General features: G+C 68.7%; 41 protein-coding genes, 1 tRNA gene and 7 pseudogenes. 22 read left to right on the top strand and 27 right to left on the bottom strand.

All coding sequences use genetic code 11. The annotated features are described in order from the left end of the window. Nucleotides 1-174: 174 nt before the first annotated feature. Nucleotides 175-627 (bottom strand): hypothetical protein, encoded by a 453-nt coding sequence (locus ACFYX3_RS39675; RefSeq protein ID WP_389024687.1) that lies wholly within the window; start codon nucleotides 625-627, stop codon nucleotides 175-177. Nucleotides 628-949: 322 nt separating this feature from the next. On the opposite strand from ACFYX3_RS39675, the gene ACFYX3_RS39680 reads away from it, so the two are divergent. Both ACFYX3_RS39680 and ACFYX3_RS39685 read left to right on the top strand, forming a co-directional pair. After that, nucleotides 950-1,255, top strand: a complete 306-nt coding sequence (locus ACFYX3_RS39680) for a hypothetical protein (RefSeq protein WP_389024689.1) — start codon at nucleotides 950-952, stop codon at nucleotides 1,253-1,255. Nucleotides 1,256-1,327: 72 nt separating this feature from the next. Then, nucleotides 1,328-3,451: an HAD-IIB family hydrolase gene (locus tag ACFYX3_RS39685; RefSeq protein ID WP_389024691.1), complete on the top strand. Its 2,124-nt coding sequence runs from the start codon at nucleotides 1,328-1,330 to the stop codon at nucleotides 3,449-3,451. 1,049 nt (nucleotides 3,452-4,500) lie between these two features. On the opposite strand, the gene ACFYX3_RS39690 is transcribed toward ACFYX3_RS39685, so the two are convergent. After that, entirely contained in the window at nucleotides 4,501-5,319 is an 819-nt protein-coding gene (locus ACFYX3_RS39690) for an MBL fold metallo-hydrolase (RefSeq protein ID WP_389024693.1), read from the bottom strand. A gap of 114 nt (nucleotides 5,320-5,433) precedes the next feature. On the opposite strand from ACFYX3_RS39690, the gene ACFYX3_RS39695 reads away from it, so the two are divergent. Then, nucleotides 5,434-6,042, top strand: coding sequence for a helix-turn-helix domain-containing protein (locus ACFYX3_RS39695; protein WP_389024695.1), 609 nt, complete (start codon nucleotides 5,434-5,436; stop codon nucleotides 6,040-6,042). 574 nt (nucleotides 6,043-6,616) lie between these two features. Here the strand turns inward: ACFYX3_RS39695 and ACFYX3_RS39700 are convergent. The 3 genes from ACFYX3_RS39700 to ACFYX3_RS39710 form a co-directional block, all read right to left on the bottom strand. Beyond that, nucleotides 6,617-7,162 carry an MOSC domain-containing protein gene (locus ACFYX3_RS39700; RefSeq protein WP_389024763.1) on the bottom strand — a complete coding sequence of 182 codons (546 nt, stop codon included), beginning with the start codon at nucleotides 7,160-7,162 and terminating at the stop codon, nucleotides 6,617-6,619. A gap of 53 nt (nucleotides 7,163-7,215) precedes the next feature. Further along, nucleotides 7,216-8,033 (bottom strand): IS5 family transposase gene (locus tag ACFYX3_RS39705; RefSeq protein WP_389024697.1). Its coding sequence is split into 2 segments (ribosomal slippage): nucleotides 7,216-7,685 and nucleotides 7,685-8,033, totalling 819 coding nucleotides; the frame shifts between segments, so codons are not numbered across the junction. A 19-nt stretch (nucleotides 8,034-8,052) separates the two neighbouring features. Continuing rightward, nucleotides 8,053-8,613, bottom strand: a complete 561-nt coding sequence (locus tag ACFYX3_RS39710; protein WP_389024699.1) for a hypothetical protein — start codon at nucleotides 8,611-8,613, stop codon at nucleotides 8,053-8,055. A gap of 957 nt (nucleotides 8,614-9,570) precedes the next feature. Here ACFYX3_RS39710 and ACFYX3_RS39715 point away from each other — a divergent pair. From ACFYX3_RS39715 to ACFYX3_RS39730, 4 genes and pseudogenes are all read left to right on the top strand, one after another. After that, nucleotides 9,571-9,936, top strand: a complete 366-nt coding sequence (locus tag ACFYX3_RS39715) for a CU044_2847 family protein (protein WP_389024701.1) — start codon at nucleotides 9,571-9,573, stop codon at nucleotides 9,934-9,936. A 42-nt stretch (nucleotides 9,937-9,978) separates the two neighbouring features. Beyond that, complete coding sequence (locus tag ACFYX3_RS39720; protein ID WP_389024703.1) at nucleotides 9,979-14,325, top strand: trypsin-like peptidase domain-containing protein; 4,347 nt, start codon at nucleotides 9,979-9,981, stop codon at nucleotides 14,323-14,325. A 254-nt stretch (nucleotides 14,326-14,579) separates the two neighbouring features. Next, nucleotides 14,580-14,792 (top strand): annotated as a pseudogene (locus ACFYX3_RS39725) (methyltransferase, FxLD system); the annotation flags it as partial. 104 nt (nucleotides 14,793-14,896) lie between these two features. Beyond that, complete coding sequence (locus ACFYX3_RS39730) at nucleotides 14,897-15,511, top strand: hypothetical protein (protein ID WP_389024705.1); 615 nt, start codon at nucleotides 14,897-14,899, stop codon at nucleotides 15,509-15,511. Nucleotides 15,512-15,695: 184 nt separating this feature from the next. Here ACFYX3_RS39730 and ACFYX3_RS39735 read toward each other — a convergent pair whose 3' ends face one another. Continuing rightward, nucleotides 15,696-16,091, bottom strand: a complete 396-nt coding sequence (locus ACFYX3_RS39735; protein ID WP_389024707.1) for a hypothetical protein — start codon at nucleotides 16,089-16,091, stop codon at nucleotides 15,696-15,698. 393 nt (nucleotides 16,092-16,484) lie between these two features. On the opposite strand from ACFYX3_RS39735, the pseudogene ACFYX3_RS39740 reads away from it, so the two are divergent. Then, nucleotides 16,485-16,962: pseudogene (locus tag ACFYX3_RS39740) on the top strand (hypothetical protein); the annotation flags it as partial. 226 nt (nucleotides 16,963-17,188) lie between these two features. Continuing rightward, a complete protein-coding gene (locus ACFYX3_RS39745) occupies nucleotides 17,189-17,833 on the top strand; it encodes a GAP family protein (protein ID WP_389024765.1) in 645 nt (214 codons plus the stop codon). A 187-nt stretch (nucleotides 17,834-18,020) separates the two neighbouring features. Here the strand turns inward: ACFYX3_RS39745 and ACFYX3_RS39750 are convergent, their stop codons facing one another. After that, nucleotides 18,021-19,940: a hypothetical protein gene (locus ACFYX3_RS39750; RefSeq protein WP_389024709.1), complete on the bottom strand. Its 1,920-nt coding sequence runs from the start codon at nucleotides 19,938-19,940 to the stop codon at nucleotides 18,021-18,023. 89 nt (nucleotides 19,941-20,029) lie between these two features. Between ACFYX3_RS39750 and ACFYX3_RS39755 the strand changes: the two genes are divergently transcribed. After that, on the top strand, nucleotides 20,030-20,284 hold the full coding sequence (locus tag ACFYX3_RS39755) for a hypothetical protein (protein WP_389024711.1): 255 nt from the start codon (nucleotides 20,030-20,032) through the stop codon (nucleotides 20,282-20,284). Nucleotides 20,285-20,670: 386 nt separating this feature from the next. Beyond that, entirely contained in the window at nucleotides 20,671-23,058 is a 2,388-nt protein-coding gene (locus ACFYX3_RS39760; protein WP_389024713.1) for a SpoIIE family protein phosphatase, read from the top strand. A gap of 295 nt (nucleotides 23,059-23,353) precedes the next feature. On the opposite strand, the pseudogene ACFYX3_RS39765 reads toward ACFYX3_RS39760, so the two are convergent. From ACFYX3_RS39765 to ACFYX3_RS39785, 5 genes and pseudogenes are all read right to left on the bottom strand, one after another. Then, a pseudogene (locus tag ACFYX3_RS39765) lies at nucleotides 23,354-23,716 on the bottom strand (NAD(P)-binding protein); the annotation flags it as partial. 58 nt (nucleotides 23,717-23,774) lie between these two features. Further along, on the bottom strand, nucleotides 23,775-24,158 hold the full coding sequence (locus tag ACFYX3_RS39770) for a DUF6479 family protein (RefSeq protein WP_389024715.1): 384 nt from the start codon (nucleotides 24,156-24,158) through the stop codon (nucleotides 23,775-23,777). A 237-nt stretch (nucleotides 24,159-24,395) separates the two neighbouring features. Continuing rightward, nucleotides 24,396-27,527, bottom strand: a complete 3,132-nt coding sequence (locus ACFYX3_RS39775) for a phosphocholine-specific phospholipase C (protein ID WP_389024717.1) — start codon at nucleotides 27,525-27,527, stop codon at nucleotides 24,396-24,398. A 484-nt stretch (nucleotides 27,528-28,011) separates the two neighbouring features. Continuing rightward, nucleotides 28,012-28,503 (bottom strand): DNA polymerase III, encoded by a 492-nt coding sequence (locus ACFYX3_RS39780; RefSeq protein WP_389024767.1) that lies wholly within the window; start codon nucleotides 28,501-28,503, stop codon nucleotides 28,012-28,014. A 561-nt stretch (nucleotides 28,504-29,064) separates the two neighbouring features. After that, entirely contained in the window at nucleotides 29,065-29,379 is a 315-nt protein-coding gene (locus tag ACFYX3_RS39785; protein WP_389024719.1) for a hypothetical protein, read from the bottom strand. A 1,251-nt stretch (nucleotides 29,380-30,630) separates the two neighbouring features. Between ACFYX3_RS39785 and ACFYX3_RS39790 the strand changes: the two genes are divergently transcribed. Beyond that, nucleotides 30,631-31,293 carry a hypothetical protein gene (locus ACFYX3_RS39790; RefSeq protein ID WP_389024721.1) on the top strand — a complete coding sequence of 221 codons (663 nt, stop codon included), beginning with the start codon at nucleotides 30,631-30,633 and terminating at the stop codon, nucleotides 31,291-31,293. 244 nt (nucleotides 31,294-31,537) lie between these two features. On the opposite strand, the gene ACFYX3_RS39795 is transcribed toward ACFYX3_RS39790, so the two are convergent. The 4 genes and pseudogenes from ACFYX3_RS39795 to ACFYX3_RS39810 form a co-directional block, all read right to left on the bottom strand. Then, a complete protein-coding gene (locus ACFYX3_RS39795; RefSeq protein ID WP_389024723.1) occupies nucleotides 31,538-31,999 on the bottom strand; it encodes a DoxX family protein in 462 nt (153 codons plus the stop codon). 82 nt (nucleotides 32,000-32,081) lie between these two features. Beyond that, on the bottom strand, nucleotides 32,082-32,516 hold the full coding sequence (locus tag ACFYX3_RS39800; RefSeq protein ID WP_389024725.1) for a YdeI/OmpD-associated family protein: 435 nt from the start codon (nucleotides 32,514-32,516) through the stop codon (nucleotides 32,082-32,084). A gap of 44 nt (nucleotides 32,517-32,560) precedes the next feature. Next, complete coding sequence (locus ACFYX3_RS39805) at nucleotides 32,561-33,226, bottom strand: glyoxalase (protein ID WP_389024727.1); 666 nt, start codon at nucleotides 33,224-33,226, stop codon at nucleotides 32,561-32,563. Continuing rightward, a pseudogene (locus ACFYX3_RS39810) lies at nucleotides 33,226-33,601 on the bottom strand (helix-turn-helix domain-containing protein); the annotation flags it as partial. The pseudogene ACFYX3_RS39810 and the gene ACFYX3_RS39805, both read right to left, overlap by 1 nt. A gap of 266 nt (nucleotides 33,602-33,867) precedes the next feature. Between ACFYX3_RS39810 and ACFYX3_RS39815 the strand changes: the two are divergent. Continuing rightward, nucleotides 33,868-34,341, top strand: a complete 474-nt coding sequence (locus ACFYX3_RS39815; protein WP_389024729.1) for a diadenosine tetraphosphate hydrolase — start codon at nucleotides 33,868-33,870, stop codon at nucleotides 34,339-34,341. A gap of 155 nt (nucleotides 34,342-34,496) precedes the next feature. Here ACFYX3_RS39815 and ACFYX3_RS39820 read toward each other — a convergent pair. The 3 genes from ACFYX3_RS39820 to ACFYX3_RS39830 all read right to left on the bottom strand — a co-directional run bounded on the left by ACFYX3_RS39820 (nucleotide 34,497) and on the right by ACFYX3_RS39830 (nucleotide 37,436). Further along, a tRNA-Gly gene (locus ACFYX3_RS39820) sits at nucleotides 34,497-34,615 on the bottom strand. Nucleotides 34,616-34,872: 257 nt separating this feature from the next. Then, nucleotides 34,873-35,676: a phosphatidate cytidylyltransferase gene (locus tag ACFYX3_RS39825; protein ID WP_389024731.1), complete on the bottom strand. Its 804-nt coding sequence runs from the start codon at nucleotides 35,674-35,676 to the stop codon at nucleotides 34,873-34,875. Continuing rightward, on the bottom strand, nucleotides 35,673-37,436 hold the full coding sequence (locus ACFYX3_RS39830; RefSeq protein ID WP_389024733.1) for an aminotransferase class I/II-fold pyridoxal phosphate-dependent enzyme: 1,764 nt from the start codon (nucleotides 37,434-37,436) through the stop codon (nucleotides 35,673-35,675). The genes ACFYX3_RS39825 and ACFYX3_RS39830 overlap by 4 nt, the downstream gene beginning before the upstream one ends. Nucleotides 37,437-37,962: 526 nt before the next feature. Between ACFYX3_RS39830 and pyrF the strand changes: the two genes are divergently transcribed. Then, nucleotides 37,963-38,658, top strand: coding sequence for an orotidine-5'-phosphate decarboxylase (gene pyrF, locus ACFYX3_RS39835; protein WP_389024735.1), 696 nt, complete (start codon nucleotides 37,963-37,965; stop codon nucleotides 38,656-38,658). A 46-nt stretch (nucleotides 38,659-38,704) separates the two neighbouring features. Here the strand turns inward: pyrF and ACFYX3_RS39840 are convergent. The 6 genes and pseudogenes from ACFYX3_RS39840 to ACFYX3_RS39865 form a co-directional block, all read right to left on the bottom strand. Then, a pseudogene (locus ACFYX3_RS39840) lies at nucleotides 38,705-38,836 on the bottom strand (IS630 family transposase); the annotation flags it as partial. 118 nt (nucleotides 38,837-38,954) lie between these two features. Next, nucleotides 38,955-39,326 (bottom strand): fic family toxin-antitoxin system, toxin component, encoded by a 372-nt coding sequence (locus tag ACFYX3_RS39845; RefSeq protein ID WP_389024737.1) that lies wholly within the window; start codon nucleotides 39,324-39,326, stop codon nucleotides 38,955-38,957. A 13-nt stretch (nucleotides 39,327-39,339) separates the two neighbouring features. Next, nucleotides 39,340-39,567 (bottom strand): hypothetical protein, encoded by a 228-nt coding sequence (locus ACFYX3_RS39850; protein WP_389024739.1) that lies wholly within the window; start codon nucleotides 39,565-39,567, stop codon nucleotides 39,340-39,342. A 300-nt stretch (nucleotides 39,568-39,867) separates the two neighbouring features. Continuing rightward, entirely contained in the window at nucleotides 39,868-40,761 is an 894-nt protein-coding gene (locus tag ACFYX3_RS39855) for a hypothetical protein (RefSeq protein ID WP_389024741.1), read from the bottom strand. Between the two features lie 207 nt (nucleotides 40,762-40,968). Next, nucleotides 40,969-41,430 carry a hypothetical protein gene (locus ACFYX3_RS39860; protein ID WP_389024743.1) on the bottom strand — a complete coding sequence of 154 codons (462 nt, stop codon included), beginning with the start codon at nucleotides 41,428-41,430 and terminating at the stop codon, nucleotides 40,969-40,971. A gap of 107 nt (nucleotides 41,431-41,537) precedes the next feature. Beyond that, on the bottom strand, nucleotides 41,538-41,816 hold the full coding sequence (locus ACFYX3_RS39865; protein WP_389024745.1) for a hypothetical protein: 279 nt from the start codon (nucleotides 41,814-41,816) through the stop codon (nucleotides 41,538-41,540). 663 nt (nucleotides 41,817-42,479) lie between these two features. Here ACFYX3_RS39865 and ACFYX3_RS39870 point away from each other — a divergent pair. The 3 genes and pseudogenes from ACFYX3_RS39870 to ACFYX3_RS39880 form a co-directional block, all read left to right on the top strand. After that, the gene (locus ACFYX3_RS39870) at nucleotides 42,480-42,611 is read left to right on the top strand and encodes a hypothetical protein (protein ID WP_389024747.1); all 132 of its coding nucleotides are present in this window, start codon (nucleotides 42,480-42,482) and stop codon (nucleotides 42,609-42,611) included. Nucleotides 42,612-42,802: 191 nt separating this feature from the next. Next, nucleotides 42,803-43,255 carry a hypothetical protein gene (locus ACFYX3_RS39875; RefSeq protein WP_389024749.1) on the top strand — a complete coding sequence of 151 codons (453 nt, stop codon included), beginning with the start codon at nucleotides 42,803-42,805 and terminating at the stop codon, nucleotides 43,253-43,255. A 439-nt stretch (nucleotides 43,256-43,694) separates the two neighbouring features. After that, a pseudogene (locus tag ACFYX3_RS39880) lies at nucleotides 43,695-43,892 on the top strand (transposase family protein); the annotation flags it as partial. A 69-nt stretch (nucleotides 43,893-43,961) separates the two neighbouring features. Here the strand turns inward: ACFYX3_RS39880 and ACFYX3_RS39885 are convergent. Then, nucleotides 43,962-44,153: a hypothetical protein gene (locus ACFYX3_RS39885; RefSeq protein WP_389024751.1), complete on the bottom strand. Its 192-nt coding sequence runs from the start codon at nucleotides 44,151-44,153 to the stop codon at nucleotides 43,962-43,964. Nucleotides 44,154-44,595: 442 nt separating this feature from the next. Then, on the bottom strand, nucleotides 44,596-45,099 hold the full coding sequence (locus tag ACFYX3_RS39890; RefSeq protein ID WP_389024753.1) for a hypothetical protein: 504 nt from the start codon (nucleotides 45,097-45,099) through the stop codon (nucleotides 44,596-44,598). A 636-nt stretch (nucleotides 45,100-45,735) separates the two neighbouring features. On the opposite strand from ACFYX3_RS39890, the gene ACFYX3_RS39895 reads away from it, so the two are divergent. The 5 genes and pseudogenes from ACFYX3_RS39895 to ACFYX3_RS39915 form a co-directional block, all read left to right on the top strand. Next, on the top strand, nucleotides 45,736-46,092 hold the full coding sequence (locus ACFYX3_RS39895; RefSeq protein WP_389024755.1) for a hypothetical protein: 357 nt from the start codon (nucleotides 45,736-45,738) through the stop codon (nucleotides 46,090-46,092). Between the two features lie 368 nt (nucleotides 46,093-46,460). Next, nucleotides 46,461-46,922 (top strand): GNAT family N-acetyltransferase, encoded by a 462-nt coding sequence (locus ACFYX3_RS39900; RefSeq protein ID WP_389024757.1) that lies wholly within the window; start codon nucleotides 46,461-46,463, stop codon nucleotides 46,920-46,922. A gap of 249 nt (nucleotides 46,923-47,171) precedes the next feature. Next, nucleotides 47,172-47,468, top strand: coding sequence for a hypothetical protein (locus ACFYX3_RS39905; RefSeq protein ID WP_389024759.1), 297 nt, complete (start codon nucleotides 47,172-47,174; stop codon nucleotides 47,466-47,468). A 507-nt stretch (nucleotides 47,469-47,975) separates the two neighbouring features. Then, nucleotides 47,976-48,068 (top strand): annotated as a pseudogene (locus ACFYX3_RS39910) (IS5/IS1182 family transposase); the annotation flags it as partial. Between the two features lie 246 nt (nucleotides 48,069-48,314). Beyond that, nucleotides 48,315-48,528, top strand: a 214-nt coding sequence (locus ACFYX3_RS39915; RefSeq protein ID WP_389024761.1) for a transposase, incomplete at its 3' end; no start/stop codon positions are given.

A 48,528-nucleotide genomic window follows, 5' to 3' on the forward strand; every position in this document is an offset into this window, starting at 1 on the left:
ACCTCCCTCAACGGCGCGGGAGCCCTGTGCGTTGCGGTCCTCATCCTGACTCGGCCTGGGTCACTCGATCAGTGGCCACTCTGAAAGAGCTCAGTGAGCAGGAACTACGCCGGCGTCCGGGGTCGCCGCGTGATCGTCGGTTGTCCACACAACACCTCATGATCAACGGCGGCCTCACTTGGTTGGACGCCACCGGATCCAGTAGTCCAGACCCTCGACCCGGTAGCGGGCCCCAGCGTCAAAGCGCACCTCGCCCACCAGGCGCCTCGCGTCGTCCGGCGCCTGCCGGTAGTGCGCCAGCAGCAGGGCCAGCTCGGCGTAACGGGCGTCGATCCCGCCCTGGCCCGGGTGGGTCTCCAGCTCCACCGTCCCGGCCTCACGGCATTCGTTCCACCTGGCGAAGATCGCCCACTGCTCGCGCTCCAGCTCCACCACCGCGTCGCTCGCGGGCCAGACGCGGTACTCGTCGGCCTCATCGGCGTCATCCCAGTCGTCGCCCTGGAAGTAGTGCGGCTTGCCGTCGACATCGCCGAGGCCGGCGCGCGGCCCGCTGTACCACTCCAACTCGACGTACACGCGCTCGAAGCCGTCCGCGATCAGCTGCACTTCGTCCCAGGTCTCAGCCACACGCGCAGGCTACCGACGAGCGGCCTCGGTATCCACGATCACGATCTACGGCTGGAGTACTAGCGGAGTTCGGAATGCACCTGTCATCAGCGCGATCTATCACTCCAATGGTCGCCAGAATCACGCGCTCCACGGCGGTGAGCGCGATCATGACCGGTGTAAGTGCAGTTCAGGAGCAGTCCTGGAGCCGCGGGTCCGATGGTCTCGTGTCCATTCCGGCGAGGCTTGCACGCAATGGCGCCCTCCGAGGCCGTCATCCAGGCAACACAGCCTGGTCTAGTTCATCGCGCAGACAGCAGGGCTAGCCGCAGGACGGCAGCACATGAACCTGGTGCACCCGTGCTCTGTCCGCGTTACTCAGCGGGCATTGCGCCCGCCGGATCGCCGCTCCTCTTCCGTAGAACTGGAGGTCCAGATGGCACCGCATGAGCCTGCCACCGATCGTCTCGTGGAAGCTGCACGCAATGCTCCCGACGGCTTGATCGCTCGGCTCGTGGAAAGCGACGATTTTCGCGAGTCACTGCTCGGACAGGCGATCCGAGACTTCCAGCGGGCCTCGACCTCATCGCAGGAAGCAGCTGACGAGGTCCTGCCCATCAACCCTGTCACCCACGATCCCGCTTGGTGAAGCGCCTCAGACCGAAGCCGCATCACGGCCCCCTCCCGGTGGGTCGGCAGAGAACGGTGAAGGGAGACCCCTATGGAACGGCAAGCAGTTTCAGCTGCCAGGGTGCTGGTGACCGACCTGGATGGCACCCTCCTGGGCGGCGAACCGCAGGAACGGCGCCGCCTGCGCGACGCCCTGGCCCGGCATCCGCGCATCACGCTCGTATTCGCCACGGGGCGCGGTCTTCCTTCTGTGCAGGCGCTTCTGCGTGATGATCCCCTCATACCGGTGCCGCGCTGGATCATCGCGGACGTCGGTGCGAGCGTCATCGACGCCCCGCGGATGCTGCATGTCCACGGCCTGGAGGAACAGTTGCGGGAGGGCTGGCCCGGTGCGGAACTCGTACGGGCTCGGCTGAAGGCCTTCCCGCAGCTTGTGTATCAGCACGGTGTGGCGCAGGAAGGCCGGTGCTCGTTCCATCTGGACCCGGCGGATCTCACCGGTGCGCTGAGGTTCGCGGTCAAGGCCTTGGGGTGCTCCTGGTCCTACTCGTCCGGTCAGTTCTTCGACGTGCTACCGGCCGGTGCGAGCAAGGGCAACGCGCTGGAGCTTCTCCGGCGCGGCATGGGCTGGCCGCGGCAGGCGGTGCTGGCGGTGGGGGACTCGCTCAACGACCTCTCGATGCTCTCGCAGGGCACACACGCCGTCGTCGTGGCGAACGCCGAGACGGCCCTGGCTGCTGCTGCTCCCGTGAGAGAGGAAGTGCATCACTCCGTGTGGGAGGGCGCTGCTGCCGTTCTGGAGGGGATGGAGCGTCTGGGCTGGCTGGCGAGCCGGTCGGTGACGGTCGGCTATCACCGTCCCCCCGTACGCTGGATCGACGGCGGCTGGCGTTCGCCGTGCAGTCCGAACGGGATCCTGCCGACCTTGCAGAGCGCGCTCGCCGATCAGCGTCTGAACGCCGTGTGGGCAGCAGCCCACACCGGTGAGAGGGCACCGACCGCCACCGCTGCGACGGCTGCCGGGGTTCCGCTCTCCCTCCTGCCGCTGAGCCCCGAGCGATGGGCCGGCTATTTTCATCGCGTATGCAAGGAGACACTCTGGCCGGCCCTGATGTCCCAGCCCGACCTCATCCGTGATCTGCCCCATCACTGGCCTGACTACGAGCGCGTCAACCTCGCCTTCGCACATCACATCGCCTCCCTCGCGGCGCAGGGGGGAACGGTCTGGCTGCACGACTACAACCTGTGGCTCGTTGCGGCGGCTCTCAAGGCTCAGCGACCCGACCTGGCCATCGGGCTGTTCCACCACACGCCGTTCCCCAGGCCCGAAGTGTTCCGTCGGATTCCAGCGGCCGAGCAACTGATCGAGTCACTCGCACACCTGGACTGGGCGGGCTTCCACACCGCGGACAGCGCCGACAACTTCCGCCGGCTGTTCGCCTCTGCCTCCAGGTTTGTCCCCCGCCTGGGCGTGCATCCCCTCGGCATCGACCGACGAGCCGTCGCCGACATGGCCAGGGCCCGCCTCAGACATCGGCGTCAGGACAGCGGTGGCGACGACAGTCAGCTCGTTCTGTCCGTGGAGCGGCTCGACTACGCCAAAGCGCCCGTCCACAAGATCCACGCACTCGATGCGCTCCTGACGCAAACACCCGCGCTCCGGGGGAAGGTGTCCTACCGTCTGATCTGCCCGCCTCCGGAACCCGGCATCGAGGCCTACGACACCACCCGCGAGGAACTCGAAAGAGCGATCAGCCGCATCAACCGCCGATGGGCCACACCCGCCTGGGAGCCCGTCGACTACATCCCCCACAACCTCGAGTTCCCCGAGGTCGTCGACCACTACCTGGCAGCCGACGTGTTCTGGGTGACCTCACTCGCCGACGGCATGAACCTCACCGCCCAGGAGTACATCACCACACACCACGCCACCGACCGCCCCGGAACGCTCGTGCTGTCCCAGTACGCGGGAGTGGCCCAGCACATAGGATCCGCGGCCCTGCTCACCGACCCCCTCAGCACGCAAGACCTCGTCGCCACCCTGCGCGCCGCACTGACCATGCCTGTGCACGAACGCACCACGCACATCAACCAGCTGCAAGACCTGCTCGATATCCCAGCCCCCGATCTGTGGGCCCGTGCGTGCATCACCGCGATCGACCATGCCAGGGCCCCTTTGCAGACCGGCCGCTTCCTCGCCCATGCAACGACCTGAGCGCACCGGGTCGTTCAGCTCTTCGCAAGCCGCCCGCGGGCAAGTGCGCCGGTCACGGCGGATTCGACGGGAAGTGCTCCCGAGATACCTCGCCGCTCTTCGCCGAATCGCTGGAGAACGCCTGGTTGGCTTTATCAAGTAGTCGTGGGCTCTGGCACAGATCTTGGGGAGCGGTCGCGGAGGGTGACGGTGACGTTCGATTGGAGGGGAGGTACACCAGCTCCAGGCCCGTCAGCGTTCACGCATTCTGGTCCACCACCAGCCGAACGTCGCCAACTCGATGGAGTTGGGTTCAGGCAAAGTACGGCGCTCGAGTTCCCCATCGATGCGTGTGATCAGTCGGCCCAAGTCCCGTTTGGCCCCTAGAGGGGGGTGCCGCATCGCCCACTCCAGGTCATCACGGGCCTCATTTATCCCGGGTGAGCAGAACACGGAGGCATCCAAGTACCGGCCAGGACGCTCGAAAGCCCACTCGATACGACAGAGTGCGTCAGCGACCGCGTTCGGCCACATCTCCTGGTCTTCAACCCTGCGGATCGCTGCACGAGTCCGCGCGGAGACGCCATGGACCTTCAGGACCGGACACCGCCATCGTGGCCGCCACCGCTCTGCGCGGACGGCCTTGGGACTCCTACGCGGCATCGCCCTTTCGGATCAACATGAGGCCATCCTGCCACGTCCGGGCACCTGCCTGGGCCTGGATACGCACGCAGGCGGCAGGGACTGCCCCGCCGCTCGCACCGGACCCCGCAGACCCGGCAGGGGCCCCGTCAGGACCTCACAGGCGTCAGCCAGACAATCAGCAGCGCGGGCGCAGCAGCAAGGACCGGCGCCGGCGGACGGGCGCCCACGCACGTCACGCAACTCGCCGCCGGACGGGGGTGTGTACCCAGCCCCGCGCGGGCGGGGAGCAGATCCGGCACAATGTCGTCCGGCGCGCGGTGAGCGTCGCTGTCGCGGTGGCGCTGCCGCCGCGGGAGCCGCCCCCGGCGCAGGTGAAGGAGTCCGTGCCGGAGGACGCGAGCGCGGCCCGGAGTCGACAGGCTCGATCAGCCGATCGGTGGTGCGAGGTATTCCAGCGCGTAACCGTCGCCGGAGGGGGTTACGCGGGCGACGCCGGGTGAGTCGAGGTGGGCGCCGGCTACGAAGTGGTGCGGTTGGGTCAGTTGTTCGAGGAGTGCCGCTCGTGCGGCGCGTGCCTGGGACTGGTCTCCGTCGAGCTCCCAGGACACGTTCGGCTGATCGAATTGGAGCGTGGGAACGTGAACGGTGTCACCCCAGGCGAGAAGACGGCCGGCGCTGCTCCTGATCTCGTAGACGGTGTGACCGGGTGTGTGGCCCGGTGTCGGGATCGCGGTGGTCCAGTCGTTGATCGCGACCTTCTCCGACACGGGTACGACTCGGTCACGGATCGGCTCGAGCCGCCCCGTGAACACCGAGGTGTCACACGCGCCGATCCACACGCGCTCGAGTTTGCTGAACGCCTGTGAACCGTCCGGCGCGATCAGGCCGCTCACGTGGTCTTCATGCCGGTGGGTGATGGCTACATCGGTCACATGCGCGCAGTCGATTCCCGCTTCGTCGAGCGCGTCGTATATCAGTCCCATGGTGGGGTCGTGCCAGACGTCGGACGCGCCGGTGTCGATGAGAACGGACCGCGTGCCGTCGGTGACGAAGAAGGCATTGACCGACAGCCGCAAGTTGTCGTCGGCCAGCGGGACGGCGGCCGGCAGCTCATCGAGCGTGCGTCCGTCCTCGTCGCGGAGCCGTGTCGGCGGCATGTCGATGTACCCGTCTCGCAACGAGATCACCTGCAGATCGCCGAATTCGAACGTGGCATGGTGCCGGCCACTCGAGATCAAACGCATGGAACCCCTCCGTCGTGTCGGGCGCACATCACGTTTCCCCGATAGAAGACCAGGTCTCCTATCGGAGAAACCCTATACTGCGGGCATCGATGTACCCATCGATCGAGGAGCACGGTGGCCAAGCAAGACGCAAACGCGGCCGGACCACAGCACGGTGACGACCTGGCCGGCGCATTCGGCGGTAACGTCCGGCGACGCCGCGAGGAGGCGGGCCTGACACTGGAGCAGCTGTCCACACAGTCGTCGGTCAGCCGGGCGATGCTGTCCAAAGTCGAACGCGGCGAGAAGAGCCCGACGATCGGCATCGCGTCCAAGATCGCCCACGCGCTCGATGTGTCGCTCTCGGACCTGATCGGCGCGCCGGCCGCTGCCGCGTCCGGTGTGGCCGTTGTCATGCGCAAGAACGATCGCCCCGTCTTCCGTGACCCCGAAACCGGCTTCGAGCGGCACATCGCGTCAGCGGCCCCGGGAGCGGGACGAGCCGAGCTGGTCGTCCACTACCTCCCCCCGCAGGTCTCCACCGGGCTACTGCCCGCATATCCGCCGGGCACGGAGAAACAGCTCGTGGTACTCGAAGGCGCCCTCACCGTTGCGGTCGGCGGGATCAGCGAGACCCTGAACGCAGGCGACTCCCTGTTCTTCCAGGCCGATGCGGCCCACGGCTTCGCCAACCGGACGAACGCCCCCTGCGAATACATCATGGTCATCTCACGCAGAACCTGATCGGCCGCACCCCTCTCCAGACTTCGTATCCGATGCGAGGTGCTCGAACCGCATGCGACCCACGGAGCATGACGGATCGGCAAGCAAGGACGGAACGCCCCGGGGCCGTACGACCGCACCTGGCCAATGGAATGCCACTCCCGTATCCGAAGGATGCAGGCCCTTGCGAGGCCATGCCGGATAGCCGGCGTGACCTGGGGAGGGAAGCACCCCCGCCGACACGGGAAGCAGCCGCGGTAAGCACACCGCAGACATGGTCAGCACACCGATCGATATCCACTGCACCCCACGGAATACAGCGACCAAAGCCACCCAAGCGACCGGAACACCAACCCACCCCATGCAAAGCGGAGAACAGCGACCTTCCCAAGGCCACGGACACATCGGCCGGGGACCATCCCCGCGCGAGCGGGGAGCAGGAGCCGCTCCCATGGGCAAGTCCGTGCGCTGGGGGACTATCCCCGCGCAGAGTGGCAGCCCCGGCTCCCGCTCCCCGCCCGGAGGCTCCGTCCGTGGCGGGAGGGAACGGGGGTCGGGTCGGAGCAGACAGGCGGCCCTTACCCCGAAGCCCTGGCTAGACGCGTTCCAATCTCCGGTGGGGAGGCGGCGGGAGTTCGACCACGACGGTGTCACCAGGCGTCACAGGGCCACCCTGGCGGACGACCGCCATCACACCTGCCTTGAACGCGAACTCCCCCGAGCCGGGCTCGAGGACGAACATCTCGCCGAGCAGTCCCGACCGAAAGTCGTTGATCTTCGCGCATGGGTTCCGCAGCCCTGTCACCTCGACCACCGCTTCACCACCCAGAAGCAGCAGCGTTCCGGTAGGCAGCCCGAGCAGGTCGACGCCGCGCGTGGTGATGTTCCCCCCGAGCTGACCGGCACAGACATCGAAGCCCTTGAGCGCGAGCTCGTCGAAGAGCTCCGCATGCATCAGGTGGACCTGGCGCAGGTTGGGCAGATCCGGCTCGTAGGTCATGCGGAACTGATGACGGATCGTCTCCCCCGCATGAACATCCCCCTCGACGCCCAGCCCTGCGAGAAGGTTGATCGCCCTTCGGTTCGGCTTGCTGAACACATAGGTCGCACTGCGACTCACCGCCGTGACCATGCCGCCCATCACACCACCCATCTGCCGCCCAATCCCCACCTGGCCGATCCTAAGACCGTGTCCTATGTGGTGAGGCGGACGAGCCGTTTGTAGCAGCAGATGGCCGCGGCAAGTCCGAGGAAGGCCGGGTAGTTGCGGGGATGACGTTCGTAGCGGTGGTTGAGTCTGCGGTAGCCGGTCAGCCAGGACATGGTCCGTTCGATGACCCACCTGTGGCGACCGAGTCGTTCTGAGGACTCGACTCCCTTGCGGGCGATGCGGACGCCGATGCGTTTGTCGCGGAGCCATTTCCGCAGTTCAGGGATGTCGTAGGCCTTGTCGGCGTGGAGGCGTTGGGGTTTGAAGTCGCGTCCTCGATAGGGGTCGTGTTTCGTTTGGAGGCCCGTGATCATGGGCTTCAGGGCCTGGCTGTCGTGGGTGTTGGCGGCCGAGAGGCCGACGAGGAGAGGGAGCCCGTTCGCGTCCGACAGGACGTGCATCTTGGAGCCCGCCTTGCCGCGGTCCACGGGGCTCGGACCGGTGAGTTCGCCCCTTTTTTGGCCCGGACGTGGGCGGAGCCGAGGACGGCGCGTGAGAGGTCGAGCAGGCCGGCGTCGTCGAGGCGGTGCAGGATCTCCTCGTGCAGCCGGCCCCACACTCCGGCCCTGGACCAGATCAGGAACCGGCGGTGCGCGGTCGACTTCGGTATGCCGAAGCAGGGTGGCAGGGCCCGCCAGGCGCAGCCGGACACCAGCCCGTAGATGATCGCGGCGAACAGCGTCTCATCAGGCGTGTTCTGAGTCCCGCCCCCCTGCGGCCGCACCTTCGACGGCGGGATCAGCGGCTTCGCGATCTCCCACAACCCATCCGGAACAATCCAACTCCACGTACCCCGCCCCATGACGGCCTCAACGACTACATCACCACATAGGACACGGTCTTAGTGGCTCCTCCTCGCGGGCCGGTGCGTCGTCCTCGGTCAGCCAGACGTCCGGATCGGTGCCGGCAGCGTCGAGCTGCCAGGGGATGGACCAGTGCCAGCAGCCCTGATTCTCGATGGCGACGACCAGGCGCTCACCGCGGATGTCGGTCGAGAGCCTGGCGAGCGGTTGGATGAAGTTCTGGCCCCCGAGGATGGCCGGACGGTTCTCGGCGAGACGGTAGAAGCCGGCCAAGGCATAAGGAACGGAGCCGGGTATCGCGATGTCGGTGGGCCGGGTTTCCGCTTGGGCGGGATACCAGCCGGTGACGAAGGACTCCAAGGCCAGGCCGGGGTCCGTGCGGACACGGTCGAGCCAGTCCAGGCCGGGCGAAAGGGGCGTAGCTGTTGACGGCCGAACCATGTCGAGCAGTTCTCGACTCAACGGCGGGTCGAGGCGCAGGTGGCAACTGTCGAGTTCGCCGTTGGTCCAGGTGCTCCGCGAGTGGCGGACTGGACCAATGCAGACGGCTAGACCGTCGACCCGGACGAACAAGTGCACCGCCTGATCAGATCCGGTTCCGATCCTGCGAACGGCTCTCGGCCAATGAGCCTGGATGCGGCTGCTGCAGGCGTAAGACCTCGTAGACGGAACTCCTGGTCGTTCCACACGCCGCCTGCGGCCGGATCGTCCGCTGCATCCCCGATGATCACAACCGCCGCAGCCCCGACCGCGACCGTAGACCTGCCTACGTCGAACACCTCGGGCTCTGCACCCGCGAGATCGAGTGCCACGCTCACGTCTACGACGGCCGAACGCGTCAGCGACATTCGGCGAGTCTATCGGGGAACGATCACTGCGGCGCCGGGCACCTCCCCGCTTACGCCGCCCCTTTCACCTTCGCTCCCGGCCGTGCTCTAGACCTGCCCGCACCAGCGATACCGACGAACCCTTAGGGCTGCATGCCGGCGCGCTGCCTCGGGTTCATCGGCAGCGATCCAGACTGGAAGCAGTGAGCCTTTTTCATCCTGAGTAGCTGCAGGTGGTGCACCAGGTTTCCGGGCGGACCAGTCGGCAGGCCCCGGTGTGTAGCCGTCGATCGCTTCCGGTCGCCTGCCGCGTCGGGGGCCCGCGAGCGGCTCGGACGTCAGGGTGGGGCGCCGGCGGCGCTATGGGGCCGTCGCCCGGCATGGGCTTTCTGTGCGGGCTGCTGATGTGTCACGACGGTCCCGGCCTCGTGCCTGGTAGGGCCACATGTTGAGGTGTTCCGTATTCGCGGCGGTTGCCCATGCGCCAAGACGCCTGGCCCAGTACTCGAGTCTGGTATCGCGATCTTGCGTAGGAACCCGACTGGGAACGGGCACGGCCACCTCACGATCTCCAGACCACGCCAACCCCCGATGATCACGCGATGACCCTCGGTTCATCAACTTGTGGCGGGGTGGTGTCCTCAACACCGCCGGACACGAGAGTCATCGACTTCGTTACGATCTCTCCTCCCGAGTGCTGGAGGTTGCGATGAGTGAACACCTTGTCCACACGGTCGAGGTGCCGTTGGCGGACGGCAGTGACGAAGCGATCCGTGTTCAAATCCGCGAGGTGGACGAAACCCTCGTCCGAGTGGGCCGCGGAGGCCGTTCCGTAGCCCGGGCGGAGCGGTCGTTCGGACAGATGCTGGACACCGTGCGGCCAGTGGCGGAGAGCTTCGTGGGCAGGTTCCGGGGGATGGCCAACGCACCGGACGAGATCACGCTGGAGTTTGGGGTGTCACTGTCGGCCGAGGCAGACGTGGTCATCGCCAGCACCGCGACGTCGGCCAATTTCTCCGTGAGCCTGACGTGGCACGGAAATGACTCACGAGACCCAAGCGGGCCTGTCTCGTAGGTAAGTTGACCTGATCAGCTTACGGGGGACGCGGAGGCCACGGTGTCGGGAGACGAGTCACGGAGTGCCGACGAGGCGCTGAACGCAGCGGTCGTCCGCATCAGGGGAGAGAACGGCACGATCGCCGGGGCAGGCGTCCTCGTCACCCCGGACCGCGTGCTGACCTGTGCCCATGTCGTGTCGGACGCACTGGAGAGGAAACGGCACCTCGAAGTCGCCGTCGGCGCCACGGTTCTGGTGGACTTCCCGTTGGCCGACGGGACCGGGAGGCAGAACTTCACCGCCGAGGTAGAGCGGTGGATACCAGAGGAACCTCAGCACTGCGGGGACGTTGCGGTCTTGCGGTTGCGGGACGTGGTTCCCGGCACATGTCCGCTGCCGATGGCCGACTCTGACAAGCTGCTTTCGGATCGTCCGGTGCGCACTGTGGGATTTCCGGATGGTGAGCCGGGTGTGATCTGGCACCGAGGGGAGCTCAGCGGGAAGTCGGAGGGAGACTGGATCCAACTCTCCCGGGCCAACACACAAACCTCACGCGTCACAAAGGGTTTCAGCGGCAGCCCCGTCTGGGACGAGCAGTGGGGTGCGGCGGTCGGCATCGTCGTCGCGGTCGAGGGTAAACAGGACGACACTCAGCAGGCATTCGCGATCAGCGTGAAAGCGGTGTTGCGGGAGCTGCCCGACCTTGCTCGCGCCCTGGCTCCGGACCCCTTTCGCGGCTTGGCCACCTTCCAGGAGAGCCACGAGGAGATCTTCTTCGGACGCGGCGACGACATCGAGGAAGTGGTCACGAACCTGAAAGGAGACCACCCTGCGGTCCTCCTCTACGGGCCATCGGGCTGCGGGAAGTCCTCGCTGGTGCTGGCCGGCGTGGTGCCCGAGATGCGGCGGGACGGCTACGACGCCGTGGTGGTGAACGCGGGGGCCGACGGGACCCTGCTGTCCGGGTTGGCCACCGACCTCTACGAAGCCGTTCGCACCGGACGGTATGGGGATCCACGCGCGGAGAGCGTCGACCAGGTGGAGGGATGGCTCGCGAACAGGGGCCTCGTGGACACTCTGAACCGCCTGCGGGGTGAGGCGGGAGGCAAGTACATCGTCGTACTCGACCAGGCCGAGGCCCTCCTGGATCGAACCGAGGCAGAGATCGAGGAAGCCGTCAGGGTACTTGTTCCCGGAGGCGGTCCGGGAACTGGATCACGCCTGCTGGTCACTCTCCGCTCCGACTTCATGGACGCGGCGCTCAAGCACCCTCGGCTCGCCCCCCTGCTGCGGAACAGCAGGACACTCCCGTTGACGCCGATGTCCCGGGACCAGCTCAGAGAGGTGATCACCAAACCGCTGGAGAAGGCCCCGGCCGTGACCTACGACCCAGGGCTGGCTCGGCGCATCCTGGACGATGCGTGCGGCGAGCCCGAAAACCTGCCGCTCCTCGGCTTCGTACTGAAGAAACTGTGGGACGACCAGTTCGCCGGCCGACTGCGCGCGACAACGTACGAGGCGATGCACGGCGTGTTAGGCGCGTTGGAGAAACACTGCGAACAGGCATGGAAGGAGTGCGTCGGGACGAACGCGAAGGCCGATGCGGCGCGGCTGCTCAGGGGCCTGGTCCGACTGCTGCCCGGGAGTGAGATCCCTCTGCGGCGCAGGCTGACCCGAGAGGAGGCGGGCACGGCCGTATGGGAGCTCGCCAAGTCGTTCGCCGCACGACGGCTGCTCGTGCTGCGCGGAGGCAAGGGGCAACCAGAGACCGCCGAGCTGGCCCATGAGACATTGATCAATGTCTGGCCCGCACTGAAGAAACAGGTGAGGGACGACGGCGAGTTCCTGGCGGGCCGCGCGGAACTGAACCATGACCGCGACCGCTGGATGAAGGAAGACAGGTCGCCGGCTCTGCTGCCCGGCGCGATTCAGCTAGCCTCCATGCAGGCCTGGTTGAGGGAAAAAGAAGCAGAACTTTCTGAGGAGGAACGGGACTTCCTGGCGCGAGCACGGCAACGCCAGCGGGTACGGCGAGCCCGCATCCGCGCCTCCTGGACCGCGGCCGCCATGGTGCTCGCGTTGATCGCCAGTCTCGGCACCTTCCTTGTCTATCAGCAACGCGTCAGCACCCAGCGCGAGGCGGAATCACGTTCGCGCCTGCTGGCCAACTTCTCCGCCGAAGTCGCGAAGCAGGATCCGGGACAAGCCGCCCTGATCGCCATGGGGGCGTATGAGATCGCGCCGACGGACGAGGCTCGCAACGCGATGCTGCGCAGGTACGACCAGTTCAAGGACGCAGCGTGGGTGCTGAGCGGGACCGAGGGGCAAATTCTGGACGCGGAGACGAGCGTAGACGGCATGGTGACGCTGGTGACGTCCAGCAACCAACGCGCCACGCTGCTCGTACGCCAAGCCGGGGGGAGGATTCTGCGCCACCCGCTCGGCCTTGCCGAGATGGCCTTCCACCCGCTGGTCAGCCGGGACGGACGGCGGATCGCCTATCTTTCAGCGGCGGGCAACCTGGTCTGGCACGACGTCACTCCCGAGGCTGACAAGGCGGAGAACCTGCTTGGGACAGCGCATACGGTTCGCGACCAAGAGTTCAAGGACAAGGTCGACGTGGAGGCGGAGAGCCAAAAAGACAGCGTCATGGCCTTCTCACCCGACGCCGGGCACATGGCCACGGTAGCGGACGGACGGCTGCGGCTGTGGGATCTGGCGACGGGACGCTACAGGGGAGTGCCTGGGCAGTTGCCCACGGCCGAAGTTGCCGTGTGGTTCGGGCCGGACGAGGACACGCTCGTAGTCCGCCGGCCCAGCTCGGGCGAAGGGGACTCCTCGTTGGCGGCTGTGGATGTCGGCACAGGGAAGGTGCGTGAGCTGCTGGACGGAGTCGACTCGAGCACGATGTTCGGTCCGGCTGCCGCTCTGTCGGGGGACGGAGGTGTACTGGTCGTCTGCAGCGCAGAGGACCACGGCAGCAAGACCGACGCCGTCTACCGGGCTGTGCGTGTGACGGACGGACGGGTACTGAACAGCTACACAGCCAAAGACGCGGGCTGCGAAAGCGTCGCTGCCGACGCGAAGGGGGAGCGCTTCGCGGTCGCATCCCTTGCCGATCGGACACTCGTCCGCACCAGGCCTGGCAGCCAGGTGCAACAGGTCCCGGGGCCTTCCCTGAAGAACCACACCGGCCGTCTCCTCGGAGATGCGCGTGTCCCGGTCCTACTCGCTCAAGCTGAAGACAGTAACGCGCTGACCGCCTTGCCTCTGAACGGGGTCGACGTCGATGGTGGCGACATCGTCGTCAACGATCCGAAGTTGATCGATGGCGGGAAGACGATGGTGGCCCGGGTCCGGCACTGGGGCGAACCTGACAGCGAGGAGATTTTGGCGCTCGTCGACGTGACTTCCAGACGGATCACGTCCCAGGTGAAGCAACCTGAGATGTCTGGGCCGGTTGAGCCGGCCCGGGTGAACTCGCTGACGGTCAACGACGCCGGAACGCTCGTGGCGGACGTGGTCGACCACAACGAAATCGTTGTCCGGGAGATCCCGTCCCTGCGCAAGGTTGCAGAGATCACCACACTCATGCCCCCCGTCGATGAAGTCGGGAACGGGGACCCACTGGAGCTCAACTTCATCCAGGGCGACGAGCTGATAACGCGCTCCGGCAGCCGGATTGAGCACTGGAACGCCCGAAACGGCCGCCGCCTCTCCAAGGTCATCGATGCCCGGGCTCTCGGATTCGCCAAGCCGGGCGAGGGGGCGCCCGATTCGGGCTTCGCGGTGAACGGCCGTCCCGAGTCGGGTTACTTGCAGATCATGGTCTGGGGCGACCACACGCTGCACGCCGTCAATCTGCGAACAGGCGCGGAGAACAAGGCACTGCGCATCCGCCTCGGCCCGGACGTCGAACGGGCCTTCCTCAACAGCACAGGACAGTACGCAGCGGCGAAAACTCCGGGCGGCATGCTGGAACTGTGGTCGGTTGGGTCCGGGCAACAACCGAAAAGAATGGTCGGCCCACTCGGGCCGCTGGGATCGAACCGCCTGTTCACGGGCGACGGGTTCACCTTCGACTTCACAGGGAACGAAGGTGAGTTCTACGTGGCCAACGGGAGTTCCGTGCGCTTTCAGCAAGCATCGGATCCCAGCCACTTCGAGTCCTACAACTTCGCGGCGAATCAGTACTTCGTGGCGGCCACCAAGGACGGGAAGACCTTGCTACGGGCCCTGTCCGCAGGTGGCTTCGGAGGAAACGATGACGGAGGGCGCCTGGACCTGGTCCACTTGGACCCCGAACTCTGGAAACGCCACCTGTGCGACGTCGTCGGCCGTGACCTCACCCAGGACGAGCGCCGTGGCATGCCTGTTGGACTTCCGGACCGGATTTGCCCGGCCTGACCGCCGCTGCGTACGTGACCGTAGGCGGTCCCCTACAACAGCGTGTGGGACTCGCCGCGACAGACCGCGTCAGAAGCGCAACAATTTCTTACACCGAAACGTACGGTAACACCGTGACCCGACATCTGGAGTGCGAGGACTCGTAACTGCCGCGCAGAGCCCTTTCAGAACAGGCCGTCGGGACTGGAACCGTGGTTGGCGCTGCGATTGATCATGGTCGTCGAGGAGCGGCAGCCGAACCACGCCTGTCGGCCACCTACAACGGCGGCGACCGGGCGGTCATCACCCGGCGAGACGAGGCCGGAGCGGCGATCAGCTCGGTGTCAGCGGCCTGAGCCCAGGCCGACATGATCGAGCACCTGCGCCTGAAGCCGGGCGCCGTCGTGTTCGAGGCGGGATCCGGCGGCTACAACGCCGAGCTCATCGCGCATGCCGCCGGACCCGACGGGCGCGTGGTCACAGTCGACAACCAGACCCGACACCCGAACTCGTGCCTCTACGAGACGTACCTGAGGACCGAGGACGGCGGGTCCTGCTGGCAGAGTCGAAGCAGCTCACCTACAGCCAGGTGATGCCGCTGGCGCCTGCCATGGCCGTGTTCAACGGCGCTGTCCACCTGCTCCACATCAGCGAGGGCGGGCACCTCCGCCACGGGGTCCGCGACGCCGAAGGAAAGTGGTCCGCGCCGGTGTGGCCCGACGGCGAGGAAATCGCCGGCCCAGGTGGTCGGGCCCCCAGAGCGTCCTTCGCCCATGGCATCTCTCTCGCCCTGAAGAGCAGTGTCAAGCTCGGCTATCCCGGCAACCCGGCACTCGCCGCCCACGACGGCGCGTTGCACCTCCTCTACCGCGCCAATCCGGTCAACGGGGGCCTGCGGTACGCCATCTTCGACGGCGCCGGCCGGAAGGGACCGGGCACCCCCGGCGACGGCAGTGCCCACACCGAGATGAATTCCCGCAGCGGTGTCGCGCTGGCGTCCTACGGCGGCAAGCTGCACGCCGTCTACCCACACCCCAAGACCGACAAGCTGTGCCACGCCACATTGGACGGGGACGAGTGGACCGAGCCGACCGAGCTGGACGGCCACAGCTTCAAGAACACCCCGGCCCTGCTGGCCCACAAGGAAGGACCGGCCGGCGCCGAGCGCGAGACCCTGCTCATGATGTACCGCAGCATCGACAACTGAACGTGAGGTCTGTCTCGCCTTCGCGGACGTGAGGAACCACGGTGAGCCCCTCACTGGCGAAGCGTAACCAACTACGTTGTCGCAGGCACACCGTCCCTCGGCGCAGGCAGGCTCCAGCCATACCTGTTCGAACGGCGTGCCTCCCGAAGTGGTGAACATGTGCTGCCCGTTCCCGTGAACAGAGTCAGTCGAGGGATCGGCGGTCTTCCCACTGGGCGCGGGCCAGCTCCGAGTTCGTCCGGACCAGGTCCTCGTCGTCCTCGATCATGAACAGCGAGTACCGGCCCGTTGCGTCCAGGGCTTCGAAGACCCGATGGGCCCAGGCGTCCGAGTCGGCCTGGTTGGCGGTGACCCGGGCCGGGTGGGAGCGGTGCGGCTCATCCAGGTCCGGCGGAACCGCGACCCAGACGCTCAGCCAGCGCGCGTTGTCCCCCCAGGTGAAGGAGGGGGATCGCCCGTCGGTGTCACAGAAGAACCGGATGCCGAAGGCCGCTTCGAGGTCGGCCCGCAGGGTCTCCGCGAGGGTGGCCCCAGGGGCCTGCGGCTCCCGGAAGCCGGCGTAGATGCCGTATTCACTCAAAATGATCAGCCTCAGCCCACGTCGAAGGTCTTGTCGCAGCAGTATCCGATCAGTCGCACCTGGGTGAAGTTGCGCATCGCCCCCAAGGTGCGCAAGAACGTGTCGAGCCCCTTTTGGGCCTCGGCCCACGACCCACCCACATCCCCACCGACTCGGAGATCATTTACGGGACAGCCCTTAGGCCGCAGGGGCGGCGGTTGTGGGCGGCGGCTCATGTCGAGGCCACAGGCGGACGGCCGGTGCGACGGCTGAGCCGCTGCAGGAGCCCGGGGCCGCTCCTCGTACGATCCGTCCGCCGGACAGGGCCTCAGGGGGACGTAGATCTAGCACAGTACTCCCCGATCTGCCGCTGGGGAGGCGCCAGGGGCGTCACGGGGCCGACTGCAGCGCCTGATGCGGTACATCCCCTTGATCGCACCCCGTCCTTCTGTGGTCTGTGCCGTGCGGGGCCCTCCTGCACGCGGGTCAGAACTGGCCACTGCCCGTCGCGGTGACCGGCACCGCGCCGTTCGCGCTCGGCCTGATCACCATGCCCCTCGCGATGATGCGCGGCCGCGGGCGGCGTCAGCAGGACTGGGCTGCCATCGTGGGCGACACCGTGCTGAGCGGCGTCTGGGTCCTCTTCACCTGGTCGGTGCCGTTCGGCGTCCTGTTGCGGCTCGCCCTGACCCTGATCGGTGTCGGTGACGGGCAGGACCGTGCGCGCATCGTCAACCACGAGCACTACAGCGAGGCCCAGAACTGGGTCGATCTGATGGACGAGCCGGGCTGGGAGCTGCTGCGCAACCGCCATCTGCTGCCGGAGCGTGGAGGTGACACCCTCGTGCTCGCGGGCGTCGACGGCGTCACCGCCGAGTCCTCTTCGTCGGCGTACGCACGACCGGTACCCCGTACGGTGCAGGTGACCGACGGCAGATGGACAGGCCCTCCCTGGTACGGAGGTATCCCGTGCGCCACGTGTGTGACCTGCTTGACCGGCCGTGCGGTCCCCTGCAAAGTCGGGTGCGGCGCTTCCGTAACAGCGTCCCTTACGCATACCGGCAGGTCCTTCGTCCAGAGAGCGGCGTACAGCCCGAGTCCCAGGAGTGACTGAACCGATGGTCCTCGACCTGGTAGTGATCGGTGTGGCCATCACGTTGGGACCGCTGCACAACAGCGCCTTCATCCTGCTGCTCTCCTCGCTGCACGGTGCCCGTCAGGGCCTGGCGTTCCTGTTGTCGTGGCTGGCCAATCTGGTCGTGGTGATCACCCTCGTGATGCTGCTGACGAACGGTCAGCCCCCGGCGCGTCACAGCACCCCCTCGACCGCGGCGATCGCCGCGAAACTCGCCATCGGTGTGGCACTGGTGTTGTACGGCGCCCACCGGCACCGCCGACCGCCCCGCCCACACGGGACGCCCCGCTGGACCGCCCGGATCGACAACGCCTCCCCCATCACCGCAGCCGGCCTCGCGTGGGTGCTTCAGCCCTGGGGGCTGGTCGCCGCCGGCGCTGCCACCGCCCTCGACGCGGACCTCTCCACCGCCACCGACTGGTTCGCACTGACCTGCTACTGCCTACTGGCCACTCTCAGCCTCATCGTCATGGAGACGTACGTGGTCTGGGCCCCCACCAGCGCAAACGCCCGCCTCAACGCACTGCGGGGCTGGCTCAGTCGGCATCAGGAACCGTTGATCGTCACGCTTTCCCTGCTGGTCGGCCTGTGGCTCACGGCTCACAGCATCTACGACCTCGCCTCCTGAACCCAGCCTACGCCCGGCTTCCACCCATTTCCTCCCCGCCGGCCGTCGCCGCGCATCACCGTCGTCCGAACCGGCGGCCGACCGGCATCCGGCACGGACCCCACACACCTCACCGGCGCAGAACAGGTCCTGGGCGCACTCCAGGTCCCGCACCATGCGCGAGCGGCACTGCGAGGTGGAGCGGATCTCAACGGCGGGCTGTCACGGCTCCCGCTGCAGCGTCCAGAAGGCGGTGCAGGGCGGGGACCGGGATCGCCGGATTGGCGACGGCCACGCGTGCCGCGTCGGGGTCGTGCAGCAGCCCGGCAAGGACTCGGGACGGCAGCCTCGGGTTTCGCATCGCGGTCTCGCGGACGTGGGCCACGGGGTCGTTCAGCAGCCGCACCGCGTCGACCGGTGACAGTCCGGGGTCCTCGGCTGCGCGGCGGCGCACTTCGGCTTCCGGGTCGCGGGTGAGTCGTGCGACGTCGGCAGGCGTGGACTCCGGATCGTCCAGGGCCAGGCGGCGCATCCGCCCATCGGGGTCCCCGATGTGGCGGAGCAGGTTTGTGCGGGGAAAGTTGGGGTGGCTACGGGGGCGGTCGGGGTGGGAGAAGCTGCCGTCCCACCAGTGCCAGACCTCCAACAGCATCTCGGCCGGCGCGTCGTCGCACGATTCGGCGAGGAACAGGCGGACCGTCCGGTCCTCGTCCCGTGCCAGACGTTCCACGACGTCCGGTGGAAGATGCCGGGCACGGGCCACGGTTCGGCGGATGAACGGATGGGACGATACGGCGAGGCGGCGCATCGCGTCGACGTCCCCGTGCAGGCTCTCGACCCAGGGCAGAGTGTGTGACATCGACTCGGGGTCGAATGCGTAGCGCACCGCGGCACGCTGCTCCTCGCTGAGGTCGGGCCGCAGCGCCACCGTCGCGCGGATGGCGGCGTCAGGGTCCTGCGCCAGGACGGTGACGCTGCGTGCGCCGAGACGCGGGTTGGCGGCCAGCGCATGGCGTACGTCCGCGTCCCCGTCGTGGACCAGTTCCGCCTCCAGCTCGGGCGAGAGAAGGCACTCTTCGAGTGCGCGCCGGGGCGCGGGCAGCGCGGCAAAGGCTTCGCGGGGCATGGGGATGCCGGTGTGGTGGGCGAGCAGCGCCTCCGTACGCACCGCGCCGTCGGTGTCGGCCAGCAGCCGCTCCCTCAGTGGCGCGGCGAGGTCCTCCCACCGGGCACAGGCAGCCGCGCGCACCCGGGGATCGGCGTCGGCCGCGAGACCCGGCAGATGGTGGGCGGGGAGCCGGGGCAACTCGGCGGCCGAGGTGCGGGACGGTCCGGTGAGGAGGTCGTCGTAGAGGTCGTCGGGGAGTTCTGCGCCCCGGATGCCGGCACGCTCGGCCCACAGGACACGCCGCCTCGGCGACGGCTCGGCACGGATCAGACGGACCCATTGATCGGGCGTGAGCTTGGGCCTGAAGGTGTCGGCGGGCGTCGCCCGCACGCGTGGATCGGGGTGCGAGACGGCGGCGTCGAGCACGGCGGGCCTGTCGCAGCCGTGCAGGAAACCCTCCGCCACGTCCAGCAGCCGGATCAGCAGCTCGTCCGGTGCGGCCGGGTTGGAACCGATCCCTTCCGCCCAGTGCAGAGGCCGGGCCTGTCGGCCGGGCACCGCCGCCCACACCTCATCGCGCTCGGCCTCCGTCTCACGTCCGGCGGCCGCGGCCGCCTCCTCGAGCCGCTCCGGCAGACGGTCGAGGGCCGTCACGCGAGGCCCGCCCTCGCCGGGTACCTCTGCGACAAGCACCTGCCCGTCGAGGGAGAGCGCCACGAAACCGGGGTCGCCGGTCAGCCCCGGCACACCGCCATCGGCGCAGCGGACCCGGGTCCACCAGGAGTCGTTGCCGCCGATCCGCCCTCCGAGGACCGCCACCAGGAACTCACCGCCGGCATCCGCGAGGAGACGCCACCACGCGGCGTCGAACACTTCCCGAACCGCGCCGTCCGGCGCCGCCGTCCCCCGGGCGATTCGCCAGCCGGCCTCTGGCGGCAACCCACTGCCCGGCGGCACGTCCTCGACGACCGTGAGTCCGGCGCTTGTCAGCAGTTCGTGGAGTTCCTTGCGATGTTGCACCCGGTCATGATCGCCGTCGGATCACGGCCGGACAAGGCCCGCAGTCCAGCCGCAACCGCCTCCACCCGCAGATAGTCAGCCCGCCGCTGGTGCGTGCCGAGCCGGCACGGCACGACTGGAGCGCGCTGAACTGCGCCTGCGGTGATTCGGCAGAGCATGTGCCGCTGTTGTTCGAGACGCTGTTGACTGCCGAAAGTCCCGAGGCCGCGTTCGGCTATGGCCTCTCCGGACATGTGGTGCTGCAGGCGGCGGGGCCCCGCGAGCGGGTGCGGACAGAAGACCTGCCCTTCGTACGCCACTGCCTGATGGGGCACCGGTGGGGCCCGGCGGTGGCGGGGCCCTGATGTGATCGTCGCCAAGGTGGGGCTGGGCCAGGTACGACACCGCCCTCAGGTCCAGCGTGAGCGGGCCCACGGCAGCGACGGACGGAACGCGCTCGAGGCGCGTACGGCGTGCGGGGCCCATGGGCGCCCCACAGGAGCGGGAGCCCATGCAGCGCCCCGGGTCAGGGGCGTGGCACGCGGTTCGGATCGGTGGCACCGTACCGACGGCGAACGCCGGTGCTCGCTCGTCATGCGGCGCGAGCGTCTTCGCGTGCCGGTCCTCGGACCCGCACGTGGCGGCGGCCATTCGGCAGAGTACGGCGTGCCGCGAGGCGGGCGCGCGGGCAGAGTGGTGGGGAGCGGTGGTCGCAGCCGCTCACCATGCACGGAATGGACGGTGCCCTCCGATGACCTCGGGTAGCGACGACCTCCTCGACGTGGGGCACGCGGCCGGTCTCGTGGTGGACGCCCGTGGGACCGTCCTGGGGTGCACACCCGCGGCGGAGAACCTGCTGGGGCGGTCGGCACGGGACCTGCACGGGCGACGCGTCCGGGATCTCCTGGCGGATCCGGGGACCTGGCGGGCGGTCATGGCGCAGCGCGACGGACCGGTGTGGGAGGGGCGCGCGGAGCTCGCCCCGGACGGGGCCGGCGAAGTGGAGTTCCGCGTCCTGCCGCTCACCGACGGGCCGGGTGGTTCCCCGCCCCGGTTCCTGGTGCTGGGTGCACCCCGCGCCCTGGTCGCGCAGTGGCGTCAGGGCAATGCCTTCATGCGGGAACTGTTCCTCCAGGACCGGATCGGTCTCGCGGTCTTCGACAACGGCTTGCGTCTGGTGAGGACGAACACCCACCTCCTCCCCTACACAGGTGTCCCGGACGATCTGTACGGGGCTCGGCTGGCCGACTTCGTCCGGGAGTCGGACGCCCGTGTGATCGAGGCGCGGCTGCGTGAGGTCCTGACGACCGGGGTCCCGCTGGTCGCGGTCGATGTCGAGGTGCGCACGCGGATCGACCCGGGTGCGGGGCGGATCATGGCGCTTTCCGCGTTCCGCCTCCAGGAGGCGAACGAGCTCGTGATGGGCGTGACGGCCCTCTTCGTGGACGTCACGGAGCAACGGCTCTCGCGTCGTCGCCTCGACCTGTTGCACCGGGCCACCACCGTGCTCAGCACCAATCTCTCCGCCGACGAGACCACCCGCGACCTCGCCGGCGTACTCGTTCCGACATGGGCCGACGTGGCCGTCGTCGAGGTCGCCGAGGCAGTGTTCACCCACGAGGAGCCGGCCCCCGAGCACCGTCATCGACACGTGCTCCGCCGAACGGCGGTGGCCGGGCTCTCCCCCGAGCTGCTCGGCTCCGACACGTACGAGGTGGACACCGGTGGTGCGCTCTCGGGGCGGGTACGGCCGCACGCCATGGACACGAGCGTCGATCTTCCCGACGCGAGTACCGATCCTCCTGACGCGGCCGGTGCCCTCGCGCACGGTATGAGCGTGTGGCTGCGGGCACGGGGGGCGCTCCTCGGCCGCATCCGGGTCGGGCGCGACGAGGGCCGTCCGCCCTTCACCGACGACGACCTCGCCCTCTTGGAGGAGATCGCCTCACGTACGGCTCTGGTCGTGGACAACGCACGCCGCTACGCACGCGAGCGGAACGCCGCTGTCGGCCTGCAGCGGAGTCTGCTGCCCTCCTCCACGACCGCCACGTCCACCGTGCACACCGCGAGTGTCTACCTCCCCACCGACACGGCGACGGGTGTCAGCGGTGACTGGTTCGACGTCATCCCGTTGTCGTCCGGACGGGTCGCCCTCGTGGTCGGGGACGTGGTCGGGCACGGCCTCCAGGCCACCGCGACGATGGCACGGATGCGCACCGCCGTGAGGACGCTGGCGGACCTCGACCTGGAACCCGACGAACTGCTGACCCATCTGGACGACCTCGTGTCGCAGTTCGTCATCGACGCCGACGGTTCGGAAGCCGCGCGGCCCCCCGGCACCGAGATTCCCTTCGGGTCGTTCGGTGCCACATGCCTCTACATGACGTACGACCCCGTGATCCGACGGTGTGTCGTGGCCAGCGCGGGGCATCCGCCGCCCGCGCTGGTGGACCCGGACGGCAGCGTCTCCTACCTCGATCTCAGCCCCGGTCCGCCGCTCGGGGTCGGCGGACTGCCGTTCGAACCCTTCGAGAAGGAGGTGGGGGACGGCAGCGTCGTCGCGCTCTACACCGACGGGCTCATCGAGCGGGGGCACTCCGACCTGGACGAGGGGATGACAGCCCTCCGCCAGGCACTGGCATCGCTCGGGGCCGGCCGGCCCCTGGAGGACGTCGGCACCGAAGTCGTCCGGCGACTCGTGCCCGCTCCGCTGTCGGACGACGTGACGCTGCTGCTCGCGGCGGTCCGCGGGGTCCCCGCGGAGTCCACCGCCACCTGGACCTTCCCGGCGGATCCGTCGGTGGTGGCCGAGGCACGAGCACACGTACTGGCCCAGCTGTCCCGGTGGGACCTGGACGAGCTCGCCTTCACCACCGAGCTGGTGGCCAGCGAGCTCGTCACCAACGCCATCCGTTACGCGGGTGGGCCGATCTCGCTCCGGCTGATCCGCACGGAGACGCTGATCTGCGAGGTGTCCGACGGCAGCAGCACCCAGCCCCGTATGCGCCGTGCCCACGCGACGGAGGAAGGGGGCCGTGGACTCTTCCTGATCGCGCAGCTCGCCGACCGGTGGGGAAGCCGGTACACGCGCACGGGCAAGACCATCTGGACGGAGCAGTCCCTGCCGTCCCGGCGCTGAGGCCGCGGTCTTCCCCTGCGCCCCTACGGTCCACCGACCCTGCAGACGGCGAAGGCGGCAGCATCCCAGCTGGGCGCGGCGGCCAGGGACTCGGAGGTGAGCATGCCCGTACGTTGCGACGGCTGCGGACCGGGGTACGCCGACGCCCGAGGGCTACGAGGTCTCCTGGCGGCGGCAGCCTCCGCCGCCCAGCCCCTCTGCGCGCACTCCGTCCCCGGTCCGTTTGCGTCGCCTGCATGAGATACCGCCGCAGGGGCAAGGCCGCTGAGGAGGCCGACAAGCAGTGGTGCGGGCCCCTCGGAGTCCGCTTCCGCGCCAGGATCCCGCGTGGGGTCGCGACGAGTACGGCGGGGCTGAAACGTCGAAGCCGCAGCCGCCTCAGGTCGAGCCGCTTCCTGACCTGTGGGGAGGACGTGTTGAACACCTGGAATCCGCAGTCGACCGTGAAACCCGAGACACGGTCGGTACGCATGCGCCCACCGGGCGATTCGGCGGTCTCCAAAAGGAGGACCGCAAGCCCTCCTGCGGCAAGATCTGCCGCACACGCGAGGCCGGCGGCACCGGCTCCGACTCCGACTCCGACCACGATGACGTCGACTCGTTCTCTGACCGACGCGACCACGGATGTTCTCCTTTGTGCGCCTCGTCGGCCGTGCACTGTCGGACCTGCTGTGCTCTACCGCGCCGCCGTCACCACCGGCTGCCGCTGTCGTCGATCAGTCGCCGTGACCGGTGCCTCCGCTGCCGAAGCCACCGCTGGAGATACCGCGCCACTTGCGCTTCTCCTCGCTCGGCGGGTCGGTGTCGGGCTCGCCGGAGCTCTTCAGGTTGTACGGCATGAGACGGTGCTCGCCATCGGTGTACGGCATCTCGGCGGGCTTGCGGTATTCCGAGACCTCTCCCGGAGTCTCGCCCGTGTCGGGCCGGTGCGGCTGCGACTCGGGGTCCGGAGGCGGAAGCTCCTTGTTCTTGACCCGGATGCCGAGAACGAAGGCACCGATGAGAACGGCGACCACGATCAGACCGCCGAGCACCTGGGCGAGTCCGGACTGCCAGACACCGGCCGCCAGCGCCGAGGTACCGAGGACGTGAGTGTGCATGGGGTATCCCATCCGTCTAGCCCCCCTCGGAGAACCTGAACGATCCGAGACGGCACCGCGGACGGCGCCGGCATCCCTTCATTCCGCACCGGTACCGCGGACGGATGCAAACAAGCAGGGGCGGATTCCTCTGTGCACCCCTGTCCGCACCGTCTCCGGCCGGCGCTGATGCTCACCGCTCGGCAACCCGAGGCCTCGGGCGGTGACCGAACGCTTCGGTCACCGCCCACGCGCCCGTCAGCTCAGGCGGATGTGGTCCACCGCCCAGTACCAGTTGTTTCCGGCGTCGTACATCCGGAAGCGGAGGGTCACCGTGCGCGCCCCCGCCGGGACAGTGAGGTCCTTGCCGACCCCCGTGTTCTCGGCGTCCGGCGAGCCGGGGCCGTACCGCAGCACGGTCTGCTCCTCCCCCGTGTCGAAGACCGCGCGGACCTCGGCCTTCTGGTCGCCCTCCTGCCGGTAGTGGGAGTCGAAGTCCACCCGGAGGGTCGTACGGCCGGCCGGGATCGGGACCGCGGGCGAGACCAGGGTCGAGTCGAAGCGGCCCTTGCTCGCGGGCGCGCCCGTGTCGTCCCAGTCGTCCGGGTCGGCGACCGCGACGATGCCGAGGCCTCTGGTGAAGTTCGGCCTGTTCTGGGCTCCGGCCGACCAGGCGCGCCGGGTGTGGAAGGTCCAGCCCTGGAACATCGGCGTGCCCTGTGGCATCGCGGCAGCGTTGACGACCGACCAGCCCTCCGGTGCCGTTGCCGTCCAGCCGAGCACCTGACCGCGCTTGACCAGCTTCCCGGCGAGCGACTGGAAGTCCTCCGCGAGCAGATGACCGGTCATGGAGGGGGCGATCCGGGCCTGGATCTCGCCGTCCGCGAGGCGCAGGCCGTCCGCCGCGCGGCCGCGGGCAACCGCTAGCAGCCGGGCGGAGCCGTACGCGGGGGCGTCGGCCGGCGCGGTGACGTCCCAGTCGGAGGTGTACGAGGAACCGGAGGCCAGGGTCCTCGGCGGGGCGTCCGCGGCCTGCTTCGCCGTCCATCCGGACGGCAGCGTGAGGGCGACGGTCACGTCGTCGAGCTCGACGGGTCCGCGGTTGGTCACGGTGACGGTGAACCGGGCCGTGGTCCCGCCCGCGACGACCGGCTCGTCACCGGCGGCCGTGGTCACCTCGGTGGTGAGGGCGTCGGCGAGACCCATCGCCGGGTCGGTGACGCCACGCGTGCGGCCCCCGTCGTGGCCCCGGCCGGCGCCCTGGTGCCGGTCCTGCTGCCGGTCGGCGAAGCGGCCGGCGAAGCGGCGCAGGAACCGCGGGTCGTCGGCGGCGCTCACGGCGATGTCGTACCAGCGCTCGGCCGGTACCTGCAGCTTCACGGTGCGCTCGTCGCGCGCGCCGACCCGTACCTCGCGGACCCCGCCGCCGTACGCCAGATCGCCGACGAGCACGGTGCGGGAGCGCCGACCGCGGTTCTCGATCTCGATCTCCACGTACGCGCGGTCGTCGTCGGACTCCTCCTTGAGGCGGGCCTCAAGGGCGTCGTCCGCGCCGCCGCGCAGCGCCCACAGGGAGCCGTTGGGGCCGTGGATCCGCAGGTCGTAGGTGTCGCCCTGGAGGGCGCGAGCGCCGGGGAGCCGCTCGCCCGCACCGACGGTGTAGAAGTCGGGGGTGCTGCCGGGTTCCGCGTACACCTGGAAGACGGCGGCCTGGCGGCCCTTGTTGCGGAGGTCGAGTTCGACCTTGCCGTCGCGGACCCTGGAGCGCAGCGACAGGGCGTACGGGACGGGGCGGGCGGGCCGGGTGCCGCGCTGCTGGCGCGGGAAGAACTGCGGCGAGGGAACGGCGATCGACGGCTTCCCGGCGGCCGCGTCGGCCTTCGCCACGTTGCCGCTGGTGTCGGGTAGTTCGGGCCAGACGATGTCCTCGCCGGAGAAGTCGAAGACGGACGTCAGGTCGCCGGACACGGAGCGGCGCCAGGCGCTGATGTTGGGCTCGCGCACCCCGAAGCGGCGCTCCAGGAAGCGGATGACGGAGGTGTGGTCGAGGACGGTGGAGTCGACGACGCCGCCGCGGGTCCACGGGGACACCACGAGCATCGGCACCCGCAGGCCGAGGCCCATGGCGTGCGGCCCGGAGACCCGGGTCTCCCCGGCGGGCAGGGTGTCGGACCAGGTGAGGCTGCCGTCGGCGGCGCGGACCCGGTAGCGGCCGTCCTGGGAGACGACCCGCATCGCGATGGCGCCGTCCGCCTGCTTGACCCGGACGACGACCTCGCCGTCGACGGACATGGTGGCCTTGCCCCGGTCGGCGGAGAGCGGTGGCACGGGCGGCATGCAGTGGTCGAAGAAGCCGCCGTGCTCGTCGTAGTTGAGGATGAAGACGGTCTTGGCCCACACCTCGGGATGGTCCGCGAGCGCCTCGATCAGTCGCGCGGTGAGGTGCTCGCCGTACGGCGGGGGCCAGCTGGCGTGCTCGGAGAGGGCTTCCGGAGCGACGATCCAGGACACTTGCGGAAGGCGGTCGGCGGCCACGTCGGCGCGGAACGCCTCGACGAGCGCGTCGCCCATTTTGTGGCCGTTGCCCTGGTCGGCGGCAGCACCGACCATCGCCATGCCTCGGTCGTGGAGGGGCTCGCCGGGCTTGGCCTGCTGGAACGGCCTGAACCAGGCGAGGGCGTTGTCGTCGTAGTTGTCCCGGGCCTGGTACGTCTTCCAGCTGATTCCGGCGCTCTGGAGCCGCTCGGCGTAGGTGGTCCAGGTGTAACCACCCGGTATGTAGCTGTTGTTGTAGACGACGGTGTCGTTGACCGTGCCACCGCTCGTGCCGGTCATGAAGTGGTCGCGGTTGGTGTTCGTGTTGCACTGGACCGACGCGTGGTATTGGTCGCAGACCGTGAACGTGCTGGCGAGCGCGTTGTAGAACGGCATGTCGGCGGGCTCGTAGAAGCCGTGCCCGAGCCAGCCGCTGGTGCGGCCGGTCACGTAGCCGTCGGCCCGACCGTCGTTCCACAGCGGGAAGGAGTCGACGAAGCCGAAGGCGGGGGCGCCGTTCCGGTAGGCGTTGGTGTGGGCCGCGTTCATCGCGAAGGGGACGAGGTGGCCCTCGGGGCGCGAGGGGTCGGGCTGGTGGAAGACCGTCCTGCCGTTGACGCCGCGGACGGCGGTGCGGTCTCCGATGCCCCGTACGCCGGGCAGGGTCCCGAAGTAGTGGTCGAAGGAACGATTCTCCTGCATCAGGACGACGACATGCTCGATGTCTTCCAGCCGGCCCGGGCGGGCGGGCGCCGCAAGGGCCTCGCGCACGCTGAACGGCAGCGAGGCGAGCACGGCGGCGCCGGCGGCACCGCCGAGCAGCGCGCGACGGGAGACGTCGGGGGAGGGAGGCATGACGGGGGGACTCCTTGGATCTTTCACATCAGGACCTCTTTGGTCCAGACGCGTTATGTTTACGAGATCTTTGAGGCGCGCGCCCTGGTCGCCGATGAACGAAAGACGAACACCATCGTCGAATCGGTGCACTTCGACTGGATCCAGGCACAACGTGACCGAACCGGCGCCGCCTTCACCGCCCAGGTGATGCGGTCGGAACCTGATGACGGGGCGGGGCCGGGCCGCAGGTCAGGTGCGGGGATGTTTCGCCATGGCCGGCGGCGAACGCGTGCCGCCACCCGTACGGTCGGAGTCTTTTCGCCGCGGGCCGGCGCGGGCACCCGTTGCAGGCGGGACAGGAAGGCAGAGGGTGCAGAGGTGTCGACCGACCCGACGTCGAGTCGCCACTGGTCGCCACAGCAGCTTATGGCGCCGGGGAGGCGGACGGCCCGCTGCCGACGACGGCCTCACTCACCACGGGGTCGACAGCAAATTACTTCCCCTAGGCTGTCCAGAGTCCACGCTCCACCGGGTCCAGGACGAGGGCGGCGATGTTCCACGCGTCGTCCTCGCCCCGGTGGTGGCGGCCCTCCAGCGGCAGCCCCGCGAGCTGCAGGGCGCCTGCCATGCCAGGCCGCTTACGCAGGCCGTACGCCTCGGTGAACACGGCTTTGGCGTTGGTGTGCCCCTGCTCTGCCGGCCGGCCGGCCGGATAGGGCGCTCCGGCCGCCCGGCACTGTCGTTCGAACTGCTTGCGGTCGTAGTCTCCCCAGCTCGCCCAGGGGCGGCTGCGCGCGTCATGGGCGTCGGCAAGGATGCGGCACGCCTCGGCGAAGCCGACGCCACCGGCGACCTCGGCCGGGGTGAGCCCGATCTCGATGATCTCGCTCACCGCGCCGGGCGGCGGCTGCCCCTCCCAGTAGGTGGCCTCGATGTCGACGACGTTCAGGCCGCCCGCCTTGTGCCGCCGACCGTGCACAGCGGGCCGCGGCACGGCGGTCGTTCGCGGCAGCAGGCCGGGGACCCCGGTACGTACGCCTTCGCACTCGATCAGCGTGACGTGCCCGACCTCGCCACCGGGGACGTTCGTGATCGCCTTCCACGGTCCCGGGGTGCCGTCGAGCGGGATGCCGAGGGCTGGCACCCTGGGACGGCCGGCGGGAGTGTGGCGGGCGGGCCTTGGAGGACAAAACGGAGCAGCGGGCGATCGGTCGGCAGCACCATGCACGAACACCGTTCACGGCTGCCGTGACGGATGCGGACGAGGGTGATGGCGGTACGGGGGCTGTGGCCCTCGGGATCCTCGTCGTCCCACAGATGCGCACCCTGGACATCGTCGCCGCGCGGACCGCCCCCGTGGCGGACGCCCTGGATGCACCTGGTCCCGGCTCGCCAGTCAAGTCCGGACCGTCCGCTAGCTCTTCCTTCACGTCTGCACACCGACCGGCTCGCCGGACTGGAGACGGAGCCGGGCTGCGGCACACACGCGTGGGACGACGAAAGACGCCGCCGCTGATGTCTTCCACCATGCCTTCGGACTGACGGCTGACGGCTGTTAAGCGCAGATGCGTTTGAAGGCACTCGCACCCGGCCGGGCACGGAACTTCACCTCATGCCCGGCATCGTCGGTGAAGACGGCCTCCGTCTCGGACTCCAACGTCATCGTGCCGCGCTGGGTCGGGTTGTCCCATCCTTCGGGCGGGTTTCCCGAGCCGTCGGACAACGGGGTCTCCGCTTCGTAGTACGTCGAGCCGATGCGGGCCTCGTCGATCCCGCAATGCGTGTACAGGTCGAAGGGAATCGTCCGGGCAGACGGTGCCCCTCGAACAACCTCTGCACCCTCGCCGGCCTTCCCACAGCCCGTGAGCACGCAAGCAACCAACCCGAAGGCGAAAACGATACGTCCAGCTCTCCCAGCCATGACCTTTCGACGTCCCTGCCACAACGGCGGTTCCACACCCCACGGCCGAAGGCCACACCCAGCGCATCGTCCAGCAACACCCATCGGCACAGCACCTCGCAGACAGGGATCAGAGCACGGACTCGATCCGACCGAGGCCGGCAACAGAGCCAGCAAGGGGACCAGCCCTGCCCGCTGACGAGGAAGACGATGTCACCACGTTTCAGGGGCACCTGATTGCTTGGCCGGGAACGGCGTCAGGCGCCGCCCGGGGATGGCGATCAGACAGCCTGGGAACGTGCCGCGTACGGTCAGCGCATGCACGATCATCAACACCAGGATCAGGACGTCGCCTCCGGGGTTACGGATGTCGAGGCAGTGGTATTCGTTTGCGCGACATGTGGAGTCGCACTGACGGGGCCGCTCACACGGCTGCCTGCTGTTCCCGAGGCTCCGCACTACGCATGGTGGGACGCGGACGAGCCTGGCCCGTCGCCGGCGACAGTGCCATCAGGCTGCTACGCGATCGAGACGGAGCCGTACGGCGCGCCCTTGGTCGTCGCCGAGGTGCCCGGGCCTGTGATGCCACGCCATGGGGAGCGCTGGAACGCGGACGGAAAGCCGTTGGTCTCGCGGGGGCCACGAGGCAACATCGTCATCAACCCGGACGACGCACGCGGCCTGGAGCTGCGGCACGCATCCCCCGCCTGCTGCGGAGCGACCCCGGATGGCGGAACGAACCAACTGTGCACCTGCGGAACCCTCGTCGCGACCCTCTGCTCCGATTGCTGCCAGCCGTACGAGCTGCACCTCGCGGCCGACCGCGTTCGCGCCACTCGCCCCTGAGCCGGGTGCGTACCGCTGCTGCTGCTTCACTCCAACGTTCACACGTTGGCCGGGCAACGTGTGATGCCGAGACCCACCAGCAAATGCCCTCGCCGGATCCCTATGCAGCCAGTGGACCATCCCTGCGTGGGCAAGAAGGTCCCGCACGTGGGACCATCCCCGCGCAGGCAAGGGCCACTGAATCCGCTCGTTGTCACCCTCGACCGGATGGAACCAACACTGCGACCATGGCGCGGCATCATTTGCTCGGTGAGGGTGCACAGACCTGCTCGCTGAGATTCCCCGACCGTTTGCCGCTGTTCCCCCGCCCTCATGCGGCCTTGACCGGTACGACACAATCGCGGACAACTGGACGGGCGACGCGGGGGTGGGGACGTGGGGCTTTCGGGGTGGCGAGGTCGGCGTAAGGGCATACCGGACGAGCCTGCGCTGCTGGCTGCGGCTGCCGAGAATCCAGGTGGCAGCGTCGCTGAGATCGACCCTACGTACATCGACGACCCGAACGGCTACGTACCTCCCGAGGCCATCCGCGGTGCATGGCTGGTTGACAGCAGCGGGAAACTGACAGGTGAGTACCAGGAGAATCCCCGTCACGGGATGCCGCAGGACGACTTCAGCAAGCTCACGGACCCCGATCATTGGCTCGGCTGGCTCGGTGACGATCCCGCGGCCGCTGTCCGGCAGGGCATCGAAGAGTCCTTGCGCGCCCAGGTGGCAGACGCAGTAGTCGAATGGGTCAAGATCCTTGACACACCTCGGTTCCTCACGGGCGCACTGCCCCATCCCGAGAACGCGCAGACCATGTTGGTCGCCCGCGCGGCACTCGCCGCACCGTTTGCGTTGTCCGTGCGCACGACGCAGCACGGCCGCTCCGTCCTCCTGGGAGCGTTCTCGTGGGCGGCGGTGAATCTCTCAGGGCCCGAAGACCGCAAGGACCGACACTGGTTCGACCTGGGCGTCGGACTGGACTGGGCCGGTGAACGGCTTCAAGAGCGAATCTACGAGATCGACAGTGCGGACGGCACCGTGGAGCGGTAGAGCAGCAACACCAGGGGTGCCACCGGTCAGAGCCATGATCCGCAGCGCAGAGACGGGACCGAGGGGGTCGGCTCTGAAGGGCAAGATCATCACCTGTACGTGTCAGCCGCGCGGGGCCGCGCCCGCCCCTGGAGACATCGTTCGTGAAACGGAGCGGAAGGGGCGACTGCGCGCATGGTCCCCCCGCGACTACGTGAATTGATGCCACGGTGTTGCTCGGTCGGCCGCCGATGGTCGGTACCGGTCAGCGGTCCCCGCCAAGGTGCTGCGCTCTTGCCATTTCGTTGGACGAACGTACTGTTCGGGCCGTCGGCGCGACAGGAGCCCGCAAGAGGTCTCGCCAGTCGGCCGGCCAGTTCGCCAGCGCGAGGATGCCCATGATGAAGAGGTGGGTCGGCGCGGCCCAGCTCTCCACCGCCGGATCGTGGTTGACGATGTGGGTGGTGGTCGCGCCCGTGAGCACGAACATCAGCGTCGTGGCACCCAGGAAGCGTGCTCGCCGCTCGGGGATCACGAGCAGGACGGCTGCGACACCTTCCAGGGCGCCGACCACGAAGCGCATCCAGGCCGGGTAACCCCATTCGATGAACTTCGCGGAGTACGCCGAGCTGAATATCGTGTCGCCCGGCCAGTACTTGGTCACGGCGCCCAGCGCGAACTCAAAGGCCAGGAACCGGTAAAGACCGGTCATCAGTCGCTTCGACATGCTTGTCCCTTCAGGAGGAATGGGGCAGGGTCAGGCCTCCGTACTGCGATGACAGTGCCGCCGGAGCCCTTGCTTTCGGGGGTCAGCCCCGCAGGGTGGCGATGGCCTTCTCGATGCGCCGACGGCGCGTCTCGGGCTTCTTCGCACTCTCGATGGCTCGCACGTGCTCGTGCTTGCGGCTGTAGGCAAGGTTGTCGTACGCGGCGCGGGCGACGGGGTCGTCGTCGAGGGCCTGTGCGAAGTCCGGGGGCTCGACGACGACACGCGGCTCGGTGTCCAGTTCCAGCTCGACCTCGACCTCCTCGCCGATCGCGACACCCGCGGCCTGCCGGTTGGCGTTGCTGAGGCCGAGCAGGTGGCGGCCTCGCATGATGGCGACCCGGCTCTTCCAGGAATGCCCGTTGACCGTGATCTTCACTGGCGGCCGCGCGCCCCCACCGAGCGCTGCCACCACCTCGAACGGAACCTCCAGGCCCCGCATGGGCTCGGGCGGCTCGACATGGGACCGGAAGTTCATGATCTTTCTCCTGGTGTTCTGCCCGTTCGCTGCGGATTCGGTGGTCAGGACAGCGTGGGGGCGAGCGGCGCGGCAGTCTCCCAGGCGAACCCGTCCAGGTCGGTGAAGGCCTCCGCGGTGCTGCCGAGGACGATGCGGTGCGAGCCGGTGCCGTCGACGGGGACGCCGAGGTCCTTGGCAAGGGCACGACACTTGTACAGCGCCAGCTTGACGCGGCTGTCCTGGCAGGGGGCGAACTCGGCGTACTTGCCACCGAAGCTCTTGGCCACGGTCAGGCCCCGGCCGACGTAGAACTCCTTGGTGGCCTTCACGTCCTCGACACCGATCAGCAGGACGACCTCGTCGATCTCACGGGTGGCGGGGCCGGTGTCCTTCTTCTCCGAGGTCGCGATCTTCCAGATCGTCCCGTCCGGGGCCTGGACGACGCCGCTGTAGCCCCACAGCGACTTCGCGGCGGGCTTCAGCACCGTGGCGCCGGCCTGAACGGCGGCGCCGACGAAGCCGTCGACGGTGGCCGGATTTGAAACCGTCAACGCCAGGGTGAAGCCACGGAATCCGGTGGAGTGCGCCCCGGACACCCGCAGGCGTATGTACGAGTCCACGCCGAAAGCACTGTAGAAGCGGCGAGCGGCCTCCAGGTCGGCCACCTCAAGAGTGACGGACGCGAGGGACGTGTTGACTGCGGTGGAAGTGGTGGTTGCCATGACCATCACGCTAGGGGCTGCGCGGCACCCGGGGCTTCTCGATTCCTGACCGGTCTTGAGAGCTGCTGCGCCACGCACGCCGGCACCTCCTTCACCTTGACCGCCGACCCGCACCGCGGGCCGTACCCGCAGCATCGGCATGGCCGGCCGCCGCATCCGACACCTGACCTGACGCCGGAATACCCCAGCCGGCATGCCGACCAGCCCGGCAAAGCGGGTGGTGAACACTCCCCGCGACGCGCATCCAACCATGAAGCAGACCTCGGTGACGCTGACGTCGCCCCGCCACAGCATCGCCGTCACCCGCTCGATGCGACGCGTCATCAGGTACGCGCATGGCGACTCACCGAAGGCGGCCCGGAACTGTCGACTCACGTGCCCGACGGGACCATCCCCGCACGAGCGGGGAGCAGGCGCCCCGTCCGCCGACTCCCGACGGCCCAGCCGTCGGGAGTCGTCCCTACGAGAGCGAGGAGCGGCGGGGGGCTGGCCGCATCCCCACCACCACGCATCCGCCCGTGAGTCTCTGGTACGCCCCAGGAGCCGTGGTGCTGTGCCCCGGTCCTGGTGTGCCCACCCCTCCAGGCCCGCCGAACTCGGGGAAACCCGGCCGGTCGGTCTTCCGTCAGCGTCGTAGGTTTTGACTCATGACCGGTGAATGGCGCAAAGACCGGATCGGGGCAGCCCTGAAGGGCGAGAACCCGACCGTATTACGGCGGCTGACAGCAGGGTTCGCGGTGATCGGTGACGTGCAGTTCCTGCCGGGATACTCGGTTCTCCTCGTGGACGAACCGAATGTCCAGCGGCTTACCGACCTGCCACGCGGACGGCGGTTGGCGTTCCTGTCCGACATGGAGCAGCTCGGCGAGGCGGTCGAACGCGCCTGCCGGCGTCTGGACCCGGCTTTCCGGCGGGTCAACCTGGAGGTCCTCGGAAACAGAGACCCGTTCCTCCACGCCCATGTATGGCCGCGATACGCATGGGAACCGGCCGATGCCGCGGGCGCTCCGGTCTGGCTCTACCCGCCCGACCGGTGGAACGAGGAACAGTCCAGGCTAGGCCCCCAGCACAACGTACTCAGAGAAGCGATCAGCAGCGAACTGGACCGGCTACGCGCCTGACCGCGCCCAGACGAGATCGACCAGTCCAGGAAGACGACAGCACCCCAGCCGACACGAAGAGCAGTTCTTCCAGCACCTTGGAGGGTCTGGCACGACTTCTGTGGGCCTGGTGCAATGCGGCAAGTCCGTACGCGGAACTACGTCCTGGTCGGCTGCGGTGCCGACGGGATTTGAACCCGTGGACAGATGGGAGCAGGTCCGCTCCGTCTCCGTCAGTCGCCGTGGGAGGGACCTCGCCCACGTCGATCGCAATGGGCCGCTCTGCCACGGCACCGCAACCTGCGGGAATGCGCGCACTCCCGCCGTGACTCAGGGTAGAGACACCGTTCTCTGCGGACGAACCCTTATCCGGGAAGCCGGAGCGGCGGCGGCCCGGAGCAGAGTGCCCTCAATCGCTCTCGATGGCATCCCCGAGTAGGGGCGATGCCGACGGCCCCACCGTCATCCGGGCCGGCCAGGACGGGGCGGAGGCGACTCCCCTCGCAACCGGCCCCGGTCGCACCCGGCCTCATGCCCATCCCGTCACATGGCTCACTCCAGCATCAACAGCATCGCCAGGGCGACTAGGAGGGAGTCGATCCGGTCGAGGAGACCGCCCGAGCCGGGCAGCCACCGGCCGGCGTCCTTGGCCCGGGCGCCCCGCTTGACCATCGACTCCAGCAGGTCCCCGAGCGGGCCGCCGACCGCCACGGCCACCGCCGTCTGCCACGTGAGGGAGGACAGCACGGCCAGCGTGAGGAGACCGGCCGCGGCCCCGGCCAGCGTGCCGCTCCACCGCTTGGCGGGCGACAGCGGGGAGAGCCGGGGGCCGCCGAGACGGCGACCCGCCGCGTACGCGACGATGTCGGCGATCGACACGGCCACGAACAGCACGAGGCCGAGGGCACCGGACGGTACGAGGCCGGCCAGGGCTCCCAACCACACGAGCCCCAGCAGGCCCGCCCCCAGGCGACGGAGTCCGTGCTCCGCGTCGCCCGCGAGCAACGGCCCCCCGGCGATCGCGAGCGCCCCGGCCGCCGCCACCCGCAGCACCTCCCCCGGGGCCAGCCAGGCGGTCAGGACGAGTCCGACGACCGCCGCGCCCAGCACCGCCCGGTCCACCGGACCCAGCCGGAGCAGCCCACCGAACTCCGCCACCGCGACCACCCCGACCACGGCCGCGAGCACCGCGATCCCTGGTGGACCGAGCCAGAACGCGGCGGTCACCAGGGGCACTCCGAGCGCCCACACGCACCAGCGGACCATCAGCTCACGGCGCCGGGTCGCCGCCACCGCGACGCCTCCGACCGCCAGCGCCCCGCCGAGGTACGGCACGAGACCGGCGACCGTCGTCACCGGGAGGCCTGTCCCGGCCCGCCCGACACCACCGCGGCCGACGCGCGCAGCGCGTCCAGGGCGTTCCGGCACGCCGCCACGATCCGCGCGTTCTCCGCCGTGTCGCGTACGGCGATCCGAACGGTCCGCCCCTCGTACGCCGGGGACATCGGCGACAGGTCACGCAGGAACACGTCGTGCCGCCGGCACTCGCCGACCAGCCGCGCCGCGCTCGGCCCGTCCGGCGGCAGGGTCACCGTGAGGAAGTTCGCCACCCCCTCGTCGACCGAGGAGAACCCGTCCAGCTTCTCGAGGTCGTGGGCCAGGCCCCGGCGCAGCACATGGGTGCGGGCCCAGCGCTCCGTGTAGTACGCGGGGTCCCGCAGCGCCGTCACGGCGGCCAGCTGGGCCGGCAGGCTCACTGGCCACGGCGGCGTCCAGCGCCGCAGCTCACCGGCCGTCTCCGGACCAGCCACCAGGTACGCGGCCCGCATCCCCGACAGCGCGTACATCTTCGACAGCGAGGTGCAGACCACGACCCGGGAGTCGGCCGCGGCAAGCCCGGCAAGCGAGTCCGCCGGATCGACATAGCCCAGGTACGCCTCGTCGATCCACCACCGGGTCCGCACGGGCGTGGTCTCGATCACCGCGCGCAGCGCGTCGGCCGGGGCGTGGCGGCCGGTCGGGTTGTTCGGGTTGACCACCACCACGAGGTCGTACCGTCCGTCACTGGTCGCGGCGGCGAGCCGGGCCGGGTCGAGCAGCCAGCCGTCCTCCCGGCGCAGCTGGAGCCGGTCGACCCTGCAGCCGATCACCCGCTCGGTGACATGGGCGTACTCCCCGTAGCCCGGATCGAGCAGGAGCACCCGGCTCCCCGGCGTCAGCCACCGGCCGAACGCCCTGAAGATCAGATCGGACGAGCCCGCCCCGACGACCAGCGACTCCACCGGCAGTCCGCGGACCTCGGCGATCTCCGCGATCAGTCCTTCCGCGCCCGTCGGCGGCGAGGTCCGGGCCGCCCACCCCGGATCCTGTGAGAGGACCGCGCGGACCCCTGGGGACGGCGGGAACCATGCGTCCAGCACATCCGCCGCGACCACCTCGTGACGGCGGGCCAGCGTCCGGAAGTCCGTACCGATCGCCGAGAAGAAGGCACCGCCGTGCTCACAGCCGTCCGCACGCGGCGCGAAGGGCACGTCGAGCCGCCATTCGAGATCCCTCCGCAGCCGCTCCAGGGTCCGGCCGTGTCGCTCCGCGACCGTCCTCGTCAGCTCGGCCACGGAACCACTCATCACCTCGAACGACACCGCGCCCGAGCGGACCGTGCGCCCCACCGGCCGCAGCCCGGCAGCGAGATACATGTCGAGCAGCTCCGTGCGTCCCATCGCCACCACCCGGCGGCCGCCCCGCGCCGCGACCCAGCGCAGCGCCGCGTACATGAGGAGCGGCGCCGCCGCTGTGGACCGCCACTGCTCCTCGACGGTCAGGACGCGGATCTCGAACGGCGCCTCCTCGGTCAGGATCGGCAACTCCTCGCGCGTCAGGTACTTGTCGAGGGAGTAGCGGCCGACCCACGGCGGGGTGAGGCTGACGAAACCGATCCGCGTCTCGCCCCTCGCGGCCACCAGAAACACGTTGTCGCCGTCGAGTCCGTCACTCAGCCTTCCCGACGGATCCACCGGATGCTGGCCGAGCTCCTCCGCGTACACCCGGTGACGCAGTTCATGGATCCAATCGCGGTCACTGGGTGTGGCGGTGCGCAACTGCAGAGCGTCGTCCATGCTTGTCTCTCCCTGAAACGGTCCGGCTTTCGCGCCCCAGCATGGACAAGCCCGGCAGACGATGCCTGAGTACGCGTACTCAGCTGGGGAACAAAGGAGTTGGAAGCGCACCAGGCCAAGGGCACCGCGCTGCGGGCCTGTTCGGTGACAGCGGGCCGTGAGAGGTCCCCGATCGAGGCGATCTGCTGCGGCCGAAAACCTCCCCAGGCCCTGCCGGACCGAAAGACCCGCCACTTCCACACCTGTCCTCCCACCTGACCGTTCCATGCCCGACGGCGGGTTCATGGACAGCCCGGCTCGTACGACGTCGACCGCCGCCAGTGGCCACAGGGTGAGCACGGACCGGCTCCGCAGCAGCCGTACGTAACCCGAGATCGCCACCGGTCGAGGAACGAAGAGAACCCGGCGACATCGCAGAGCACCGGGAACGCACGTCAGGCCAGCGGCGCGACCGAAAACGATCGCCGGGTTGAAGTTGGCCGACCCCGGTAACTGCTCGTGCTGCAGTGGGCAGCACAATGTCCCCGTGGATCCAAGAAGCCAGATCATCGTCGCCTTGGATTGCGACGACCGTGCAGCCGCCGATGCAGTCGTTGAGCAGCTGGGCGGCGAGTGCCGTTTCTATAAGGTCGGTCTGGAACTGCTCACCGCAGCGGGGCCGGAGTTCGTCAAGGACCTTGTTACACAAGGCAAGGAGGTCTTCCTGGACCTCAAGCTCTTCGAGATCCCGAACTCGGTTTCCGGGGCAGTGCGCGTCGCGGGGGCGTTGGGCGTGTCCATGCTCACCGTGCACGGCATGGGCGGAAGCAGCATCATGTCCGCCGCGATCGAAGCTGCCTGCCACTTCCCCGGGCTGCGCATCCTTGCTTTGACCGTGGTCACCAGCATGACCGACACGGATCTCAACGACATCGGTGTCAGCGACTCAGTGGACAAGCAGGTGCTCCGGTTGGCCCGCCTGGCGCAGGAGGCCGGCTGCCACGGCGTGATCGCCTCGCCTCAGGACGTTACGGCCTTGCGCAGCATCCTGGGTCCCGATGCCCTGATCGTCACTCCGGGAGTCTCGCTGCCTGGTGAATCTCCGGCCGATCACGCCCGTCCCGGCACACCACGTGCGGCGATCGCCGCTGGGGCCTCGCATGTCGTCGTCGGCCGGACGGTCACGCGCGCCGCGGACCCGGCGGCCGCATTCCGTCTCGTCCGGGCGAGCCTGGCTCCGTAGCAGACGCGCCACGACCAGGGGGCAGGCAGGCGTGGAGGGGGGTCGGGCCGCTCGAGCGGATTCCCTTCTCGCTGCGGATCCGAGCGTGCTCCTTGCGTTGGGCAGGGAGAATGTCGGGGTGGCGGGTGTTCTGGTTGCGTCGGCGCAGGTAGGCGTGCAGGGCCCAGCGCCGTATGGTGTCGCTCTGGTCCGCGCGGCCCGCCCGGACGGCGCCCCGATCTCCGGCCAGGCGCCGGGAGCGGCGCGCACCGTGTCCTCCAGCACCCTTGATTCCGACCGGGTCCCCGCCGCCTCTGTCAGCGAGACCATTCCTTCAGAGTCGCGGCGACCTGCCGTACATCGATCCGGCCTTCCGTCACCCGCTCGACGAGGTCGATGGCTTCCTCCGCCGTGACGCTGACCGGGTACCCGCAGGCGTGGAGGTAGGCCGCGGCGACGACGACGCCGTACAGCTCGTTGGAGTGCTCCAGGGCCGGAACGCGGACGAGCTGTTCCAGGAGCGCGGCCGCGCGGTGGTGCGGATGCTCGTAGACGGGGATGTCCATCACTCGGAACGAGTGGCGGGCGCGGGCTGCCTCCAGCGATCCCCAGTCGGAGATCTCTGGGTCGCCGGGGATCTCCTGCTGAGCGACGTCGAGCAGCCAGGAGAGGTCTATCTGCAGAAACACGCTACGGCCGGCGTCAGGCGGCGTCGGCGCTGGGGCCGGCAGGGCGGCCGAACCGCTCCGCGAAGGCCTTGCCGTGCTGGGCGACGAAGGAGCGGGCGCCTTCGACGAACCGTGTCCGGGTCAGATCAGCGTCCAGCACACGGCCCGCGTAGTCCTCGGCGGGCACGTGCCTCTCCGCCGCGACGCGCTCCAGTGCCTCGTACGCCTCGTCGCTGATCTCGATGCGGATTTCCCGTGCCATGGGTCCACGGTAGCGGCTGGTCGGTGCATGCGGCAGGGGAAGAACGTCACAGCCGCCGCCTGTGTACGGGAGGAGGGAACCGTCCCTCTGCCTGGTGGCTTCCTCCGAGTTCGAGGGAGGCGGCACGGGCGGCGGCTTCTGCGCCCCCCTGGTCGGATGGGGAGAGGTTCGCCGGTTGGAGGTCGGAGCCGCGGGATGGGCGGTGAACGTCCTTTGCGACTGCTGGAGGTGTGGTGCCATCGCGAAAGCCTGCAGCGCCGGCAAGCCGTGCTTCGGCGGACCGTTACGGGCCGGGGTGTTTCACGCCTGGGTGGGATCGGCCGGATCAGGATGCCCGGGCGGACGGCTCTCGGCGGAGCTGTAGTTGATCGTGCCGCTGTCCCCGAAGGTGAGGGCGGTACCGCGTACGTCACCGTGGAAGGTGTAGATGTCCCCGGGCTGAGGGGGCCTGACCAGTACGTCGCGCAGCGCCCGGGCCGTGGGGGCGAGGTGCGGGACGACCGCGGCGATGAAGCCCGCCCTCACGAACGCCGCGGCCAGTTCCCCGACGAATCCGAAGGCGGAGAACACCGGCGGGACGGTGAACAGCAGGAAGGACATCCATAAGAAGGCCGACATGTGCTCGCGGTCGTCCTTCATGCGGGCAGCCGACCGCTCGCGCAGGTCGACGTCCCCCAGCGGGTTGTGCGGGAAGACCTTCCAGCTGCCGGAGTCCCGGCCTGAGGCGAGCAGCCGGAAGGTCACGCGCTGCCCGCGCTCCAAGTGGCCGATGGCGAAGACTGCTTCCCGGGGACTCCGTTCGAGGTCCTGGCGTCGCTGCACGCCCCACTCGGCCTCGTAAGCGGAGGTCGCTGCGGCGTCGAGGACCTCGCTGCCCTCGGCGAACCGGAACCGCAATTGCTGCTGCTGGACAACGCGGTTCCCGGTGTTCTCCACGGTGAACTCGACGGAGCTGAGGTCCTCGACGTACCTGCCGTCGTAGGTGAGCCCGAGCCGGGGCCGCACCTGCTCGTCGGCGGAGACGATGGCCGTCCGCGTCTCGGCGTCGTAGGACAGCCGCTTGGTCGGCTCGCGGCGGGCCTTCACGTACTCGATCGTCATGGTGCCGAGCACGCCGACGAGCCCGCCCGCGAGGGCGATGATCAGGTTGCGTTGAAAATCGGTCAGCGCTGCCTCTGCGGCCCAGTTCACCATCGCCCCCGTCGATCGCCGAGGATTCACCTTAGCCGCGCAGGATGCGTGTGCGCAGGAGGAATCCGGTGCCCGGAGACAGTCCCGTCGCGCACCCGTGAGCCCGGTAGGTGGACGGCGGTCGTGTCGGGAACGCTTGCTCCACCGGTGGTGGTAGCGGTTGTAGACCCACGGTTCGCGATCGGCTCGTGCCGTGAGCGGCCTGAGCGACTACACCTGTTCCTGGTACACCCAGATCTCGGCCGGCTTGAGCCCGCGGATCACACTCCAGGCCGCCCGTTCGGTCAGCCCTCGGGCCCACTTTTCGAGATCGCCTCCGGCATCTTGGAAGAACCACGAGGTGAAGCTTCCCAGGGCCGCCAGGGCGGGCGTGAGTCCGTATCGGAGTTCGCAGTGGACCTGAACGTAGTGGTCGTGATCACCGTCGCTGTCGGAGACCTCGAACTGTCGGGTGAGGTTCAACGTGAACGTCGCAGGACCGTCGAACGTGTAGGTCCCGTACTGGAACAGAAGGCCATCGGCATCGGGTGTGTCCGGAACGTGGAACAGCTGTCGGCCGAAACGGAGGAAGGCGAGCCAGACATCTTCCGTGACTGGTTCGGCAAGCGCCCGGGAGCCCAGTTCGCCCTCAAGCAGTCCGACGGCCTCATCCGTCGTCGGTCTCCGTGTCACACCCGCCCCCTTCCTCCGACGCAGGCAGGTTCAGCGTACTCACCCCGGCGAACTTTCCCGGTCAGAGCACCATCCCCTCAGGCCCGGCTCTGAAGACCGGGAAGCGGTCACCGGAGGCCCAACGGGCTGAGGACAGCTCGTTCGTGAATGGCGTGGACGGTCGGGAGTTCGGCCAGGGACACGCACTCGTCGATGCCGTGCAGGTCCTCGTACGGGACGCCGAACCCGGCGGTGGCGGGGATGCGGTGGTCGGCGAGAAGGTTGTCGATGTTCGACGGGCCCGCCGTCTTCGCCCGTACGGCAAGGCCTGTCTCTCGGGCCGCTGGCAGGAGTGCGGCGGCCGACTGCTCGCTCTCCTCCACGCGGAACGCGGGCCAGGCCGCCACCTCGGCGACCTCGGCCGGGGTCGGACGGGCAGCTCGGCGGCCGCCTTACGTACGAGTGTCTCGGCGGCGGATTCGTCGAGGGTCGGGGTGGTACGGACGTCGACGTTGATGTCGATCCGGTCGGGGGGACGGAGAAGCCCTCGCCACCATGGATGGCCGTGACAGTCAGCCTCGTTCCCGGCGGGAGGCCGGAGGCGGCATCGGGGCCGGGGAGCTCTGCCGTGTCGAGCAGGTGCACCAGGCGGGCTCCGTGGGTGACCGTCCCGGTGACGGAGCAGCTGGAGCCGGAGTGCCCGGAGGGCGCGTGCACGGCGAGGCCTCCTGCGAACTCGTGGGTGCGGGGCGCGAGGTCGGCGGCAATGTGGCAGAACATGGCGGCCGCCGGCTTCGAGTCCGCCGCGCCCCAGCCCAGAAGCCACCGTCCCGCTCCTGCCCGGAGGTGGGGTGGAACGACCAGCTGTACAAAATGTGTTCAGACCGATGCTTCGAGCAGGTTCGGCGCGCCGGTGAGGCCTGCAGCCAGAACTCCAGACCGGCGGGACCCAGACGGGACAAGACCCACAGCGTGGTGGGCGTCAGACCCGCCGGCTGCTGTGCAGTCCGCGAGCCGTGTGGACCGTCCGACACCCAGACCGGTTCCAGAGCCGTCTGGAGGGCGGCCCGATGGAGGCTGGCCCCGTATGCCTGCCGGATCATCGCCTCGGTTCGGCGCCGGGCCAGGACGGGCTCGACTATCGCTCCGACCGCGCGGTCGGCCGCGACCGCGTCCTGCACGCCCCGGCCGAGGCCGACTGACCTCGGGCTCAGGAAGTCGACCGCCCTGGGGTTCAGGAGGTCGAGAAAGCGGTTTCAGCCAAGACCAAGAACAAGACAATGGTTGACGAAGAGCTGGTGCACTTGTCATGAACTTGTAGTCTCCGGGGAGCGCGACCGCATCATCAGCACGGCCCATGACAACTGTTCACTCCCTCACCGGAGGTGTCGTTTTGGCCCCTGCACTGACTACAGTCCCGGCGCGTCTCTCCCGCATCATCGGAACCCTCGCCCTGGGCATCGGCCTGGGCACGGCCTTCGTCACGCCCGCCTCGGCGGCCCCCGCGCCGACGTCCGAGGGGGTGACCGTGACCAGCGCGCAGAGCGTGGCCGCGGACTACCCCTGCTACGGGGTGTCCACCTCGGGGGCGACGAGCTGTTTCCAGCCCTACGGCGAACACCTCTACACCTGCGACAGCGCGGCCGACGGCCACCACCCGGGCACCTGGTACCGGATCAACGGCGGCTCGTGGCACAACGTGCAGTACAACCTCGGCAACGGCTACTGCGCCGACCTCAACCTCTCCATCGGAGAGAGCGGCTACATCGACATCCAGGCCTGCAACTACGAGGGAAGCACGGAGCTGAACTGCAGCGGCATCCGTCGAGTCAGCGCCAACGGCTGACGAAGCGCCTCAGCGGCTCCGCCCACTCGGCGGGGCCGCTGCGTCGTTGGCGACCACCGGCGAGGGACGGGATCAGCCGTCATCCGTCTGCAGCCGGGCAGCGCCCTGCCACTCCAGCACAGTGATCACGGCGGCCGCGCCGTAGCGCCTCAGGTCGTCGAGGCCCATATGTCTCTCGAAACGGTTCATCCGGTTCAGGACGGTGTTGCGGTGGCACTGCGCCCCGGTCCGTTTCCCCCGGGCTTCCCGTCTCCAGATACGTGCTGACGGTTTACAGGACCTTCCTGCGCTCCGATTCCATGCAGTTCTCCAGACACGGGAAGACGATCTGCCCCAGATCGCGCCCCACCCCGGGATGAGCATCGTGACCCACTCGACCAGCTCATGCGGGAGATCGAGTGCGGCAGGATCGGGAACCAACAGGGCCCTGCGCCGCCCCGTCCGGGTCCCATTCCGAGGTCGTCGTCTCAAGCGATGGCAGCGCCGGCACAACAGCACGCACGCCAAGATCCGCTGCCTCGGCGAGCAGGCCATGGCCACCCTGAAGGGCTGGCGCCTCCTGCGAAAGATCCGCTGCAGCACCAACCGCATCACCACGATCGTCCAGGCCGCCCTCGTCCTTCATCACACGTCAGCGCGAGGTTGGAAAAAGCTCAGTGTGCAGGGTCTTCGCACCTTTCAACAAAATACGTATCTTGATCGCTAATCAAAGTACCCTCAGCACCTGGGAGTTCTCCATGGCCAGATCGCTCGGCAGCCAGATGAAGGCCGCGAAGAAGCGCTCCTCGGGTGTTCTCACCGTCATCGCCGCCGTCTTGTCGCTCGCCGCCTGCGAACCGGCCACACCCACCAGCACTCCCAGCACCAGCGCCACGGCCAGCGTGAGTACCAGCCCCATGGTGACATCGAGCCCGAGCCTCAGCGACACCCCCAGCGCAGACCCCACCACGACATCGCCAACCCCTCCGGCACCCTCCGCCGAGCCCACCACCAAGGCCCCCGTCCCGGCCACCACCAGGCCCGCCCCCGCTCCGCCCGCTCCTACCCGCACCCGCACGCAGGCCCCCACACCCGAGCCCACCCAGGGGGCCACCGACTGCTATCCCCTGTCCAACGCCGGTAACTGCTACAAGGCCGGCCAGATATGTCGGAAGGCCGATGTCGGTACGTCCGGACGAGACGCCAACGGTCGCGCGATCTACTGCCGCCACGACAGCAGCGTGGGCCAGCGTTGGGGCTACTGACCCCGAAGCCGAACACGCCCTGGTGACCCGCGGCGAAGCCCCCGCCCCGGCAGCACAGTCCGGACAAGGCGGGGACTTCGTCATGTCCACCAGGTGTCAGTGGAAGAGCAGTGAGGCGCCGGCGGCGGCGGTGGTGACCGATCCCGGGCAGAGGAAGCTGCCGGAGGTCTTCGTCGCGGTGAAGGCCTGGTTCACGTACTTACGGGTGGTGCCGTCGCGGTTCAACAGGACGTTGGTCGCCTTGTAGCGGCAGGAGATGCCCATCTGCGTTCCCGTGATGTCGATGACGTCGGCCTTCGCGAGGCCGGCCGCGTCGTCGAAGGTGACGTTGGGGTTGTTGTTGAGGGCGGCGGTGATGCCTCCGGTACAGCTCAGGTTGCCGCCCGGCTTGTTGATGCTGGTGCGGTCGATGGACAGCGCGGTGGGCGGGTTGGCGCCGGTCCGGGCGTTGGTCCAGGTACACGTGTTGCCCGCGACCACGATCACGCCGTCGACCTGTTGCGTTGCGGTGGCTCCGGAAGCGGTCGCCGCCGTGGCCGCTCCGGCGGTGGCTGCGATGATCAGGGCGGTGACGCACGAGAGTGCCGAGAACTGCCTCATGTCGCTCCTTCTGGCCGCGTCCTTGTGGGGTGTGAGCGTCATGGAAGGTCCCACAGGGACCTTGAATTGTCAGGTACCCGTCAATTCTTTGGCCGGATAGCGCTCCCCCGGCGCCCCGGACAGAGGATCTCGTCGCGTCCCCCCGATATACACGGTGCCCCTTCGCCGCCCGAAGGGTGACGGACAGTGCACAGTGATCGGAGCGGCGCTCATCCCTCCAGGGTCGCCCAAGAGCGTCGACGCAGCCAGTGAAGCCCGGCGACCGAGACCTTACGCGCCCGCCTCAGCCCTCTTCTTCTGACGGCACCCGAAAGAGCGAGGTCGTGCGCGAGTCCCCCGGCTACCCGCTCTTCCTCCACCGTGCCGTCCCGGAAGTGCAGGAGCAGGGTGATCGCCTGGCGTGCCTCCTCGGCAGTGAGCAGTGGCAGACAGGGGCCTTCGGCGTAGGTATCCATGGCCAGACCAACGCCCCCCCCGGTCACGGAAGGTAACCGGATGTGAATACGGAAGAGCAGTACGTGACGCCCACCCGCACGGCGTACCTCGCTGAGGGGCCCTCCGAGGTGTACGTGCAGTGGGTCGGTGACGAAAGCGAGATCAAGGTCATCATCTGACCGGAGGGGCAGGGGCACTGCCATGATCACCGTCGTTCTCGCCGTCGCCGCCAACGTCGCCTACGTCGTCGGCGCCATCGCCGCCGGGCACGAAGACGTGCCCGTCGACCCGCGCGACCAGCTGGCCAGACTCCGAAGGGAGCTGTCGGCCCGCGTCGAGTTGGCCGAGGGCAGCTACCAGAGCTCGATCGCCGCTGCCGACGCCTTGCTCGCCGACTTCGCGGAGGCCCGCCGTCTGCGCACCCAGCTGGGCGAGGAACCGCTGCCCGCGGACGAGCGGATCACGTGGATGGAGAAGCTCGTGAAGGCGCGTGATGCTGCGCAGACCAGCAGCGTGTCGGCCTTGGGTCAAGTGGAGAGCCTGATCCTGCAGCTCTAGTGACCTGAGTCGGAGATTCATCGTCAGTCGGGCATGGGGCGTCCGGGTCCGAAGGTTCCGCCGTTATCGGTCACTGATGCCCCGCGGGCGGTGCTGGAGGGCTGGTTACGGCGCCGGACGACGGCCCAGGCTCTGGCTCAACGGCTTGGTCCGCGATGGGCGTGGACATAGCTTCACCTCAAGGGCAGCTGATCTGAGGCGTTGCGACGGCCGTTGACCAGCTCGGGGTGTTGTGATGTGCGGTGCTCGGCCGGGATATTCGCTGGTCGCCGCTTGCTGGTGGTGGCCATACTGCCGCAATGGATCCGGTGACTCTTGAGACCGATCGTCTGGTGCTTCGGGCCTTCACACCTGCCGACGTGGATGCGGTGTACGCAGCATGTCAGGACGAGGACATCCAGTTCTATACCCCCGTGCCGGTGCCGTACCGGCGTGCGGACGCGGAGAAGCTCGTCGGCGATGAGCTGCCCGCTCAGTGGGCCGAGGACAGGGACTACACCCTCGGCGCGTTCCGCAAGGACACTGGCGCCCTGGTCGGCTCGTACTGCCTGACCCTCATCAGCCGCGGCGTCTGGGAGCTCGGTTACTGGGCGGTCAAGGAGCAGCGCGGACGCGGGTACTCGGTGGAGGCCGCTCGAGCCCTGTGCGACTGGGGCTGGGCCACGCTCGACGTGCACCGCATCGAGTGGTGGGCCATGGCCGGGAACACCGGCTCGCGTGCCGTCGCCGAGAAACTCGGCTTCACCGTCGAAGGGACACTGCGCCGTCGTGGCATCGCCAACGACGGCAAGCCGCACGATTGGTGGGTGGGCGGACTGCTGAGGCCCTGATGCTCGGGCGGGTGCTTCGCCGGCTGCTTTTGCTCTTCCTCAGGGAAGTTCCTGGCTCAGACAGTTCCCGCAGAAGGCCTACACCCATTGATCATCGACGGGAAGCCGTGACATGACGGTGGCCTTGGTCAGCTGGGCGGCGTGTTCTCGCTCCTCGACAGCGCCGACGCTAGGGCCCGGCCGCCCTCAGATTGGGCCTTACGCCCCCTCCGCCTCCTCGCTGTCAGTGGCTCCTGGAAAGCTGGAGGGATGAACGGTGACGAGCAGCTGCTGAACGGCCGTGTCTACGGTGTGGACCATGAAGCCACCAACCCTGGCCCGCTCCCGCACCGGACCTACGCCGAACTGGTCGGCGGGCCGCTGGACGGCCTGTTGCTGGACATCCACGGGTGGCGGACCGAGGAAGTCGACGACGGCGTCGCCCTGACCACCGAGCTCGCCCGGTGGCCCGGTGGCCGTGCCCTGTACGACCCGCTCCCCGACGAACCCCGCACACCCGGCCCCGGGGTGAGCTGCCGCTTCTACTACTCCGGCGACACACCCTGACCGCCAGCCCGTCGCCCCCGCTTCCCGCAGCTGATGTGGCCCTGGTGCCAGAGAAGCGTTGCGGGCTGAGGCTTGCCCCAGTCGGGGCGCGCTGAGGTAGTACCCGCCCCGTCGGACACTTCTGGGCGGGCCGTCACAGAGGAAGGGCCCGTGGTGATCTCATCGGGTCATAAGAGAGCCACTGATCGGGTGATCTGATGGGTCCGGGCGGAGTGTCCAAGGGGGGCTGGTGCGGGGGTGTCGGTAGCTTGTCCATGCGGGCCAAAGCCTCGCCCCTGTCATGGCGGCGGCCTGGACCTGTGGGTCCAGCCCTCCGTGTTGTTCGTGGTGGGGAGTGTTTTTGCGCTGCTGGGCGCCGGGGCTGATCAGAGGGGTGGCCGTTGCCGATCCTGCGGTCGCGGTCCCCTGCGTCGTGGTGTTCGCAGGCGGTGCCTGGATGGTGTTCCGCAGTTTGCAGCCGGATTCGGCATCGGGATCTCGACTGTCTACCGCTACATACGTGAAGCCGTCGAGGCCCTGGCCGAAGCCGGACTCAAATGTTGGGCGGACAAGGCGTATCAAGGCGTCGGCGGACCCGTCCGCGGACCGTTTCGGGGCCGGCGCCTCAGGCGGTCCTACGTTGTTGGTGGGTTGGACGGGCCGTCGTAAGGTCCAGAGGCCCAGAGACGCCGGGTATGGCTTTCAGGCGGTTGCACAGGATGGTTCGCCCCACCTGGCCGCCCGGCGTCTCACGACGACTCGGCCGCTGATTAGGAGCTGCGGGCCCCTGTGGGTGCATCGCTGAGTAGGACCACGCTGGCGAGGTCGTCCGGACGAACAGCGCATGTCGAACGACCGGAGGAACAGGTGGCCCTGATCTGGGCGGGGACGGACATCGGCAAGACCCACCACCACTGCGTGGTGCTCGATGCCGACGGCAAACGGCTGCTGTCGCGGCGGGTACTCAATGACGAGCCGGAACTCCCGGCCCTTCTCGCCGACGTGACGGCCATCGACGAGGATGCGGTCTGGGCGGTCGACGTCGCAGACGGCATGGCAGCGTTGTGGATCAACCTCCTGC

It is taken from the genome of Streptomyces sp. NPDC002463 (genome assembly GCF_042889835.1).
Classification (GTDB): Bacteria; Actinomycetota; Actinomycetes; order Streptomycetales; family Streptomycetaceae; genus Streptomyces; species Streptomyces nymphaeiformis.

Coding starts and splice junctions, on each gene's coding strand:
- ACFYX3_RS39770 (WP_389024715.1), bottom strand. CDS start 24,158: ATGCACACTCACGTCCTCGGTACCTCGGCGCTGGCGGCCGGTGTCTGG.
- ACFYX3_RS39795 (WP_389024723.1), bottom strand. CDS start 31,999: ATGTCGAAGCGACTGATGACCGGTCTTTACCGGTTCCTGGCCTTTGAG.
- ACFYX3_RS39815 (WP_389024729.1), top strand. CDS start 33,868: ATGACCGGTGAATGGCGCAAAGACCGGATCGGGGCAGCCCTGAAGGGC.
- ACFYX3_RS39680 (WP_389024689.1), top strand. CDS start 950: ATGAACCTGGTGCACCCGTGCTCTGTCCGCGTTACTCAGCGGGCATTG.
- ACFYX3_RS39685 (WP_389024691.1), top strand. CDS start 1,328: ATGGAACGGCAAGCAGTTTCAGCTGCCAGGGTGCTGGTGACCGACCTG.
- ACFYX3_RS39730 (WP_389024705.1), top strand. CDS start 14,897: ATGCCGCTGGCGCCTGCCATGGCCGTGTTCAACGGCGCTGTCCACCTG.
- ACFYX3_RS39905 (WP_389024759.1), top strand. CDS start 47,172: ATGAACGGTGACGAGCAGCTGCTGAACGGCCGTGTCTACGGTGTGGAC.
- ACFYX3_RS39715 (WP_389024701.1), top strand. CDS start 9,571: ATGAGTGAACACCTTGTCCACACGGTCGAGGTGCCGTTGGCGGACGGC.
- ACFYX3_RS39775 (WP_389024717.1), bottom strand. CDS start 27,527: ATGCCTCCCTCCCCCGACGTCTCCCGTCGCGCGCTGCTCGGCGGTGCC.
- ACFYX3_RS39805 (WP_389024727.1), bottom strand. CDS start 33,226: ATGGTCATGGCAACCACCACTTCCACCGCAGTCAACACGTCCCTCGCG.
- ACFYX3_RS39800 (WP_389024725.1), bottom strand. CDS start 32,516: ATGAACTTCCGGTCCCATGTCGAGCCGCCCGAGCCCATGCGGGGCCTG.
- ACFYX3_RS39700 (WP_389024763.1), bottom strand. CDS start 7,162: ATGGGCGGCATGGTCACGGCGGTGAGTCGCAGTGCGACCTATGTGTTC.
- ACFYX3_RS39850 (WP_389024739.1), bottom strand. CDS start 39,567: ATGGCACGGGAAATCCGCATCGAGATCAGCGACGAGGCGTACGAGGCA.
- ACFYX3_RS39870 (WP_389024747.1), top strand. CDS start 42,480: ATGGAGGCTGGCCCCGTATGCCTGCCGGATCATCGCCTCGGTTCGGCG.
- ACFYX3_RS39745 (WP_389024765.1), top strand. CDS start 17,189: ATGGTCCTCGACCTGGTAGTGATCGGTGTGGCCATCACGTTGGGACCG.
- ACFYX3_RS39890 (WP_389024753.1), bottom strand. CDS start 45,099: ATGAGGCAGTTCTCGGCACTCTCGTGCGTCACCGCCCTGATCATCGCA.
- ACFYX3_RS39895 (WP_389024755.1), top strand. CDS start 45,736: ATGATCACCGTCGTTCTCGCCGTCGCCGCCAACGTCGCCTACGTCGTC.
- ACFYX3_RS39855 (WP_389024741.1), bottom strand. CDS start 40,761: ATGGTGAACTGGGCCGCAGAGGCAGCGCTGACCGATTTTCAACGCAAC.
- ACFYX3_RS39690 (WP_389024693.1), bottom strand. CDS start 5,319: ATGCGTTTGATCTCGAGTGGCCGGCACCATGCCACGTTCGAATTCGGC.
- ACFYX3_RS39760 (WP_389024713.1), top strand. CDS start 20,671: ATGACCTCGGGTAGCGACGACCTCCTCGACGTGGGGCACGCGGCCGGT.
- ACFYX3_RS39885 (WP_389024751.1), bottom strand. CDS start 44,153: ATGGGGCTGGTACTCACGCTGGCCGTGGCGCTGGTGCTGGGAGTGCTG.
- ACFYX3_RS39830 (WP_389024733.1), bottom strand. CDS start 37,436: ATGGACGACGCTCTGCAGTTGCGCACCGCCACACCCAGTGACCGCGAT.